This is a genomic window from Novosphingobium sp., from assembly GCF_040398825.1.
In the GTDB taxonomy this organism is placed as follows: Bacteria; Pseudomonadota; Alphaproteobacteria; order Sphingomonadales; family Sphingomonadaceae; genus Novosphingobium.
This window is the reverse complement of record NZ_JBBATI010000006.1, coordinates 57672-113452: the sequence shown is the minus strand read 5'-3', so window position 1 is coordinate 113452 and position 55781 is coordinate 57672. Positions and strand designations below refer to the sequence as shown.

The following is a 55781-nucleotide window of genomic DNA, read 5'->3' as shown; positions in this document are numbered from 1 at the left end:
ATAGCGATCAACCCGGCATCTATAACGGCGCGGGACTTTATATCGTCAACCCGCCCTACGCCTTTACCGAAGCGCTGCCGCCTCTGCTGGAAGCCCTGCGCGCCGCGCTGGCGCCAGAGGGACATCGGGGCGAAATCACAGCCGCTTGGTTGGGTGGTTAAGGTTCTTTGCGATAAATCCCGCAACCAGCCACGCGGCACCCCGCAACGATCAGGCGGCCACTTCGCGCAGCGCGCTCATGGTCAGTCGCAGGCTGCGGCGGCGTTTGGCCGGATCGAATGTCGCACCGGCCACGATCAGCTCATCGGCCTGCGTGCGGGCGCGGAACGCGTCGATGCGTTCGGCCACGGTGCGCGGGGCTCCGATCGCCGACACCTGGCGCATATGGTCGATCATCGCGCGGGCCGGGGCGGGCAGGCTGTCGCGGTATCCGGGCACCGGTGGCGGCAATTGGCCCGGGGTGCCGCTGCGCAGGCGCACGAATGACTGGTCCATCGAACTGGCCAGCAGCACCGCTTCATCATCGCTGTCGGCGGCCACCACGTTGATCGCCGCCATCACATAAGGTTCGGCCAGCGTTTCCGATGGCTGAAATTTGTCGCGGTAGAGCGCCAGCGCGGCATCGAGGTGATCGGGCGCAAAGTGTGAGGCAAAGGCATAGGGCAGCCCCAGCATCGCCGCCAGTTGCGCGCCAAACAGGCTCGATCCCAAAATCCACAGTGCGGGCGCGGCGCCCTTGCCGGGATTGGCCTGCATCGGCAGGCGCGGATCGCCGGCAAATTGCGCCTGCAATTCCACCACGTCGTTGGGGAATTCTTCGGCCGCGCGGTTCACATCCTTGTGCAGCGCGCGCATCACGCGCTGGTCGGCGCCGGGCGCGCGGCCCAGCCCAAGGTCGATGCGCCCCGGAAACAGCGCATCCAGCGTGCCGAACTGTTCGGCGATCACCAGCGGATTGTGGTTGGGCAGCATGATCCCGCCCGATCCGATGCGGATGGTGCGCGTGGCATGGCCAATATGCGCCAGCACCACCGCGGTTGCCCCGCCGACTATGCCCGCCATGCCGTGGTGTTCGGCCACCCAATAACGGTTGTACCCTTCGGCCTCCGCCGCCTGCGCCAGCAGCGCGGCATCGGCCAGCGCACGCGCAACGGTGCCGCCTTCGACCACGGGGACCAGATCCAGCACGGAAAGTTTCATGGTATCCTCCTGGCGTGACGCATCATCGGCCCACTGGCGATGTGGGGGGTGGTGACGGATGATCAAGGGGCATGGTCGCCGGCACACTGGCCTGCACGGTCGCCGGGGCCAGGCCCAGTTGCGCCAGATAGCCGCGCGCGGTCTGCGCCTCTGCACTGTTGGGCGCGACCGCGACCACCGAATTCCACGATTTGCGCGCGGCGGCATCGTGGCCGGACAAGACCGCGATCACCCCTGCCTCCACCCCGATCGCCGGGTCGCGCGGATTCAGCTCCGCTGCGGTCTGAATATAGCCCTGCGCGCTGGCCAGATCCTGTTCGCGCCGCGCCAGCGTTGCCGACAGCAGCCACACTGCGGGGTCGGACGGTGCGGCCCGGCGCGCGTCGGCCAGCGACGCGGCGGCATCGCCATAGTGCCCAAGCGCCACTTGCGCCTGCGCGCGATCGGCCAGGATCGCGCCGCGGGCAGGCGCATCGGCGAAATCGCGCACCGCCAACGCGCGATTGAACCAGTCGAGCGCGGCGGCGCCATCGCCACGCGCCAGCGCGGCATTGCCTGCCATCGCCATCAGCGGCACCGCTTTGGCCGGCGCCGACGGCGGGGTTGCGGCCACGGCATCGGCAAAGGCCGCCTGGGCCCCGGCAAAATCGCCGCGATCGGACAGGATCAACCCCAGGCACTGGTCGGGCTGCGCGCGCTCCTCCGGCGCGCTGGCGCGGGCCAGCCAGTCGCGCGCAAAGACGAGCCCGGCATCGGCGTCGCGCCGCCCCTGCGTCAGACAGGCAGTCATCTGATCCGACAGGACCGGCGCGGCAATCGGCGCGGTCACTGGCGGCGGCGGCGTGGTATCCTTGCGGTGCTGGGTGATCGCCGGCAGCGGCGTCTGCGGATAGACATGCGGGTCCGGCCCGACCTGCATCAGCATCATCAACGGCAACAGCAGGCTCATGCAGGCATTTCCTTTGGCAGCGATGCGGTGACCTCTGCCAGCATGGCCAGCAACAGGGCAATATCGCCATCGCGCGACAGGCGATGATCGCCCTGCTTGATCAGATGGACCTGCACATCGTCTGAACGCAAGGCCGCCGCCAGCCGCAAGGCGATATCCCACGGCACATCGGCATCGCGCTGCCCGTGCAGCAGGCGCACCGGCCCGGTATAATCGATGGGCGCGTGCAACCGCCGCTGCGCCTGCCCATCGGCCCAGAATGCCGGGTACATCGGCGTCGGTTCGGGGCCATAGGGGTTGTCATCGTAAACCACCTGGCCCGCCGCCAACGCGGCCTGTGCCGCCGGATCGCGACCCCAGTCGGTAAAATCGGGCGCCGCGGCGATCCCCACCAGCGCGGCCACGCGCGCACCCAGCTGTTCCGCCACCAGCAGCATCAGCCACCCACCCATGCTCGACCCCACCAGCACCACGCGGGTCAGCCGGCAATGATCGATCAGCGCGATGACCTCATCGCGCCAGCGCGACAATGTACCGTGGGCAAAATCACCATCGCTGAGCCCGCATCCCGAATAATCAAGCAACAGGCAGGCGCGCCCATTGGCCTGCGCCCAGGCCGCCACGCTTCGCGCTTTTGACCCAGCCATGTCCGATTTGTACCCCGGCAGAAACATCAGCGCGGGACCGGTTCCGGGGGTCAGGCGATAGGCCAGCCGCCGGCCATCGGTCAGCGTGTGATACGACAATGCCGCGGGATCGGTGCAGGTGCTCATTGCCGCGGTGGTAATCGCTGCCCCGCGCGGATGCCATCGGTTTTGCGCGGGCGCGGCATGAACGGACGTAGGTATTGGTTGATCGCAGTGGCCCACACGTTGGCCGTCCATTCGGTCAGGGGGCCGGCCCTCCGGTCAGGAATGCGGTTCACCAATCAATGGGCACAACGCCAGATCGGGCAGCGGGGCGGCATGCACCGTGGTGCCGAAATGCAGGACCGGCGTGGCGGTTGCCTCACCCGCCGCCACCCAGCGCGGCCAGGCCGGCAGCCCCGGCGCGTTAGGATTGCCAGTCCGGGCAAAATTGACCCAATAGCGCATGATCGTGTCCGACAGCGCGCGATCGGCGGCGTCGGCGGGCAACCACGCATCGCTGGTGCCGAACACATAGGGGATTTCCGCGCCGTGGTACGCGCCAAAACCATGGTGCCCCGGGCGCACGCGGTCAAACCGATAGACCCAGGCGTCCAACCCTGCTGTGCGCGCGTCGCCCGCCAGCGCCACCGCCGGGCAGTGGAATTCGGGCGCGCTGGCCAGCAGATCGGCACGCGTGGCGGCATCGTTGGACAGGCGCTGCAACAGGTGCGCGGCATCGCCGGCATGGGCAAGGCCAGCCAGCGTGTGCGCCTCTGCCGCGCCGCGCGTGGCCGGGTCGGCGGGCAGATACATGCGGTATTCGTCGGCATTGCTGCCGATCAGCAGCGGCACGCGAAACGCCTGCGCCGCGGGCACCAGCGGTGACACGAACTGCCCCGGGTGGCGCGCGGCTTGCAAATGTACCAGATCATCCGGCGTCTGTTTGGCCAGATCGGCGGGCGGCACATCGCGCGCAAACAGATCGGTGGCAGCGCGCGTGGCGGCCGCGGGCGTGGCAAACGCCTCTGCCGACAGATAGCCGCTTTCGACAATCGCGCGCGCAAACAGCCCCTTTGCCACCGGCATATGCATCAGGCCGACAATATCGGTGCCGCCGGCGGATTCGCCAAACAGCGTGACCCGCGCAGCATCGCCGCCAAACGCCGCCACATGGTCGCGCACCCAGCGCAGCGCGGTAATCTGGTCGGACAGGCCCTGCCGCCCGGCGCTGACATCGGGCACCGCCGGATGCGCAAAAAACCCCAGCGCGCCCAGCCGATAATTGATGGTGACCACCACCACGCCGCGCGCCGCCAGCCGCGCACCGCGATAATTGGCCTCATGCCCATAACCGCCGGTGTTCGATCCGCCATGGACCCAGACCATCACCGGCAGGGGTTTTGCCGGGGTCCCTTTCGCGCGGGCCGGCGTCCAGATGTTCAGAAACAGGCAGTCTTCATCGCCGGGCGGGGTGGCGGGCACGACATCGCCATCGCTGCCCATGGCAACCGCCAATTTGCGATACCACGCCGCGGTGCCCTGGCTTTGCGGGCAAGTCGCGCCGAAATGCGTGGCATTGACTGCGCCATGCAGCGGCGCCTGCGTCGAAACATGCCAGCGGCGTTCACCAACCGGCGCCACGCCATAGCGGATGCCCAGATAGGCATCGACCCCGCCGGGCAACGCCACACCCGTCACCCGCGCATCGCCGACCGTGATCAGCGGCGGCGCGGCGTGTTCGGAAATGGCCGGTTTTGGCGCCTTTGCACAAAGCGGCGCCGACACTCCCGCCAGAGTCGCCAGTGCCATGATCAGGCCGCCCACCGGCGCCCATCCGTATCGCCCGTTCATCGCCTGTACTGTCCCGTTGCCCCGACTGCAGAATGCCCGAAATTCGTGGTTTTGGCCAGAGCCCTGCGCCACCCTAACTGTTGGCTTCGCGCTTCAGATCATACAGCACGTCCAGCGCGGCACGCGGGCTGAGCGAGTCGATATCCAGCGTGTTGAGCTTTTCGCGCAGGGCATCGACCTTCACCTCCGCCGCCTCGATCGCGGCGGCGAACAGCGGCAGGTCATCCAGCCCGGCGGCCAGCCCGCCGGTAGCGTTGCGGCCCTTTTCCAGCCGGTCGAGCACCGATCGCGCGCGGCGCAGCACCGCCTGTGGCACGCCGGCCAGCCGCGCTACCGCCAGGCCATAGCTTTTGTCGGCCGGCCCCGGCGCCAGTTCGTGCAACAACACCAGATCACCATTCCATTCGCGCGCGCGCACATGGTGCAGCGACAGCGCGTCACAGCTTTCGGCCAGCCGCGTCAGTTCATGGTAATGCGTGGCGAACAGGCAGCGGCAGCGGTTGACGCCATGGACCGCCTCCACCACCGCCCAGGCCAGCGCCAGCCCGTCATAGGTCGATGTGCCGCGCCCGACTTCGTCCAGGATGACAAAGCTGCGGTCGGTGGCCTGCGCCAGGATCGCAGCGGTTTCGACCATTTCGACCATGAATGTCGATCGCCCGCGTGCAAGATTGTCGCTGGCGCCCACCCGGCTGAACAACCGGTCCACCACGCCGATCTGCGCCGCATCGGCCGGCACAAAGCTGCCTGCCTGTGCCAGCAGCACGATCAGCGCGTTGGCGCGCAAAAACGTCGATTTGCCGCCCATGTTCGGCCCGCCCACCAGCCACAGCCGGTCTTCGGGCACCAGCCGGCAGTCGTTGGCAACAAACCGGCGCCCGCGCGCCGCCAGCGCCGCCTCTACCACCGGATGGCGCCCGCCGGTGATGTTCAGCACCGGTTCGCTGACCACGTGTGGCAATGCCCAGCCGCCTTCAGCCGCGCGTTCGGCCAGCCCGGCGGCGACATCGAAGCGCGCCAAAGCTGCGGCGGTGCGCGCGATAGTTTCCCTTACCGCGATGACACGCGCCGACAGATCTTCAAAATGCGCCTCTTCGGCGGCGAGCGCGTGGCCGCCGGATTCGGCAATGCGACTGGCCTCTTCATGCAATGCCAGCGCGTTGAAGCGCACCGCGCCGGCCATGGTCTGGCGATGGGTAAACCCCGAATCTGCCGCCATCAGCCGGTCGGCGTGGCGCGCCGGCACTTCGATGAAATAGCCGAGCACGCCGTTGTGGCGGATTTTCAGCGCGGCAACGCCGGTGTCATCGCGATACTTCGCCTCCAGCGCGGCGATCGCGCGGCGCGAATGGCTGGCCATGCTGCGCAGTTCATCCAGCGCGGCATCATACCCTTCGGCAATGAAGCCGCCCTGGCCGCGCTCGGTCGGCGGGGCGGGCACCAGCGCGCGCGACAGCAGATCGACCAGCGCGCCATGCCCGCGCAAATGCGGCAGCAAGGTCTGCGCCAGCGCGGGCAGATCGGGCCGTGCGCCCACCAGTTCGGCCAGCCGCGCGGCTTCGCCCAGGCCATCGCGCAATTGGCCCAGATCGCGCGGGGACCCGCGACCCGCTACCACCCGGCCGATCGCCCGGCCAATATCGGGCACCGCGCGCAGGGCGGCGCGCATGTCGCCGCGCAACAACGGATCATCATGCAGCCAGCTGACCAGTTCCAGCCGCTGGCGAATCGCAGGCAAATCGGTCAACGGCGCCGACAGATCTTCTGCCAGCAGGCGCGCGCCGGCCCCCGTCACACAGCGATCGACCGCATCGATCAGGCTGCCACGCCGGCCGCCGCCGCTGGCCACGGTCACCTCAAGACTGGCGCGCGTCGCTTCATCCATCGCCATGGTCTGGTCTTCGCCGCGCGGCACCGGTGGCAACAGAAACGGCAGCCGCCCGCGCCCGACATGATCGAGATATTCGATCAGGCCCCCGGCGGCGGCCAGCATCGCGCGGCTGAACTGGCCAAACCCGTCGAGCGTGGATACGCCGTGGATATCGCACAACAGCGTCTGGCCCCGGCCTGCATCAAACCCGCGCGCCGGCCGTTCAACCACCTCGCCCGACAGGGCCACGCCATGCCCCGCAGCGCTGTCAGCCACGATCGTTTCGGTCGCACCGATCCGCGCCAGCGCGGCGCCGATCGCATCGGGCGCGCACTGTTCCAGTTCCATCCGCCCGGTCGAAATATCGCAAGTGGCCAGACCGACAATGCCCGAAACCCAGCACAGCGCGGCCAGCACATTGGCGCTGCGCGGTTCCAGCAACGCCTCTTCGGTCAGGGTGCCGGCGGTGACAAAGCGCACGATATCGCGCGCCACCAGCGCCTTTGACCCGCCGCGCTGCTTCGCCTGTTCGGGGGTTTCGATCTGTTCGGCAATCGCCACGCGGCACCCGGCGCGGATCAGCCGCGCGAGATAACCGGTGGCGGCATGGACCGGCACCCCGCACATCGGAATGGCCTGCCCGCCGTGTTCGCCACGGCTGGTCAGCGCGATATCCAGGATTTGGCTGGCAGCCCTCGCATCATCAAAAAACAGTTCGAAAAAATCGCCCATCCGGTAAAACAGCAGGCAGCCTTCGGCCTGTGCCTTCAGCGCCAGATATTGCGCCATCATCGGAGTTGGGGCATGAGAAGTGACCACGTTCCGGGCTAGACCACACTCACGCGTTTTTTCAAACCACGGCCATCAGGATATCGACAATTAGCGCACCCCCGCCCGGCGACCATCCGCAGCCGGGGCCCAAAAGCCATTGGCGTGAGCCACAACCGGCGCAAGCGCTGATGCAACGCCGTCTGATTGATCACGTGCGCGCGCTGTGGCCGTTTGGGCAGGATCGCGCCATGCTGCCCTGGCTGTCGGGCGCCGGCATCGCGATCATCGTGCTGCTGATGTGCCTGCCGTTTGTGCTGGTCGAAGTGCCGCCGCTGATCGACATTCCCGGACACATGGGCGCCGCCGCGATCGAGGCGGCCGGGCCGACCAGCCCGCTGGAAAAATACTTTTCATGGAAATGGTCGTTCACGCTCAACATCGGCGATGGCGTGCTGATGAAGCTGATTGGCGAACCGTTTGGCGTGCTGGCCGCCGGGTGGTGGTCAACCGTGCTGGCATGCGCGCTCTATGCCGGCGGGTGCCTGGCCACGATCCGCATGCTGAACGCGCGCGGCGGCTATGGCGCGGGCTGGGCGCTGGTCTATGTGTTCAGTTTTCCACTGCTGACCGGGTTTTTGAATTTCATCCTGGCCACCGGGATTTCGCTGACCGGGTTTGCCGTGGCGGTGTGGCTGGAAGCGCGGCCCGAACGGCGTGCGGCGGTGCTGATCGTGTTGCAGCCGATCGCGCTGCTGTGCCACGCCATCGGCGGGCTGTTGCTGGGGCTGCTGATCGCCGCCAATGCGGTGGGCCGCGAACTGGATGCCCTGCCCGCCGGATGGTGGCGGCGGTCGCAGATTCGCGCTGTGCTGGCCAGCCACGACTGGCGCGCGACCTTACGCCGGCTGGCGGTGCTGTTGTGGCCGCTGCTGGCGACGGTGCTGACCATCGTGCTGTGGAAACTGCTGTCGCCGCCCCCGGCGCGCAGTTTCAACCGCTGGCGCTGGGATGAAAAGGAATGGTACCTGATCCTGACGCTGCGGGATCAATCGATGATCCTGGATGTGGCGACCACCGCCGCCAGTTACCTCCTGATCGTGTTCGGCTGGGCGATTGGCGGTCGGTGGAAATGGTCGCAATTCCTGCCCGGCTTTGTGGTGCTGGCCGAATTTGTTGCCATCCCCAGCGATATCAATGGCAGCAATTTCGTCGATGTGCGGCTGTTGCCGGTGGCCTGCATGCTGTTGCTGGGGCTGATGGACTGGAGCCGGGCGCGACCACGCATAGCAGCGGCCGTGGCCTATGCCGGGATGGTATTGCTGGCGCTGCGGCTGGTGGTGACCGCCGCCAGCTTTGCCGATTATGCCGATGATTTCCGCCGGCAGCTGGTGGCACTGCAACATATTGAGCGGGGCAGCCGCGTGCTGGCCTTTGTCGAACATTCGTGCCTGCAGGAATCGTGGCGCAACACCCGGCGCGATCACCTGGCCAGCCTGGCCAGCATCTATCGCCAGGCCTGGGTCAACGACAACTGGGCGGTGCCCGGGTTGCACATGGTGGTGCCGCGGTTCAAACCCGGGCGCAATTTCACCGCCGACCCGTCGGAATTCGTGTGGTCGCCACGCTGCGCCGGGGGGCGTTTGCGCGGGGTGGACAGCGCGCTGAAATACGCGCCGATCGAACGCGTCGATTATGTCTGGCTGATCGACACCGGCATGCCCCAGCGCCCCGATCCGCGGCTGCGGCTGGTATGGCGCGATGGGCGCAGCCTGTTGTTTGCGGTACGCCCACTGGCGATTCCCAACTGGCAGCCGCGCGGGCTTTAGCTAATCGATTAGGCAGAATCCCAGCGCTTGACGGCGGCGAAAAGAGCGGACAGGGCCAATGGCGCACCACCGGCGCGGGTGCGATCGATGTGAGGATATGCGATGTCAGACGAAAGCAACGTCCGTTTCACCGAACGCGAAGCGCTGTTCTATCACAAGACCATCCGCCCCGGCAAAATCGAGATCATCGCGTCAAAACCGGTGGCCACGCAACGCGACCTCAGCCTGGCCTATTCGCCCGGCGTGGCGGTGCCGGTGCAGGCGATCGCCGATGACCCGGCCTGCGCCTATGAATACACTGCCAAGGGCAATCTGGTTGCGGTGATTTCCAACGGCACCGCGATCCTGGGCATGGGCAATCTGGGCGCGCTGGCGGCCAAGCCGGTGATGGAGGGCAAGGCGGTCCTGTTCAAACGCTTTGCCGATGTCGATTCGATCGATATCGAGGTGGATACCGAAGACCCCGACAAATTCATCGAGGCGGTCGCGCTGCTGGAACCCAGCTTTGGCGGCATCAATCTTGAAGATATCAAGGCGCCCGAATGCTTTATCATCGAACAGGCGCTACGCGACCGGATGAAAATCCCGGTGATGCACGATGACCAGCATGGCACCGCGATCATTTCCGCCGCCGGTCTGCTCAACGCCTGTTTCCTGACCGGGCGCGAACTGAACGAGGTGAAAGTGGTGGTCAACGGCGCCGGCGCCGCCGCGATCGCCTGTACCGCGCTGATGAAGGCGATGGGCGTGCGCCATGACAATGTGATCATGTGCGACCGTTCGGGCGTGATTTACCAGGGCCGTGAAAAGGGCATGGACCAGTGGAAATCGGCGCATGCGGTCAACACGCCCGCGCGTACACTGGAAGAAGCGCTGAAAGGCGCGGACATTTTCCTGGGCCTGTCGGCAGCCGGCGCGCTGAAACCCGAATGGGTGATGGACATGGCGCCGCAGCCGATCATCTTTGCGATGGCCAACCCCGACCCGGAAATCACCCCGCCAGAGGCAAAGGCCGCGCGCCCCGATTGCATTATCGCCACTGGCCGGTCGGATTATCCCAACCAGGTCAACAATGTGCTGGGGTTTCCCTTCATCTTTCGCGGCGCGCTGGATGTGCGCGCAACCACCATCAACGAAGAAATGAAGATTGCGGCGGCCCAGGCCATTGCCCGGCTGGCGCGCGAAACCGTGCCCGAAGAGGTTGCCGCCGCCTATGGCAAGAACCACCAGTTCGGGCTGGATTACATCATCCCCGCACCGTTTGACCCGCGCCTGATGGAGGTGGTGTCATCCGCCGTGGCCAAGGCGGCGATGGATTCGGGCGTGGCACGCCTGCCGATCGACGATTTCGATGCCTATCGCACCAGCCTGAAGGCGCGGTTGAACCCCACCACATCGGTGCTGACGCAAGTCTATGCGCAGGTGAAGCAAAACCCCAAGCGGGTGGTGTTTGCCGAGGCCGAAAACGAAGTCGTGCTGCGCGCCGCGATCCAGTACCGTGATTTCGGCTATGGCACCCCGGTGCTGGTTGGCCGCACGCAGGCCGTGCGCGACAAGATGGCCGAACTGGGCGTGTCGGACCCCGACAGCTATGAAATTCACAATTCGGCCAATTCGCCGCTGGTGCCCGAAATGGTCGCCTATCTCTATCCGCGCCTGCAACGCCGCGGATTTCTGGAACGCGACATCAAGCGCATGGTGAACCAGGAGCGCAACGTGTTTGCATCGCTGCTGGTCGCGCTGGGGCATGGCGAGGCGATGATTTCGGGGATGACGCGCACCTTTGCGCAGACCCTGACCGAAGTGCGCCGCGTGCTGGACCCGAAACCGGGCGCGCTGCCGTTCGGCATCCACCTGATGGTGGGCAAGAACGACACCGTGTTCATGGCCGACACCACCGTCAACGAGCGCCCCTCTGCCGAAGACCTGGCGCAGATCGCGATCGAAACTGCCGCCGTCGCGCGTCGCATGGGGCATGAGCCCCGGGTCGCGTTCATGTCGTTTTCGACATTCGGCAATCCCTATGGCAAATGGATCGACAACATTCGCGGGGCGGTGGCCATCCTGGATGCGTCTGCGCCGGGGTTTGAATACGAAGGCGAAATGTCGCCCGACGCCGCGCTCAATCCCAAGGTCATGGCCAACTATCCGTTCAGCCGATTGTCGGGGCGCGCCAATGTGCTGATCATGCCGGGCCTGCAATCGGCCAACATTTCGGCCAAACTGTTGCGCGAACTGGGCGGCAATGCCGTCATCGGGCCGATGCTGATCGGCATGGAAAAGCCGGTCCAGATCGCCCCGATGACCGCGCTGGCGCCCGACCTGCTGACGCTGGCGGTGCTGGCAGCAGCAGGCGTGGCGGGGTAGGTCAGGCGCGGAGCGGCGCCGTTCGCCCGTTCAGCCAGCGATTGACCAGCGTCACCACGGTCAGATCGCCGGTGACATTGGCCGCGGTTGTCACCGGATCGATCAGCGCCACGACCGCGATATACAGCGGCAGGATTGCCATCGGCGCGCCCAGCAGGTGCATCGCCGGCGCCGAACTGGCATAAAGCACCGCCGCGCCGGGCAGGCCGGCAGCGCCCGCACAGGCCAGCAGGATGGCGATGGCCGTCAGCACCAGCAGCACCGGGCCGGGCTGAATACCCGCCGCATGCGCCGCCACCAGCACGCCGGCCGAACACAGCGACACCGAACCGATGCGGAACACCGACACCGCCAGCGGGATGGTCAATCCCACCACGTCTTCCGGGATCATCAGCCGTTCCACCGCGACCTCGATCATCACCGGCGTGGTCGCCATTGACGAACAACTGCCCGCCGCCATCGCCTGCGCCGGGACAATCGCGCCGGCAAACCACCGCACCGGCGCTGCGCCAAACGCCAGAATCGCGCCATAGCACAGCGCGATCATCATCACCCCGGTGGCCAGCCCCAGCGCGAGATAAGTGGCCAGCAATTGCGCCACGCCGATCCCCGACGACAGCCCCAGCCCCAGCGCCAGCACGAAAATGCCCAGCGGCGCCAGCACCAGCACCCAATCGACAATTTGCAGCATCGCCGCCTTCAGGTCGGCCAGCATGCGCATCAGCGCACCATCATCCAGCGCGCCCCCATCTTGCCCAATGGCACGCGGCAGCCGTGCCAGCGCGATGCCCAGCACCAGGCCGAACACCACCAGCGGAAAGATCTGCCCCTGGGCGGCAGCCGCCACCGGATTGTCCGGGATGATCGCGGTCAGCTGTGCCGCCAGCCCGGGCACCACCTGCGGCGCGGTTTCGCCGGTCAGACCATCCAGCGCGTGCGCCGGCAGCGGCCAGATGCGCAACGCCACCTCGGTCAGCGCCATGGCGCTGGTGACCGCCACCAGCAGGCTGGCACCAAACAGGCCAAAGGTTGATCCGATCAGCCGACCGCCCCGTCCACCGGCGACCGCGCTGGCCACACCATGCGTGACCAGCGCAAAAATCAGCGGAATCAGCGTCATTTGCAGGGCGCGCACCCACAGCGTGCCAATCGGCAGAACCGCCGTGGCGGCGGCGATCAGGCCCGCATGGCCCGACCAGCGGGTGGCTACACCCACCAATGTTCCGAACACCAGCACGGCCAGCAACAGGACGGTTCGGTTCATGCAGACGCCTTTGTATCACCGGTTCGGCGCACCGTAGCGCCAGACCGGACCGGGTCAACCGGGCCGAATTGCGCATCACACCACGGTGCGGATACGGCTGATCAGCAATGCCGCCAGCACGCAGCACGCCGCGGCCCCGGCAAAGCCCGGTGCCCACAGCGATTCGGCGGTGGCGCCGGCCACCGCCAGCACCAGCCCCGGCACCACGATCGACGGCAAGGTGTTGGCCAGGTTCATGTACCCCAGCATTTCGCCCGGGCGCGGATGATTGTGCAAGGCCTGCGCCACCAGCGCGGCATCGAGCGCCAGATAGGCAATCAGCCCGACCTGAAACAGGCCATAGCCCGCCAGCATCAGCCAGCCGCTGCCCGCTTGCAGCGCGCACAGCGCCAGCCCGGCGACCAGCGCACTGGCCATCATCGGCGCGCGGCGGCGGCGATGATGGTCTGACCACCGCCCGGCCAGCACGGTCACCACCAGCACCGCCAGCGTCGTCACCAGCACCAGCCGGCCAAACAGCACATCAACCGAATGGCCGGGCAGCACGCCTGCGCGATCGGGATGGCGCACGATGAACAGATAGAAATAGGTGACCACAAACGATGCGCCGCATTGCATCAGCAGCCGCGCCAGCCCGATCCGTGCCAGATCCGCCACGATCGATGGGCCGGATATCTGCGGCCGCGACGGCGCGGACAATGCCGGCTGCGACGGCGACGCCGGCATCGCTGCCGCCGCAAACGGCCACACCACGATCAGCGGCAGCACGCTCAATCCCACCAGCCCCGCCACCGCGACAAACGGCACCGCACTGTCGCGCGGAAAGGCCAGCGCGGCGACCCCGGTGCCCAGCCCCGCCAGCGGGATCGCCAGATTGGCCAGCGCCGCCACCCGGCCTTTGGCGTGGTCGGCAAAATGATCGACCAGCAGCGCACCCAGCGGGGCAAACATCAGATTGAGCGCGATCTGAAACGCCACCAGCCCCACCACCAGCGCGGGCACCTGCTGTGCCAGCCCCAGCCCGGTCAGCGCGGCCATGGTCAGGCCCAGCCCGACCGCGATCGGCACGCGGCGGTTACCATGGCGGCGGCGCCACCCATCGCTGAAGCGTCCCGCCATGATATGCGCAAGGCTGGCAGTGATCGCGCCCACCAGCACCACCACCGACGTGATCGCCGCCGCACGATCGGGCGCGACCGCGATGATCCGCCGCGGCAGCAACAGCGCCAGCAGGGGGGCATAGGACACATGCGCGCCAAACGTCGCCCACGCATACAACACGGCGCTGCGCGCAAGCGGAACCGTGCCCGCGGCGGGTGGCGACCCGTCACAGCCTGTTACCGCCCCATCCCCGCCTGTCACGTCGCTATGCCGCTTCATCGCCAACGGCATACCCAGCGGCATCCCGGTTGACGAGGGGCGCGTGGTGTCGGGTGCTGTTTTTGCGGGACGGCTGACATTTTTGTGACTTCGCGCAACAGCCGCGACCCGGCTTGAAAGCGGCGCCCGGCGCGGGCATAGGCTGATCCACCATGCATGATATCCGTCTGATCCGCGAAAACCCCGCCGCGTTCGATGCCGGCCTTGCCCGGCGCGGGGGTTCCCCCGTGGCTGCCGCCATTCTGGACCTCGACACCCGGCGGCGCGATGTGCTGACCCGCAGCCAGGCCGCGCAGGCCCGCCGCAACGAAGCGTCAAAGGCGATCGGCGCGGCGATGGCCAAAGGCGATCGTGCCGGGGCCGAGGCGATCAAGGCCGAGGTCGCCGCGCTGAAGGACCAGATCCCGGCGCAGGAAGAGGCCGAACGCGCGCTGACCGCAGAGCTGAACGCCATGCTGGCCGCGCTGCCGCAGATCCCCGCCGACGATGTGCCATTGGGCGCGGACGAGGCCGACAATGTCGAAGTGCTGCGCTGGGGAAGCCCGCGCACGTTCGATTTTACCCCGCGCGAACATGCCGACATCGGCCCGGCGCTGGGCCTGGATTTTGAAACCGGCGCCCTGCTGGCGGGTGCGCGGTTCACCTTTCTGCGCGGGGGCATGGCGCGACTGCACCGCGCGCTGGGCCAATTCATGCTGGATCTGCAGACCGGCACGCATGGCTATACCGAATGCATTACCCCGCTGCTGGTGCGCGATGAAGCGGCGTTTGGCACCGGCCAATTGCCCAAATTTGCCGAAGACCTGTTCCGCACCACCGATGGCCGCTGGCTGATCCCCACGGCCGAGGTCAGCCTGACCAATTCGGTGCGCGAACAGATCCTGCCCGATACTGCGCTGCCCGTGCGGATGACCGCGCTGACCCCGTGTTTCCGGTCAGAGGCGGGATCGGCGGGGCGCGACACGCGCGGCTTTATCCGCCAGCACCAGTTTGAAAAGGTCGAATTGGTATCGATCACCCGGCCAGAGGATTCCGACGCCGAACACGAACGCATGACCGCGTGCGCCGAAGCGGTATTGCAGGCGCTGAACCTGCCCTATCGCAAAGTGCTGCTGTGCAGCGGCGACATGGGCTTTACCGCGCGCAAAACCTATGACCTGGAAGTGTGGTTGCCGGGCCAGGGCGCGTACCGCGAAATATCGTCGTGCTCCAATTGCGGAGATTTTCAGGCGCGGCGGATGAACGCGCGCTATCGCCCCGATGGGACCAAGACCAATGCGTTTGTTCACACGTTGAACGGTTCGGGGCTGGCGGTTGGCCGCACATTGGTGGCGGTGCTGGAAAATTACCAGCAGGCCGATGGTTCGGTCGCTGTGCCGGACGTGCTGGTGCCACTGATGGGCGGCGTCGCGCGATTGACGCCACCGGGCGGGTGAGGACCCACGCGGCACTGGTGCTGGCGCTGCTGGCCGGCGTACCGGGTGCGGGGCAGGCCCGGCCGGCGCCGATCATCGCGTGGAGCTATACCGTGCAGCAGGGGGACACGCTGGCCGCGATCGCCGCGCGCATGGGCATCGCACCGTCCGATCTGGCCAGGGCGAACCATCTTGATCCGGATGCCATGATCACCCCTGGCATGGTGCTGAAACGCCCAGACGCCACTGGCAGCCCGCACCAGAGCCGTCACACCGCGCGCACGGCGCCGCGCGTGGTACCCGATCCTGTCCGCCACCCGGCACCCCGCCCCGCCCCCGCAGCGCGGGCGCCAGCCTGGCCAGACGCACCCGTGGTGCGCAACCTGCCGGGCACACCCCGGCTGGTCTGGCCGACATCGGGCGCGCTGGTCACCGCGTTTGGCGCCACCACCCGCAAAGGCCAGGCCAATGGCATCGATCTGGTCGCCTTTGCCGGAATGCCGGTGCGCGCTGCTGCCGCCGGCCGGGTGATCTTTGCCGGGACGGAGCCCGAACGGTTCGGACAGTTGATCGTGATCGACCATGGCGGCGGCTGGGCCACCGCCTATGCCTATCTGGGCAAAGTCGCGGTGCATGAAGGAACAACCGTGCGCGCCGGCGCCGTGATCGCGCGCATCGGCGCCAGTGGCGAGGTCAAAAAGCCCACGCTGCATTTCGAACTGCGCCACGACAACGTGCCACGCGATCCGATCCCTGCGCTGCCGATCCGGTTGTAAGTCCCTACAGCCGCGCCATCAGGTAAAAGGTCAGCCCGATCGTCAGGTAGGAAACCAGCCAGAACCCGGCATCGATCAGCGTCAGCCGCAGGCTGATGCGCAGGTTCATGTAATTGATCACCAACGCCGGAATGATAAACGCCCCGGCCAGCCCGCCGGTCATCATGAAATAGAGCCAGGGCTTTACCGCCAGCGTCACCAGCCCGACCCGCGCAAACATATGCCCGATCATCGCCGACGATATCAGCAGAGCCACGAAGGTCAGCGCCAGCGTGCGCCACGGCGCCGCGCGATGGCCCAGACCGCCCGGGCCAAGCTCCTCCAGCCGGGCGCGGCCATAAAGCGGGCCATACCATACCGACGACACCGCCAGCGCCGCCAATGCCGCAACCAAGACCGCCAACCAGTTCACCGGACCCATCGACGCTCTCCAGCCACCAATTTCTGCGAAATCGGCGGAATTGCCCCATACAGAGCGCAGCCCGCATTGGCAATTCGCGCGACGCGTGACCGCGCAACAAAAACGCGCTATGGGCCGCGGCCTTATGGCATCCACACAATCCCCCGCTCACCCGTCCGCCGTTTCATTGCCCGCCCCGCGTCGGGTCGGCATGGTCAGCCTTGGCTGTCCCAAGGCGCTGGTCGATTCCGAACGCATCCTCACCCGGCTGCGCGCCGATGGCTATGCGATGAGCGCCGATTACCAGGGCGCCGATGTCGTGCTGGTGAACACCTGCGGCTTTCTCGATTCGGCCAAGGAGGAAAGCCTGGCCGCGATTGGTGAGGCGATGGCCGAAAACGGCCGCGTGATCGTGACCGGATGCATGGGCAATGAGGCGGACGCGATCCGCGCGCGCTTTCCCGGCGTGCTGGCGGTGACCGGCGCGGCCCAGTATGAAGACGTGGTCGATGCGGTGCATGCCGCCGCCCCGCCGGGCATGGGGCCCTATATCGACCTGATCCCGCAATCTGCGCCCGGCGATGTCAAACTGACCCCGCGCCATTACAGCTATGTGAAGATTTCCGAAGGCTGCAACCACGCCTGCGCATTCTGCATCATCCCGCAATTGCGCGGCGGGCTGGTCAGCCGGCGCATCGATGCCGTGCTGCGTGAGGCGGAAAAGCTGGTGGCGGCGGGCACGCGCGAACTGCTGGTCATCAGCCAGGATACATCGGCCTATGGCGTCGATGTGCGGTACGAAGAACGCCAGTGGAAGGGTGCGCCGGTGCGCACGCACATGACCGATCTGGCGCGCGAACTGGGCGGATTGCGCACCCCCGATGGTGATGTGCCATGGGTGCGGCTGCACTATGTCTATCCCTATCCGCATGTCGATGCGGTGATCCCGCTGATGGCGCAGGGGTTGATCACGCCCTATCTCGACATCCCGTTTCAGCATGCCAGCCCGGCCGTGCTGCGTGCGATGAAGCGCCCGGCGAACGAGGCCAAAGTGCTGGAACGCCTGCGCGCCTGGCGCGACATCTGCCCCGACCTGACCGTGCGGTCGAGCTTTGTGGTCGGCTTTCCGGGTGAGACCGAGGACGATTTCCGCTATCTGCTCGACTGGCTGGATGAGGCGCAACTGGATCGCGTCGGCGCGTTCCGGTTTGAACCGGTGGCGGGCGCGGCAGCCAATGCGCTGCCCGATCCCGTGCCAGACGCGGTGAAGGAAGAACGCTATGCCCGGATCATGGAACGCACAGAGGCGATCAGCGCCGCCAAGCTGGCCGCCAAAGTGGGGCGCACCCTGCGCGTGATCATCGACGAGGTGGGCGATGCGGATGAAGACGGCGATATCGGCGCCACCGGCCGGTCGCAGGCCGATGCCCCCGAAATCGATGGTGCGGTCTATCTGCGCGATGTGCCGGCGACGCTCAGCCCCGGACAATTTGTCGATGTGCTGGTCGAGGATGCCGATGCGCACGATCTGTACGGGGTAATCGTGCCATCTGGCCAAGCGTGATGATTTCGCATAGGGTTTAAGGAATCGGTTAAAAACACCACGGAGAGAATGATGGCGGCCAGCGCGGCACAGCACGAAACGACGGATGCACCGCTTGATATGGTGATCGTCGGCGCCGGGATTTCCGGCATCGGCATGGCCGCGCATATGCAGCAGATGTGCCCTGGCCGTCGCTATGCCGTGCTGGAACGCCGCGACCGCATTGGTGGCACCTGGGATCTGTTCCGCTATCCCGGGGTGCGGTCGGACAGTGACATGCACACGCTGGGGTTTGTGTTCGAACCGTGGCGGCACGAAAAATCGATCGCCGATGGCCCGTCGATCCTGGAATACCTTGATCGCATTGCCGATGAACGCGGCATCCGCCCGCATATCCGCTTTGGCACGCAAGTGCTGTCGGCCAATTGGGACAGCGGCGCCGGGCTGTGGCGGCTGGAGGTCGACGGCCCGGACGGGCGCGGGCAGATCGCCACCCGCTTTATCCTGCTGGGTTCGGGCTATTACGATTATGACGCGCCCTATGACGCGCCGATCCCGGGCAAGGACCAGTTTGCCGGCACGATCGTGCACCCGCAATTCTGGCCCAATGATCTGGATTACGCCGGCAAACGCGTGGTGGTGATCGGATCGGGGGCGACCGCGGTCACCGTGGTGCCGGCGATGGCGAAAACCGCCGCGCATGTCACCATGCTGCAACGCACGCCAACCTGGATGGCATCGCGCCCGGCCAAGGACGGCATCGCCAATTTCCTGCGCCGGGTGCTGCCCGAAATGCTGGCCTATCGCCTGACCCGGTTCAAGAACATCCAGATGCAATCGATGGTGTTTCACCGCGCGCGCAAAAACCCCGACAAGATCAAGGCCTATCTGACCAAACAGACGCAGGACCAGCTGGGCAGCCAGTACCAGGCGCGCGATTTCACCCCGCCCTATGATCCGTGGACGCAGCGGTTGTGCCTGGTGCCCGATGGCGATCTGTTCGCGGCGATGCGCGATGGCAAGGCCAGCGTGGTGACCGACCAGATCGCGACGATCGATGCCACCGGGGTGCAATTGCAATCGGGCACGCATCTTGATGCCGATGTCATCGTCACCGCCACCGGGCTGACCATGACCATGGCGGGCAAGATCGCGTTTGCCATGGATGGCGTGCCGATCGACTGGTCAGAGCATTACTATTACAAGGCCTGCATGTTTTCGAACGTGCCCAATCTGGCGGCGGTGTTCGGTTATCTCAACGCGTCATGGACGCTGCGCGCGGACATCATTTCCGATTATGTCTGCCGCCTGCTCAACCTGATGGAGGCGCGCGGGGCGTCGGTCGCCACGCCGGTGCTGCCCGCCAACCACGATCTGGTCGACCTCGACGCCTTTGACCTGTCGTCCGGATACATTTCGCGCGCGCGGCATCTGCTGCCCAAAAGCGCGACCGACATGCGCTGGCGGCTCAATCAGGACTATGTGCGCGACCGCGCGTGGATGAAAAGCGATCCCATCGATGATGGCGCGCTGCGGCTTGATCCCGCGCCGGCCGCCGCGCATCCCGCCCTGCCCGAAGAGGTGCTCGAAGCGGCCGAATAGCCCTCTTGCACGGGGCGGGCATTGCTATATCCACCGTGGCCATGACCCAAACCAACCGTATCTGGACCGCCGCGCTGATCGTGGTCGGTGACGAAATCCTGTCTGGCCGCACGCAGGACAAGAACATTGCCCAGGTCGCCACCTGGCTCGGCGTGCAGGGCATCCGCCTGCGCGAAGTGCGGGTGGTGCCCGACGTGATGGATGCGATTGTCGAGGCGGTAAACACGCTGCGCGCGCGCAACGATTACCTGTTTACCACCGGCGGGATCGGCCCCACGCATGACGACATCACCGTCGATGCGGTGGCCGAGGCGCTGGGCGTGCCAGTGGTCATCCATCCGCGCGCACGCGCCGTGCTGGAAAGCTATTACGCCACGCGCGGCGGGCTGAACGATGCGCGGCTGCGCATGGCGCGCGTGCCCGAAGGCGCCGGCCTCATTGAAAACCGGCTGTCGGGTGCGCCCGGCATTCGCGCCGGCAACGTGTTCCTGATGGCGGGCGTACCATCGATCACCGCACAAATGCTCGATGGGCTGACCGGCACGCTGGAAGGCGGATTGCCGCTGGTGTCGCACACCGTGGGCTGCTGGGTCGCCGAAAGCGAAATCGCCGACCTGCTGCGCGAAACCGAGGCGCATTTTGCCGGGGTCCAGATCGGCAGCTATCCGTTTTTCCGCGAAGGCCGCGTTGGCGCCAATTTCGTGATCCGTTCCACCGATGCCGAATTGCTGGCCGCCTGCGCCGGATCGCTGGCCACGGCGCTGGCCGACCTGGGGCGGGAACCGTTCGACGGCGGGATATGAGCGTTCGCGGCGGCCTGGCGGCTGCCGCGCTGGTTGCGGTTGCGTTGGGTGGCTGCACCCAGACCGCCGCTATGGCCGAATTTCGCGCCACACTGGCCCGCCACGACAGCGCGACCGTGGCGCTGGAAGAATGGTGCGGCCAACGCGCAATCCTGGTGCCCGGCCACGTGTTGGCCACGGTCCAGGATGATGCCGATCGCGTTCCAGTCACCGCGGGCATCCGCGCCGCGCTGGGCGTCGCTTCGGCCGAACCGGTGCGCGCGCGGCATGTGCTGTTGTCCTGTGGCGGGGTGGTGCTGTCGGATGCGCGCAACTGGTATGTGCCGGCGCGGCTGACCCCCGCCATGAACACGCTGCTGGACACCACGCAAGCGCCGTTTGGCAAAGTGGTCGCGCCGCTGGGCCCGCACCGCCAGCCGCTGCCCCCCGGCATGGCATCACCCGCGCCCTGCCCCGCCGCCACCATTCACCATGTCACCGCCGTGCTGCGGCGCAACGACGGACAGCCGATCAGCCTGGTCAGCGAATGTTACACGCGGGCCAACACCGCCGCACGGTAACCCCCCCTCGGTATTCCGAAGCTTAATTTTGGTGCGCCAATCTGACAGGGATCAAGGAAGAACCCCAAAAATGGTGGTTTGATCACCCGATCGAAGGGTGACGTCGTCACCACCTGATGGGGATCCCACATGCTGCTCGCACCTGCAAAAAAGCCGACCGCTCTGAAACATTTGCGCCTGGCCTTGCGGCTTGGCCTGCCGACCGCCGCGTGTCTGGGCGCACTGGTGATGACCCGTCCGGCAGCCGCCGTCCCCAGCTTTGCCGACCAGACCGGGCAACCGTGCCAGGCCTGCCACGTTGGCGGTTTCGGCCCGCAGCTGACCCAGTTCGGCCGCGAGTTCAAGCTGAACGGCTATACCATGCGCGGGGCCAAGAAATTCAATGTGCCGCTGTCGGCCATGGCGATCGCGTCTTACACCCATACCAAGACCGACCAGGTGCCCGCGCCCGACAACCTGTCACCCAACGACAATGTGACGTTTGACCAGGGCAGCGTGTTTCTGGGCGGCGGCGTGGGCAAACATTTCGGCGGGCTGGCGCAATTGACCTATGACGGCATCGGCAAGGCATGGACGTGGGACAACGTCGATCTGCGCGCGGTGACCCAGGGCAAAGTGTTTGGCAAAGATGCGACATTCGGCATCGATTTCAACAACAACCCGACCGTGCAGGACCCGTGGAACACCACTGCCGGCTGGGGGTTCCCCTATACCGGCGGCGCGGTGGCGCAGACCCCCGGCGCATCGCCGCTGATCGACGGCGGGCTGGCAGAGGAAGTGGTCGGCATGACCGCCTATGCCTGGATCGACCACCATATCTATCTGGAGGCCGGCGGCTATTCCTCTCCCAAGGCGCGCACGCTGCAATGGCTGGGGTCCGATCCGGTCGGGCTGGGCGATATCCATGGCCTTGCGCCCTATGGCCGGGTCGCGTGGACGCACGAAATCGGCAGCGGGCAACTGGAACTGGGTGCATTCGCGTTAAAAGCCGCGATCAATCCCGGCCGCGACCGTTCGAGCGGGCTGACCGACCATTACAGCGACGTGGGCATCGATGCATCGTACATGCTGCCCACGGCCAAGGGTGATACGTTCACGGTGCAGGCGCGCTATGTGCACGAATCCGAAAACCTGATGGCCAGCTGCGCGCTGAATGAAATGCCGGTGGGTTGTGCCGATACCCATTTGCGCGAATTGCGCGGTGACATTGCCTATTCGTACCGCGGCAAACTGGGGCTGACACTGGCCGCGTTTTCGGTCACCGGGCCGCCCAACACGTTCATCTATACCGGCCCGCTGGCCCGCCCCGACAGCAACGGGGTGACCGCGCAGATCGATTACACCCCGTGGGGTGCCGGCAATGGCCCGTTGGGCCCGCTGGTCGCGCTGCGGGTCGGCGCGCAGTTCACCGCCTATGGCCAGTTCAACGGCAACCGCCGCGATTTCGACGGCAACGGTGCCGCCGCATCGGACAACAACGCCCTGCGCCTGTTCACCTGGATCGCGTTCTGACGCGGGGCAGGTGTAAACGCAGAACAAAAATGGGCCACAGATAGCCCCTCCCCTCAGGGGAGGGGTTGGGGAGGGGTGTCCAACGCCCGAAATAGTGTGGATCGCCCATGCCTCGCAATCCCCCACCCAACCCTCCCCCACCGGGGAGGGCTTAGGCGAAGCGGGCAAATTTCCAGCTTGAACAAATGGCCGGAATTTGCAGAACGCTGACGGCTAAGTGGTTTTACAGCGGCCCAAGGTAGGCGCCCGTCAGCCTGTCAAAGCAATATACAAGATCACCACCCTCCCAGATTACCCCTGACTTCTTGTAGAAGAAGTAACATCTCCGTGCTTTGGTCTGAAGTGTCATCGACCCAGTCTTGTCACGAAAAACATGAATAAAATCCGGATTCTCAATCCCCAAATGTTGCCGGGCGATCTGGTATTGCTGATCGTCGACCGCCGACCTCTTTATAATTTCAATATGTGCGAAAGACCAGTAATCGTAGTACTCGTAGACAAGCAGAGAAGCCGCTCCGCCTGCGTAAGCCAACGTTACCAGCAAAACCATCGTGGCTTTCCGCATAAATACCCTTCTGCATGGTCTTTGGGCCGGGGAAAGAATACGGTTTGCGCGAAATGGCACAAATCTTCAATGGTGCTGGCAACTGGCACACACACCCAACAAAAAACCGGCCGGGATCGCTCCCGGCCGGTTTTTTGTTTGCTTGTGCTGCGAAAAATCAGCCGCCGTAGACTTGCGCCACGTCGATCTTGATCCCCGGGCCCATCGAGCTCGACAGACCGACCTTGCGGACATATTTGCCCTTGGCGCCGGTCGGCTTGGCCTTGACGATGGCATCGACAAACGCGTCGAAATTGGCGCGCAGCGCTTCGTCCGAAAACGACAGCTTGCCAATCCCGCCATGGATGATCCCGGCCTTTTCAACGCGAAATTCGATCTGGCCGGCCTTCGCCGCCTTGACCGCATCAGCGACGTTGGGGGTAACCGTGCCCAGTTTCGGGTTCGGCATCAGGCCCTTTGGCCCCAGGATCTTGCCCAGGCGACCAACCAGGCCCATCATGTCGGGCGTGGCGATGACGCGGCCATAATCGACCGAGCCGCCCTGCATTTCTTCGAGCAGGTCTTCGGCACCGACGCGGTCGGCACCGGCGGCCAGCGCCGCTTCAGCCTTGTCACCGCGTGCGAACACGGCAACCTTGACGTCCTTGCCGGTGCCCGACGGCAGCGTGACCATGCCACGCACCATCTGGTCGGCATGACGCGGATCGACGCCGAGGTTCAGCGCGACTTCGAGCGATTCGTCGAACTTCGCGCTTTTCAGGTCCTTAAGCAGCGCGATCGCTGCATCGACGCTGTACAGCTTCTGGTTGTCGCCCAGCCGGGTTTCCAGCGCCTTGGTCTTTTTGGTCTGCTTTGCCATCGGATCAGCCCTCCACAACCTGAATGCCCATCGAACGGGCGGAGCCTTCGATGATCTTTGCCGCCTGCACGAGGTCGTTGGCGTTGAGATCCTTCATCTTCAGCTCGGCGATTTCGGTCAGCTGCGCACGGGTGATCGTGCCGGCAGAAGCCTTGCCCGGCGTCTTTGAACCCGCTTTCAGGTTCAGTGCCTTTTTGATGAAGAAGGTCGCCGGCGGCGTCTTGGTGATAAAGGTGAACGACCGGTCCGAATAGACGGTGATCACGGTGGGCAGCGGCGTGCCCTTTTCCACTTCCTGGGTGGCGGCGTTGAATTCCTTGACGAAACCCATGATGTTAACGCCGCGCTGGCCCAAGGCGGGCCCGATCGGCGGCGAAGGCTTGGCTTCGCCGGCTTTGATCTGCAGCTTGATATAGCAGTCGATCTTCTTGGCCATGATGGCCTCCTGTTCTTCCTGTTGGGGTTACCCCCGCAGAGTGAGCGGTCAAACAGCCTGGCCCAAGGGCCCAGCCTCCCGCAGCGGAATCATCCCGGACACACCGGAACGAAGAGCGGGCGCATAACAGCGCACGCACAATTTGCAAGCAATACCCGCGCCCCGGTCCAAACCTGGACCAAACGCCGGGCGCCGGTTACTTGACCAGTTCGACTTCTTCGAACGCCAGTTCCACCGGGGTGGCACGGCCAAAGATCGATACCGACACCTTGACGCGCTGCTTGTCGAAATCCAGCTCTTCGACCACGCCGTTGAACGAGGCAAACGGCCCCGCGTTGACCTTGACCGAATCGCCGATTTCGTAATCGACCATGACCTGCGTGCTGGGTTCGGCCGCGGCCGCTTCACGCGCGCCGAAATAGCGCTGCGCTTCTTTTTCGGAAATCGGCTGCGGTTTGTTGTTGGTGCCCAGGAACCCGGTCACCTTCGCGGTGTTTTTCACGAGGTGATAGATATCGTCGTTCAGGATCAGTTTGGCCAGCACATAGCCGGGCATGAACTTGCGCTCGACCTGGACCTTTTTGCCGCGCTTGACCTCGGTGATCGTTTCGGTCGGCACTTCGACCGCTTCGACCAGCTGGGCCAGGCCCTTGCGTTCGGCCTCGGCCAGGATCGCTTCGCGCACCTTGTTTTCAAAGCCGGAATAGGCGTGGATGATGTACCAACGAGCCATAGATAATTCCTGAAACTGTCTTTCCCCACGCGCACCGGCGAAAGGGTCCCCTACCAGCCGCGCGAACCCCCCGCGCGGCAGCGATAACCAAACGATAATTAGGCGAGTTTGAGCAGGCTTTGCACAATAAACCCGAACAGGGTGTCGATCCCCAGAAAGAAGATCGAAAGGATCAGCATCATGACCGCGACAAAGATCGCGGTGGTCACGGTTTCCTGCCGGGTCGGCCACACGACCTTGCGGGCCTCGGCCTTGACCTGGTTGAAAAACTCGTTCGGGCTGGTCTTTGCCATGACTGTGTTGCTGCCTTCAGCGATAGGAAATTGCGTGACTTCCGCCTAGGGGCCATCGCCGCCCCGGACAGGTCCGGGAGGGGCAGTGGAGGCTCCATGATGCGGGAGAGATTCGTATTTAGGCGGCAAGGCGCAAAAACGCAAGAGTGGCGCGGTTGATGGGGATTACGCCACCGCGCGCACCGCGTTGCGACCGGACCGCTTGGCGTCGTACAGCGCCAGATCTGCGGCATCGAACAATGCCTCGCGGCTCATGCCCGCGCGCAATTGCGCCAGGCCGCACGAAATCGACGACAGCACCACGACATTGCCGACCACGTGCAGCGGTTCGGTGGCGATCACCCGCATGATGCGTTCGCAAATCGTCTGCGCGGCATCCAGGTTGCACTGGAACAGGATGGCAAATTCATCGCCGCTCAACCGTGCCACCACATCCTCTTCACGCGTGCCGGCCAACAGTCGCCGCGCGATTTCGGCCAGCGCGGCATCGCCCACCGGATGGCCATAGGTATCGTTGATCACCTTGAAATGATCGACATCGATCAGCGCCAAAGTCAGCGCGCGGGGCGGCGCATCATCCTGCGCCGCGATCGCGCGGTTCAACCGCTGGCGAAACCCGGCGCGGTTGAACACGCCGGTCAGATCGTCGGTTTCGATACGCCGCGAAATGGCCATTTCCCGTGCCTTGCGCACGGTGATGTTGCGCAAGGTGATCACCGATCCGACCGCCTGGCCCGGGCCATGCGGCGCCATGCGCAGCGACGCTTCAAGCGTGAGGTCAGAGCAGTTGAGCGGATGAACCTCGACCGTGCGCGACAGGGCGTCAGCGCGGTAGGCATCGCGGTGCAGGTGCCCCAACGCCAGCCCGACACGGGTGGCGATCGTGGCCAGCGGTACACCAACCAGCGCGTCGGGTTCGAGCCCGAGATAATCGCGCACCGGCCCGTCGGCCCAGCGGCACACCCCTTCGCCATCCAGCCCCAGGATGGCATCGGGCGAATGCGTCATGATCAGGCGCAGCAGTTCTTCGCGCTCGGCCAGCAAGGTACGCGCCTCTGCGCGCGAAGCAACGATGGTCGCCACCGGCATCGCCGTGCACAGCAGCACCGCCAGGTAGACCTGAAAAAACAGCGCCTCTGACGGCAGATCGATATGGATCAGCACCATCGGGCCAGCGTGGTGCAGGGTGGCAACGGTGCCGATCACCGCGACCAGCATCACGCCGACCTGGGTCGCCAGCCGCCCCAGCCCGAACGACAGCAGCAGCAGCGTGGATATGGGCAGGAACAGCAGCGGAAACCGGCTTTGATCAAACACCAGCAAGGTAACCATGGCGTGCAAGGCAAACAGCGCCGCCCCGCGGATCAGCGCCGGGCGTGACAGCGATTCCACCGATCGGGCAAAGCTGCCATCGAACACGCCTTTGAAAAACGGCGTAAAAATCACAAAGCCAAGCGCGTTGCTGGCATACCAGCGCACAAACGACGGCACCGCCGCAGCGCCGAACGCGCCCGCCGATGCCAGCATTCCCGCCAGCCCCCCCAGCGCCGGAACGACCAGCCCGGCCACCAGCAAAAACCGCACGATGGTGCGTCCGTCGGTCAGGATGTCTGGGTGGTCGGGCACGGTGGCCGGCGACCGGCGTGGCCCCAGCACTGTCGGCATATCCCACGCAGACAGCAGGATCTGTGCCGCCAGCAACGTCTGGCCCATGTTGATCGCGCCATACAGCACGATCCCCGGCGCCCAGCCGCGCGCCACGCCATTGGCCAGCAGATTGGCGAGCCATCCGGACAGCAGCAGGGCCGGCCAGTCGCTGCGCGGCCGGGACAGCAGCAGCGCCAGGATCACCGCATCCGATGGCCATACTGCGGCAATGTCGCGGCCATCGGTGGTCAGCATGATGGCGGCGATGGTCATGCACGCATAGGCAGACGCACCAACCAGTGCCCACAGGGCACGCGCGCGCGATTCTCTACCCCGCAAGGTGCAGCTTTCGTCCACTTCCATCAAGCGTTGATCGGCCAGCTTCATCGCGGTCACCATTGCTTAAGGCAAATGAACGAGTCCTTGCCGGACAGGGTTTTTCCCCCGGTAACCGGAAGCAATTGCGCTTGCGGCGGCCAGCCTTGCGACCCTATTGCCAATGCTGGAGTTTTCGATCGCCATGGCCGCGTTACCCGAATTTTGCTTGTCCGCTCCGGAACGGCTGATCGCCTGGACGATTGCCGCGACATATGGGTTGTGGCTTATCGGCGGAATTTATTTTGCCGGCCCGGTGCTGGGCTGGGTGCTGGGCTGGCAGGCGTTGCGTGCCTATTATCTGGCGCCGGTGTTGCTGGCAGAGGAACGCCCACCCGGGCCACCGCCGCCCGCGATCGTGGCGTGGCTGGGCGGCATGACGGTGATGCTGGTGGCGCTACTGATCGGCCATGCCAATTTCGGTCTGGATGCCGGGCAAACGCTCAAATCTGCGGTCGGCTGGGCCAAAGGCTGGGCGCTGATCGCGCTGTTTCCGCTGGCGGGCTATGCCCTGCCGATCCGCATCGAAGTGCTGGCCCGCGCGGTCTGCCGCCTGGCCCGCCAGACCCTGGTGCTGCTGCCGCTATTCCTGCTGGCGCCGATCCTGCATTTGCCGTCCAGGCTGTGGGTATCGCCGCTGACGGTGCTAGGCGGGGCGGGCGACGTGTTCTTTACGGTCACGCTGTACACCATCGATCCGGAAACGGGCACCGCCCGCTGGCAGTTCTTTGCGCCATGGGCGCCGGCGGCGGGGATTGTTGCCGTTATTCATTTCCTGCTGGCGCGGTATGAGCCGGTCGCGTCGTGGCGATGGACCGCCTATGTCGCCTCTGTGCTGCTGGCGCTGCTGACCTCGTCCCGCATGGCGCTGATTGCGCTGGCGGTGATCATCCCGCTGGCCATGCTGATCGGCCGTTTCCATCGCCCCAAGACCTTTTTTGCGCTGGCGCCGGTGGTGATGATCGGTGGCTGGTTCGCGCCGCAAGTGCTCGACCTGATCGCCAGCGCGCAAAACGCCTTTAACGGTGCGCGCGCGTCATCATCGCGGGTACGCGCGGCGCTGGGGCGGATTGCGGTCCAGCGCTGGCAGCACGAAGCATACTGGTTCGGCCATGGCATCGTCGAACGCGGGCCGCACCTGGTGGAATATATGCCGATCGGCAGCCATCACACCTGGTACGGCCTGCTCTATGTCAAAGGCCTGGTGGGCGTAATCGCGCTGGCGGTGCCAATGGCCTGGACCTTTGTGGCCACCGCGATCGCCGCGATGCGCGGCAAAATCGGTGAACTCGGCCTGGCGATGACGCTGACCTATCTGTTCTACAGCTTTGGCGAAAACCTTGAGGTGCTGACCTATCTCGCCTGGCCCGCGCTGATCGCCATCGGCATCGCGCTGAAACCGCCGGCACCGTCCACCGACGAACCCGCCGCCGGGATCAACGAGCCGGCACCCGACGATCACGCCATCGCCGTGTGAGGGCGAAAGGTCATATCGATTCTGGCGGATGAATGGCAGGAGGGTGGGCAAACCCCCGACCGCAATTCATTCAATGGCTTGGCTACCCACATTGCAATTTTTTGTATAGGCAAAAAACCTTTGCGCCCCGCATAAATTGTCTATACAAACAAGCGATGGATATCGAGTTCGACCCAGCGAAGGACTCCGACAACATCGCGAAACATGGTGTTTCGCTGGCGGATTTTGCGGGGTTTGACGCGATGCCGGTAACGATTGCCGATGACCGCCAGGACTATGGCGAAGCCCGCTTTCGCGCCTTTGGCCGGATCGACGGCGTGCCGCATATGATCGCCTATACGGTCCGGTCCGGCAAAGTCCGGTTGATCAGCTTTCGCCGCGCCCATGCAAAGGAAATGCGCCGCCATGAATGACCAGCGCCCCGTTGTTTTCGATGACGACAACCCGGAATGGACCAGGGATGATTTTGCCCGGGCCCGCCCGGCGGATGCAGTTCATGGCGCGGCCATCGCCCAAGCCCTGTTGCGCAAACCGGGCCGCCCGATCGGCTCCACCAAGACGAACGCCAAGAAATCGATCAGCCTGCGGCTCGACCCCGATGTGATCGAACGGTGGCGCGCCACCGGGCCGGGATGGCAGGCGCGCATGAATGATGCCCTTCGCCTCGCCCTGCGCTGAGGCCCTCATCTTAAGCTGCGAGCGGACATTCAAGGTGCCTGGAAATTGTCCACGGCGTGAATTGCGATGATGCGGTAGGGACCCGGTTCAGAGTTGCGGAACGAACCATTTTCAATGGCCGCGCGCGCCTCATCAAAGCTGTCAAAGAGGCAATTCTGATTCACCTTAAGAGACTCTGCCAGACGGTTGCATGAGAGAGGTGAGCATTCGGGCGATGTCCCTACAGAAAAGGTCACAACGTCAAATCCACTAAGGACTGCCGAATAAGGAGCCACGACGGCCGTTGCGAAGTCATTTGGTGCGAATGGCATCCAGGTTTCAGACTCTTCATCAAATTGCTGGTGAAATGCCTCGTAATAGAAGAGCGTTAGCGAATCGACGGATGTCCCCATCGTAAGCGCGACATTGTCAGCGGCGTCTGGTGTATCAAACAGCCACCAGCCGTTGTGACACCACATAGGGATGTAATCGCCCAAATCAGGCGATATGCAATTGCTGAGAGAATGTACCGCAACAACACCAGGGGCATTCAGCCAATCCGGCGCAGGAGAGGTGACGCTTTTCAGCATGTAGCCAAGGGGAACCATCGTCATTTTGTTCATCGTCGGAGCGTCGCACCGGAATGATCGCCGAAACCATCGGACGCAAGGTGACTTAGTGATACCAAAAGAAAATGGCAGGAGTGGAGGGATTCGAACCCCCGGCCCTCGGTTTTGGAGACCGATGCTCTACCAGCTGAGCTACACTCCTGCATCCGGCACCGTGGCGCCAGAAGAAGGTGGCCCATAGTGGGTTGACGACAGTGATGCAACCGGGGAGATCGTGATATCATACCGTCATGGCGCGCGAAGACCCACCCCTGATCCCGCCTGAGCTGTTGCTGCGGGCCTATCGTGCCGGGATCTTTCCCATGGCCGACAGTCGTGACGATCCTGAGGTTTATTGGGTGGAACCGAAAATGCGGGCGATTCTGCCGCTCGACGGGTTTCATCTGTCGCATTCGCTGGCACGCACCCTGCGCCGTGGCCATTTTCGCATCACCTGCAACGCCGCGTTCGATGCGGTGATCGATGCCTGTGCCGCGCCGCGCAGCGATGCGCCCGAAAGCTGGATCAGCTGGCGCATCCGCGACAGTTATCGCGCGCTGCACCGGCTGGGCGCGGCGCATTCGATCGAAGCGTGGCTGACCGATGCCACCGGCACCGAACATCTGGCCGGCGGGCTGTATGGTGTGGAATTTGACCGGGTGTTCTGCGGCGAAAGCATGTTTTCGCGCGCCAATGATGCATCAAAGGTCGCACTGGCATGGCTGGTGGCGGCCATGCGCCACGGCAGGGCGGAATTGCTGGATTGCCAGTTCACCACGCCGCATCTGGCATCGCTGGGCGCGGTGGAGATCACCCAGGCCGATTATCTGCGGCGGCTGGAGGCGGCGATGCGGCCGCTGCGGCCCGGCGCGGCGCGCGGTTATGGCGGCGGCGCATCATCCGCCGCGGCGCCATCGGCCGGGGCATTGTCGGGCGCGTCGGCGGCGGGCGCGGGTTTGGCCTTTGGCTTTGCTGCCCTGGCGGCGGCAGCAGCAGCGGCCGGATCATCCTCTTCGCCCGGGAAATTCATCGCGCAGTCCTTGACCCAGACATCATAGACCGGGTGTTCGACCACGTTGAGCGACGGGGTGTTTTTGAACAGCCAGCCCGAAAACGCCTTGTGCCACCCCAGCCGGTCCTGAACATTGGCGCGTTCTTCGACATAGACCTGCACAAACGCGCCGGTTTCCTGCGGGTCTTCCCACGGGGCGGTGCGTTCACACGTGGCCAGTTTGATGATCACGTTGCCGATGCGGCGCGATTCGCCAGGTTTCAGCACCACGTCCTGGGTGATGTTGTTGCGTTTGTTGATCAGGCCGATGGTCGCCACGCGGTCCTTTACCGGGGTGCCGACGCCGTTATCCACCATCCCGCTGGCCAGCGCCGATGGGCCGGCGGCGGCGGTCGCCTCGGCCGGGGGTGGTGCCTCGGTCTGGCGGCTGCATCCGGCGGTGGCCAGGACCAGCAGCGCCCCGCCGGCCATCACCAGCATGGGGCGCAAATCGGGCCGGAATGGGTCTGGCCGGAATGCCATAAGCCGGTGTGCCCTTTGCACGGGATATCGCAAAACCGCCGCGATCAGGGCTGATCGGGCGACCATGCCTCATAATCGCCGGTGGCGGCAGCGCGCCGACCCCCGCGTTCCAGCGCGCCCTGTGGCCGATAGGCGTCAACCGTGCCGGTGGCGTTGGGGGTGAATTCCACTTCCCAGATGCGCGCCGGCGGCAGATTGCTTTCGGGTGTGCCGTCAAAATTGCCGTGCAGCCAGCCGTGCCATTCGGCCGGCACGCGGCTGGCATCGTTGGCGCCGTTGTAGATTACCCAGCGGCGTTCACGCCCGGCGAACGGATGCCCTTTGGGATAGGGCGTTTTCGCGCGGAAATAGACATTGCCCTGTACATCGTTGCCGACGCGGATGCCGTTGCGTGCGCTGTCAATCCTGGTGCCCAGGGTCGCGCCGTTCCACCAGGTGAAGATCGTGCCGAGAATGCTCATGGCCCACGCGCTTAGCCGGTTCGGGGGGTGCGATGCAAGCCACTAGGCAAGCCGCTACCAGGTGACTTTATCGCCCGGCTGCAATCCGATTTGCGCGGCGCGCCCGGCAATCAGTTCCAGCACGCCAGACACAGCCCCCGCCGACGGCAGCGGCGTTTCATCATAGGGCACCGCATTGGCCACAATGTTGAGCACGCGGTGGTCGGCGCCGACATAGATGATATCCAGCCCGATCACCGTGTTGCGCATCCAGAACGCGGTGCGCCGGGGCGGGTCGTTGGGAAAGATCATGCCTTCATCGGCGCCCATCGCGGTGCGCCACATCAGCCCGCGTTCCTGTGCCAGCGGAGTGGCCGCGACCTCCACCTGAAACAGATGTTCGCCCTTGGTCGTGACCACTCTCAACGGGATGACCGCCAGCCCTGATATCGGGTGCAGTTTGGGTGCGGTGGTTGCGGTGGCGGTTGGCGCGCCGCTCGCGGCATCGGTGGCGGCGACTGGTGAACAGGCGCCCGCCCCCACCAGCATGGCAATGGCGGCGGCCAGCCCGGCCCAATTCGCCTGCACGGCCAGCTTACGAATCATCTGCGTCATCAACCCATTCCTGTGCTGCGGCCTCATCCACCGCTTCGACCAGCGCGCGGGCAAAGGCAAGCGGATGCCCGGCGCGCATCAGCGCCGAAACCTGCTTTGCGCGCGCGGCCGGATCAAGCCTGTTGCCGCCTGAACCGGGCCCGAACGGACCCAGCCGGCGGCGGCGCGCAAACGCCAGGGCGGCGGTGCGCCGGGCATGGTCATTGCCGCTGGCCTGCGCCACCAGCGGTGCATCGATGCCATCGCGCCCCAGCGTTTCCGCAATGCGCCGCGCGCCATAGCCGCGCCGCATCAGCCCTGCCCCGCGCGCCTGGGCAAACCCGGCATCATCGATATAGCCCAGCGCGACCAGCCGTTCGACCACCCCCGCCACATCCGGCGGGGCGCTGGCGTTTGCGCCATCGGTGTCGCTGTCACCGGCCCAGCCGCGTTCGCGCAGCTTGCGTTTCAGATAATCGCCCAGCCGCCCGCCGCTGGTGGCGAACCGCGCAACATAGCCCAGCGCCAGATCGTTCAGCGTTTGCGCGTCCAGCGGCTTTGGCACCTTGCGTCCGCCGCGATGCACCCGCCGTTCATCGCGCCTGTGGTCATTGTCCGTCGTCATGTCCTTCATCACGCCTTATTCGTGCCACAGTCGCGGATATAGGGAAAGGTTAGCGGTTTGCGCCCGTATGCGCCAACCACCAAACGTTAAGTCCAAACCATCCGGGGTAGCAGATGACCGTTTCCGATGCCGTCCGCACCAGCGCGACGCTCCTGCCGACACCGAACGACGATGCGCAGCCGCGCCGCTTTGCCGATTTTCCAACGTTTTGCGATGCGCTGGATTATGCCGCGCAGGGCGAACTGGGGTTCAATTTCCATGATGCGCGCGGAACGCTCACACGGGCCTATTCCTATCGCGAATTGCGCGGCGATGCGCTGGCGGCGGCGCGCCGGCTAATCGCGCTGGGCATTGCGCCGGGCGACCGGGTGGCGCTGATCGCCGAAACCGGGGCCGATTTTGCCGCGCTGTTCTGCGGCGCGATCTATGCCGGGGCGTGGCCGGTGCCGCTGCCGCTGCCCACCAGTTTTGGTGGCAAGGATAACTATATCGACCAGATCGCGGTGCAACTGGCCAGTTCAGACCCGCGCATGCTGCTCTATCCCGATGAAATCGGCGCGATGTGCGCCGCCGCCGCCGCGCGTCAGAACTGCCCGGGTTACAGCTGGGGCGATGTCGCCGCGACCACGCCGGCGGCGGGCGATCTGCCAGTGGCCGACCCCGACGCGATCAGCTATCTGCAATATTCCAGTGGGTCCACGCGGTTTCCCCATGGCGTGGCGGTCACCCATCGCGCGCTGCTGGCCAATCTGGCCGGGCATTCGCATGGCATGCAATTGCAGCCTGGCGATCGCTGTATCAGCTGGTTGCCATGGTATCATGATATGGGGCTGGTCGGCTGTTTCCTGTCGCCGATCGCCAACCAGGTCTCGGCCGATTTCCTGCGTACCGACGATTTTGCGCGGCGGCCGCTGGCCTGGCTCGACATGATCAGCCGCAATCCCGGTACCACCATCTCGTATTCGCCAACCTTTGGCTACGACATCTGCGCGCGCCGCATTTCCAGCCAGAGCCACGTATCCGAACGGTTTGACCTGTCGCGCTGGCGGCTGGCCGGCAATGGCGCCGACATGATCCGGCCCGATGTGATGCAGGGTTTTGTCGATGCGTTCGCCCCCGCCGGGTTCAAGGCCAGCGCGTTCCTGCCCAGTTATGGCCTGGCCGAAGCGACGCTGGCGGTGACCATCATGCCGCCGGGTGAAGGCATCCGCGTCGAACTGGTCGAAGAAGAACGCCTGTCAGGCTCCCCCCGCGATCTGTCGCGCCCCGCCCGCTATCGCGCGATTGTCAATTGCGGGTTGCCGGTGCGCGGGATGGAGGTGGTGATTCGCGGCGAGCACGGCGGATCGCTGCCCCACCACCACATCGGCAAAGTGTGGTGCCGCGGGTCATCGGTGATGCATTCCTATTTCCGCGATCCGGACTCCACGGCCGAGGCGATGGTCGATGGCTGGCTCGATACTGGCGACATGGGCTATCTCAACAGCGCGGGATATCTGTTCATTGTCGGCCGGGCCAAGGACATGATCATCATCAACGGCAAGAACCACTGGCCGCAGGATATCGAATGGGCGGTGGAACAGCTGCCCGGTTTCCACCAGGGCGACATCGCCGCGTTTTCAATCGAAACCGCATCGGGCGAAGAGGCTCCTGCCGTGCTGGTCCACTGCCGCGTGACCGACCCTGCCGAACGCGTGCGGCTGCGCGACCAGATCCGCGACAAAGTCCGCGCGATCACCGGCATGAACTGCGTGGTCGAACTGGTCCCCCCGCGCACCCTGCCGCGCACCAGTTCGGGCAAACTGAGCCGCGCCAAGGCCAAGACATTGTACCTGAACGGCGGGATCGAACCGTATAGCGTGGCGGCCTGACCGCTCATCCGGGGTGACGGTCGAACAGTAACCTGTCAAAACGGAATCGGCGCGCCATCCCACGCGAAAAAGCCGCCAGTGTCTGCCGGGGTCAGGCCATCGATCACGCCCAGCAGCGCCGCGGCGCTCATATCGGGCGTGAACAGCTTGTCCTGCGCCACCCCGCGCTGAAACGCCGCCGATAGCGGCGTGGCGACCGTGCCGGGGTGCAGCGCGACCACCACCGACAAGGGCAGCTTGCGCGCGGCCTCAATCGCGATCGTGCGGATCAGCATGTTCAGCGCGGCCTTTGACGCGCGATAGGCGTGCCAGCCGCCCAGCCGGTTGTCGCCGATCGACCCGACCCGCGCCGACAGCGCGGCGAACACCGCGGGGCGATCCCTGGCCAACAGCGGCAGCACCGCGCGCGCGATCATTGCCGGGACAATCGCGTTGTCAGCAAACTGTTCGGCCAGCGCCGCTGCCGTGACCTGGCGCAGCGCCTTTTCCGGACCGCTGCCATCGGCGCGGGTCAGCCGCCCGGTGGCGACGATTACCACATCCAGCGGCGCGCCGATTGCGGCCACCACCGCCGCCAGTTCATCATCGTCCGTTGCGTCAAAGCGGAACGGGTGGATCTTTGGCCCGTCAGGCAGCGTTCCCGATCGTCCCCCGGCATAGACCACCGCGACATCGTCGCGCGCCGCCAGTTGCCGAACCAGCGCGGCACCGATCCCCCCCGAAGCGCCAAACACCGCACAGCGTTTCATCGGTGTTGCATTCTCCATGCCGCCGGGTCGGTCACAATCCGCGCGACCGCGGCCAGCACCGCCGCATCGCTGGCCCGCACCGCATCGGGCATGCCGGGCGGATCATAGCAGGCCGCGACGGCCAGCGGACTGCGAAAGTGGCGGTCGCCCGCAGGGGCAAGCAACAGCGCCACGTCGTTGACATGGGCGATGGTGCCGGTGTCGGTATAAGTGCCGGTCTTGTCACCGGCCTGCCACGCCCCGTTTTCGACAGCGGGCAGCCCGGCGCGCAACCGGTCCAACCCGGTCGCACAGGCCTTCATCCAGCCCCACAGCTGCGCGCGTGCCGCGCCCGACAGCGCCGGCCCGGTCAGCAATCGACCGACCGTTGCCGCCATCGCCGCCGGGGTGGTGGTGTCGTGCACAGCGCCCGGCGCAACATGGTTCAATGCCGGCTCGGTATTGTCCAGCCGGCTGACCGCATCGCCCAGCGTGCGCCAGAACGCGGTCAGCCCCGCCGGGCCGCCAAACCGTGCCAGCAACAGATTGGCGGCCAGGTTGTCGCTGCGTTCCACCGCCGCCGCCGCCAGCGTCAGGATCGGCAGGCCCGGGCCGCCGGCCGCAGCCTCTGTCACCGGCGAATTGGGCAGCACATCCAGCACCGAGTAGGCCAGCACTTCATCACCATGCGCGCGGCCCGCATCGATTTCCGCCAGCACCAGCGCGGCCAGCGACAGTTTGAAGGTGGAACACTGCGCAAAGCGTTCGTCCTGGCGCCGGCCAAAACCGTGCCCGGTGACCGTGTCGCGCACCATGACCCCCAGCCGCCCGCCTGCCTGCCGTTCCAGCCGGGCAAGCATGCCAACGCCCGCCGGCACGGGTCCGGCCAGCGCGCGAACGGGGATGACACAGGCGCCCAGCGCGCCAACGAACATGCGACGATCCATGCCGCCATGGCTAACCCGATTTCCGACCAACCGCCATGCCTGATCGACAGTGCGCCCTTGCAGCACAGCGCGCATGCGCCCATCTTGGCGCGGCAAGCGCCTCCAGCCGAGTAAACCCATGGCATCGACCAGCAGTGACCCCGCCCTGTCCGCCCCCACGCTGACCCTGACCCCGCCCGACCCGGTGCCGGTGGTTGCGCCACAACAGGCCGCCGGGCTGGTGCCGATCAGCACCGAAACCAAAACCGCGCTGGACAGCCGCGTCGATGCCTATGTCGCCGATCTGATTGCGCAGGACGCGGCCAGCCCCGCGTTCGGGCAAAAGGTCGACCAGCTGACCGCGATGGGGTCAAAGGAAATTGCCGCGGCGGCCGGCATGTCGAACCGCTTTCTGGATCGCCCGGTGCGCGCGATGGACAAGGACAGCGGCGTCGGGTCTGACCTGGCCGCACTGCGCCGCACGGTGGAGGAACTCGACCCCGGCAAGGCCGGGGTGACCACCGGCGGGCGCAAGCTGCTGGGGTTCATCCCGTTCGGCAACAGTGTGAAGCGCTATTTCGACAGCTATGTTTCGGCACAGAGCCATATCAAGGCGATTCTGGACCGGCTGGCATCGGGCAAGGACGAATTGCTGAAAGACAACGCCGCGATCGATGTCGAACGCACCAAGCTGTGGGACGCGATGGGCAAGCTGGAACAGATGATCCACATCGCCCGCGCGCTGGATGCCAAGCTGGAGGATACCGCCAACGATCTGGATCACAGCGACCCGGCCAAGGCCAAGGCGATCCGCGAATCCGCGCTGTTTTATATCCGCCAGCGCACGCAGGACCTGCTGACGCAGATGGCGGTGACGGTGCAGGGCTATCTGGCGCTCGACCTCGTGAAAAAGAACAATGTCGAACTGGTAAAGGGCGTCGATCGCGCCAGCACCACCACTGTCGCCGCGCTGCGCACCGCGGTGACCGTGGCGCAGGCGATGACCAACCAGCGGCTGGTGCTGCAACAGATCACCGCGCTCAACACCACCACCGCCAATATCATCGATGCGACCGGCGCGATGCTCAAGGACAACACCGCCAAGATTCACGAGATGGCGGCATCGAGCACGATCCCGCTCGAAACGCTGCAAAAGGCGTTTCAGAACATCTATGACACGATGGATTCGATCGACACGTTCAAGCTGAAAGCGCTGGATTCGATGAAGACCACCATCGGCACGCTGTCGAACGAAGTGGAAAAATCGCAGGCCTATATTGCCCGCGCGCAGGGCAGTGCGGGTGGCCAGATCGGCGGGCCGGCGCAACACCCCGCGCTCAGCCTTGACAGCGTGGGCTGATCGCAGATGGCCGGGGAAGCCACCGATCATGCGCAGATCATGCGCGCGGCCAATGCGTCGCTGACGTTTCAGCAGCAGGGCGGGCGGCGCAGCGGCTCATCGATCGGGCAACGGTCGGCCGAACTGAAACGCCAGCACGTGTTGCGCAAACTGGTGCGCGCCAGCCTGGCGGTGGCGGTGATCCTGTTTGCGGCGACCGTGACCGGCATCACGATCGGCGGCATCGGGCTGGGCGGGTTTGTGCTGACGCTACTGGCGGTCATGGTCGCGGCCGGTTTTCTGGCGACCTATCCCCGGCTGAAAGTGCCCGACCTGGCCGCGCTGAACCAGGGCGATGTGCGCGCGACCGTCGGCCGGACGCAGTTGTGGCTGGAGGCGCAGCGGCCGACCCTGCCCGTGCCGGCATCGCGCCAGTTGGATGCGATCGGCGTGCGGCTGGATGCGCTGGGCGTGCAACTGGCAGTCATCGATCCGGCCGAGCCGGCGGTGGGCGATGTGCGCCGCCTGATCGGCGAACACCTGCCCGGCATGGTCGCCAGTTATACCCGCATCCCCGCGCACCTGCGCAATGAACAGCGCGGCGGCAAGACCGCCGACCAGCAATTGACCGAAGGCCTGTCGCGGATCACCGACGAAATCGATGCCCTGTCACGCAAACTGGCCGAAGGTGACATCGATGCGCTGGCGACAGAGGCACGCTATCTTGACTATCGCTATGGCAATGCGCTTGAAGACCAAGGCAAATTGACCGGACCGGTATAAACATGCGTCTTGAAATCCCCCACTCGCTCGGCAAGGCCGAGCTGCGCCGGCGCATCGCCGCGCGCATCGACACGGCAGAGGCCAAGGCCGGCGCGCTGATCGGCGGCCCAATGGCGCTGGCGCTGCACTGGATCAGCGAAGACCGCCTGGGCGTAGAGGCCAGTGCAATGGGCTACACCGTCCCCGCCACGCTCGACCTGACCGAAACGACCATGGTGTTCGACGTCACCATCCCCAACGGCCTGGGCTTCGCCCGCCGCATGATCGAAGGCATGATCCGCGAACGCGGCGAAAAGCTGCTGGCGTGATCCTCCCCGGCACGGGGAGGATCAGGTTTACAACTCACCCCGGTGCAGTTCCAGCAATTGGCGTGGCAGGCGCAGCGTGCGGGCGACCAGGCGGGTTTCCAGCAGCAGATAGACCAGCGCCGCCATCAACAGGGTGATCGCGGCCAGAAAGCTGACTTCGGTGGCGATGCGAAATTCGCGGCCGAGCATTTCACCCAGGAACAGCGTGCCCACGGTCACGCCGATGCCGATCCCGGCCGATACCAGGATCAGCAGCGCGTGGCTGATTAGCTGGATGCGCCGGTCGACAAAGCGCATTTCGGTCACCACTGCATCGTGTGCGGCACCGCTGGTTTCGCCATAGAGTTTTTGCAACACGCGCGACCGGTCGACGATGCGCCCCAGCCGGGTGGTCAGGATGTTCATGATATTGCCGATCGCCACCAGCACGAACACCGGCGCGAGCGAAAGCTGAATGGTTTGTGCGATCATGCCGATACAATGCCCGACCGCCGGGCAACGCGCCAGACCTGCATCCATCAGTTCAGGAAAAATCGCTGCTGCCAGCCATATTGCGCCTCCACCGCGTTGCCATCGGCATCGCGCGCAGGTTCAAAGCGGAACCGTTCAACGGCCAGTTTGCAAGTGATCGTATCGGCATCGGGATCGCCGCTCGGCTGATGCACCCGGCACTGGCTGACGCGCCCGTCGGTACCCACGGTCAGCACCACGGTGACCGCGGTACCCAGCCGTTTGGCGCGCCCGGCGGGCGGAAAATCGCGTTCGACCAGATCGCCGGCCAGCTTGACCGGACGGGTGCCGCCGCCGCTGCCATTGCCGGTAACACCATTGCCGGTGCCGGTGCCGGTATTGCCGCCGCCAGTGCCTTCACCGGATGCGGCGGCGCCCGATTGCGCTTCGCTGCCGGTGCCGGCCACCAGGGGCGCAATGGGCGCGGGCAGACGGATCGGGGTGGGTGCGGCGACAAGCTGGTCAGCCTGTGCGCGCTTGCCCGCAGCACCGCTGGCGCCCTGCGCGGCATGGCCGGCCGCGACGGCACTGGGGTGGGACTGTGGTTCGATCACCGTCGCTACGGTCAGCGGTGCCAACCCCAGCCTTTCGGTCAGGACTTGCACGCCGCCAAACGCGCGGATCAGCAGGATGGCAAGCGCGACATGGCCCAGCACGACGGCCACGCCAAGCAGCGCACGCGCGCGGGGTGTCAGCGCGGGGGCATCAGTGAAACGGGCCGGAGGCGGGTTGGCCATGGCAAAGGGCCTATCACGATTCCAGAAAGCTGTCCTGCCGGGCCAGGCTGTACAGCGTCAATCCATGCGCGCGGGCCTGATCGACCGCCATCGTCGATGCCGCGGAAATTGTCGCCAGCATGGGCACATTGGCAATCACCGCCTTTTGCACCAGTTCAAAACTGCACCGGGCGGTCAGCAGCACGAACCCGCTGGCCGGATCGATCCCGGCCAGGGCCAGCGCGCCGATCAATTTGTCAAACGCGTTGTGACGGCCAACATCCTCTCGCACCAAACGGATCGTACCGTCGGCATCGCAAAATGCGGCGGCATGCGCGGCGCGCGTGGCGCGCCCCAACACCTGATGATCGCCCAGAGCAGCCACAGCCCGGAACACCGCCGCCGGTTCGACCGCCAGCCGCGCCGTCACCGGGCGCAACGGGCGCAGCACCTGTTCCAGGCTTTCAATCCCGCACAGCCCGCAACTGCCCTCGGCCAGCCGCAACCGCGCGCGATCGATCAGCGGGCTTGCAGCGGGCGCATCCAGCGTGATTCGCAGCATCCAGCCCCCCGCCGGTACCGCAAAGGCGTCTGCAGCAACAAATTCATGCTGCGCGGTAATAATCTGTTCGGAAAGGCAAAAGCCGATGGCATAGTCGGTCAGATCGGCGGGTGTCGCCATCATCACGGCATAACCGATGCCGTTGATTTCCAGCGCGATCGGCGCTTCGTCAACCAGCGCGCGCGTTACCCCGCGCGGCGGTCTGCCATCGGCAAAATGTTCGACGACGGCAGTGCCGCGCGCGCCATCAACCGGCGTCACACCCGGTATCCTCGGCGTCGGTTGCGCCACGGCGTGGTTCCAGATGCGCGCCCGATGCCAGCCGTTGTACCGCCGCCAACGCGATCGGGTCCAGCCCGTCAGACCCGCGCGCAAACAACTGCTGCTTCATCCGTGCCGACCAGAACGCATGCACATGGTCGGCCACCGCGTTCACCGGGTCTTTGTCGTGGACCAGGTGCTGCGCGATCTGGTTGACCATGCGCACCAGTTTGGCCCCGGTATCGACGGTGTGGACATCCAGCCCATGGGCATCCACGCTCATTCCGCCGGCTCTTCGGCCATGATCCGCCGCGACAGCCCGGCGTGCGCGTCATAGTGTTCCTGCCACGCGCTTGGCCCGTTCGACGGGGTGACCTGCACCGCGGTCACCTTGTATTCGGGGCAATTGGTGGCCCAGTCCGAATTGTCGGTGGTGATCACGTTGGCCTGCGTGGTGGGGTGGTGGAACGTGGTATAGACAACGCCCGGCGCAACCCGGTCGGTCAGATGTGCGCGCAGCGTGGTTTCGCCCGCGCGGCTGGCCAGCCGCACCCAGTCCCCATCGCGAAGCCCGCGATTTTCGGCATCGGAGGGGTGGATTTCCAGCACGTCTTCCTGATGCCAGATCACATTGTCGGTGCGCCGCGTCTGTGCGCCGACGTTGTATTGCGACAGGATGCGGCCGGTCGTCAGCAGCAGCGGATAACGCGGCCCGGTGCGTTCATCGGTGGGGACATATTCGGTGACCACGAATTTGCCCTTGCCGCGCACAAAGCCATCGACATGCATGATCGGCGCGCCATCGGGATAGGCCTCGTTCACCGGCCATTGCAGCGATCCTTCGGCATCGAGCCGGGCAAAGCTGACCCCCGCAAAAGTCGGCGTCAGCCGCGCGACTTCGTCCATGATTTCGCTGGCATGGGTGTAATTCCAGTCCAGCCCCAGCGCACGCGCCATTTCCTGCGTCACCTGCCAGTCTTCATAACCGTTCAGCGGTTCCATCACCTTGCGCACCGGCTGAATGCGGCGTTCGGCATTGGTGAACGTGCCGCTCTTTTCCAGGAAGGTCGATCCGGGCAGAAACACATGCGCGTAATTGGCGGTTTCGTTCAGGAAAATGTCCTGCACGATCACGCATTCCATGGCCGACAGCCCGGCCACCACGTGGCGCGTGTCGGGGTCGGACTGAACAATGTCTTCGCCCTGGATATACAGCGCCTTGAACAGACCGTCGGTCGCGGCATCCAGCATGTTGGGAATGCGCAGGCCGGGTTCGGGATCGATCGGCACGCCCCATTCCGCTTCAAACAGCGCGCGCGCCGCCGGGTCTGACACGTGGCGATAGCCGGACAATTCGTGCGGGAAAGACCCCATGTCGCAGGCGCCCTGCACATTGTTCTGCCCGCGCAAGGGGTTCACCCCCACGCCGCGCCGGCCGACATTGCCGGTCGCCATCGCCAGATTGGCAATCGCCATCACCGTCGATGACCCTTGCGCGTGTTCAGTCACGCCCAGCCCGTAATAGATCGCGCCATTGCCGCCGGTGGCGAACAGCCGCGCCGCACCGCGCAGGGTTTCGGCATCAACCCCGGTAACCGGCGCCAGAAATTCGGGGCTGTGGCGCACATCGGACACGAAATCGGCCCAATCACGATATTCATCGATGTCGCAACGTGCGCGCACGAACGCCTCATCCGCCAGGCCCTCGGTCACGATCACATGCGCGATCGCGGTCAGCACCGCGACGTTGGTACCCGGGGTCAGCGGCAGGTGATAATCGGCCTCCACATGCGGCGACCGCACGATATCGGTGCGGCGCGGGTCGATCACGATGAGTTTTGCGCCCTGGCGCAGGCGCTTTTTCATGCGGCTGGCAAACACCGGGTGGCCATCGGTGGGGTTGGCGCCGATCACCATGATCACGTCGCTGGCTTCGACACTGTCGAAATCCTGCGTGCCGGCCGATGTGCCAAAGGTGTTTTTCAGGCCATAACCGGTGGGCGAATGGCACACCCGCGCGCACGTATCGACATTGTTGGTGCCGAACCCGGCGCGCACCAGTTTCTGCACCAGAAAGCCTTCTTCATTGGTGCAGCGGCTGGATACGATGCCGCCCAGCGCATTGTTGCCGTGGGTGGCGGTGATCCGCTTGATCTCGCTGGCGGTGTACGCCAGCGCCTCTTCCCAACTGACTTCGCGCCACGGGTCCTGGATATGCGCGCGGATCATCGGTTTGGTCACGCGGTCCTGGTGGCGGGCATAACCCCAGGCGAACCGGCCCTTCACACAACTGTGCCCGCGGTTGGCCTTGCCATCCTTCCACGGCACCATGCGCACCACCTGTTCCCCACGCATTTCGGCGCGGAAGGTGCAGCCGACGCCGCAATAAGCGCAGGTCGTGATCACCGATCGTTCGGGTTTTCCAATCGCAACAACCGCCTTTTCGTTCAGCGTGGCGGTCGGGCAGGCCGATACACAGGCGCCGCACGACACGCATTCGGACGACAGGAAATCGTCGCTGGCGAGGCCGGCGCTGACCTTGGATTCAAACCCGCGCCCCGAAATGGTCAGTGCGAAGGTGCCCTGCACCTCTTCGCACGCGCGCACGCAGCGCGAACAGACGATGCATTTCGACGGATCGAAATCGAAATAGGGGTTCGATGTATCAGGCGCCGCACCCAGGTGGTTTTCTCCCTCATAGCCATAGCGCACATCACGCAGGCCGACATTGGCGGCCATGTCCTGCAATTCGCAATCGTTGTTGGCGCTGCAGGTCAGGCAATCGAGCGGGTGGTCGGAAATGTACAGTTCCATCACCCCGCGCCGCAATTTCTGCAGCCGCGCGGTTTCGGTGTGCACCACCATGCCATCATTCACCAGCGTGGTGCACGATGCCGGCGTGCCGCGCATGCCATCGATTTCCACCAGGCACAGCCGGCACGATCCGAACTGTTGGACCATGTCGGTCGCGCACAGCTTTGGAATTGCCCCACCCGACAGCGCGGCGGCGCGCATCACTGTGGTGCCGGCGGGCACGCTGACCATGCGCCCGTCGATCGACACGGTTACGGTGGTATCGCTGGTAACGGCAGGCGTGCCGAAATCGGCCTGGGGTTCATAGCCCATGGTGCGGTTCCTGTGCGGCGGCCCGATCGGCCGGCGTGTTGATATTGAAGGGCTGGCGCGACAACGGCACGGCGCGCGCGCCGATTGCGCAGGCAAACGCGCGCATCGATCGCGCGCGGGGTTCGGCCGTGGCCATCAGCGCATCCAGTGCAGGCCCCGCGCCCACCGGCCACAGCCCGATCACCGGCGCGCTGTCGCAATGGGCCGGGCCGGGTGACAATTCGCCGATCAGATCATCGGGCAGATCCATGCCATCGACCGGGATCGACAGCACCGCATCAAACCCGTTTGCGGCCGCATGGTGCAGCGCCGCGTTAAGCCCGCCCAACGGCCCCATCCCGGCCTGCGGCCGATCCGCGACAACCGCGACCGGTGCGTCATCGCGCCCTGCCACCACCACGGCATCGCACTGCCGTTCCAGCGTGGCCACCGCGCGATCGAGCAATGTGCGGCCGCCGATCAGGGCCAGCGCCTTGTCACTGCCAAAGCGGCGCGATTGTCCGCCTGCCAGCACCACACCAAGAATGCGGGCGCCGTTCATTCCGCCGCCTCTGGCACGGCCGCCGGCAGCCCGAAATGGTCGGGAAAATGGCGCAGGGCCGACAGCACCGGATAGGGCGTAAAGCCGCCCATCGCGCACAGCGATCCGAACTTCATCGTTTCGCACAAGTCTTCCAGCAGCGCGATATCATCGGTCAGGCTGCGCGGCGCCTTGCGCGCGTTGTGCATCTGCGGCAGCAGTTCCACCGCGTCTGCCCCGCGCCCCGATCGTGCGCGGATGCGGTCGATCACCTCCACCCCGCGGGTCGATCCGATCCGGCACGGGGTGCATTTGCCACAGCTTTCGATCGCGCAGAACTGCATCGCAAAGCGCGCCTGCGCGCTCATGTCGGCGGTATCGTCAAACACGCTGATGCCGGCGTGCCCGATCAGGCCATCGGCCGCGGCAAAGCTTTCATAATCAAACGGCAGGCCGAAATCGGCGGGTGTGTGATAGGCGCCCAGCGGGCCACCCACCTGCACCGCCATGACCGGGCGACCGCTGGCGGTGCCGCCACCGATATCCATGACCAGTTCGCCCAGCGTGATGCCAAAGCCCGCTTCGAACAGCCCGCCGTGGCGCACATTGCCGGCGATCTGGATCGGCATCGTGCCGCGCGACCGGCCAAACCCGACCGCGGCATAGGCCGCGCCGCCCTGCGCCATGATCCACGGCACAGCTGCCAATGTCAGCACATTGTTGACCACGGTCGGTTTGCCAAACAGGCCCTCGATTGCGGGCAGTGGCGGTTTGGCGCGCACTTCGCCGCGCTTGCCCTCAAGACTGTTGAGCAGCGAGGTTTCCTCACCACAGACATACGACCCCGCGCCGACGCGGATTTCGATCCGGAATGGCGCGATGATGCCCGCCGCCAGATCGACTGCTGCACGCATCTTGGCGATCGCATGCGGGTATTCGCTGCGGATATAGACATAGCCGGTATCGGCGCCGACGGCATGCGCGGCAATCGCCATACCCTCGATCAGCAGGAATGGATCGCCCTCCATCACCATGCGGTCGGCAAAGGTCGCGCTGTCGCCTTCATCGGCATTGCATACGATGTATTTTTGCGCGGAAACGGTTTTCGCAACCGTCGTCCATTTGATCCCGGCGGGAAAGCCCGCGCCGCCGCGCCCGCGCAGCCCCGATGCGGTGACTTCGGCAATCGTCGCCTCTGCACCCAGTTCGCGCGCGCGGAACAATCCGGCCCAGCCGGCAGTCGCGGCATAATCGTCCAAACTGAGCGGACGGGTTTTTCCGGCGCGCGCAAAGGTCAGCCGCTCCTGCCGGGCGATGAACGGATGATCGGCAATCGCGCCGATCCCAAGCGCACTGGTGCCATCCAGCACCGGTGCCACATCGCCCACCGACAACGGGCCAAAGCCCTGCCCGTCAATTTCGGCCAGTGGTTCCAACCAGTGCATACCCCAGCTCGACACGCGTTCGACATGGCAACCGGCCGCAGCAAACGCCGCAGCAACGGCATCCGCCCCGCACGCCAGCGCCAACGCGTCATCGCTGATACGAACTGTCCGGGTCATGCCGCGCACTCTACCGCCACCGTGTCAACCAGCGCGGCCAACCGCGCCTGGTCCAGCCGGGCGTGGAGCGTGGTGCCGATCATCGCATTGGGCCCGACGCTGCACAGCCCCAGGCAATAGATCGGTTCGATCCGCACCCGCGTTTCCCCGGCAAAGGCGGCGGCCAGCGCATCAACCCCGCGCGCCTGACAGCTTTCGGCGCGGCACAGCCGGATCACCGGCAGCGTTGCGGGCTCGACATGAAAATCGTGATAGAAACTGATCACCCCGTGTACTTCGGCGCGGCTGAGATTGAGCGCGCGGGCGATATCCGCAATCAGCCGTTCGGGCACATGGCCAAACGATGCCTGAATGTCGTGCAGGATCGGCAACAACGCGCCTTCGCGCGCGGCGTGCGCGGCCAGAATCCGCGCCAATTCGGGATCGATGACTGCCCGGGCTGTCCGGTCAAGAGTTTCGTTGGTCATAGCCCGCTTTTATGGGCCAATCTGCCCATGCAGGTCAAATCGAAAGGGGCGAAGGGTGATAGATGCCATCTATCACAAACGCATGCGCCGCCGCCAGCGCCGCGCGTGCGCGGGGCAGGGCCGGATCGCGATTCTGCGTTACCAGCCCGATCGCCCGCGCCGGTTCGGGCGGATCGAGCGGAAGCAGGCGCGCCCAATCCGCCCCGCCCAGCAGCGGCGCATAACTGTCGGGCACGATCGCGCAAAACGCGCCCGATGCCACCAGCGCGAACAGCGCGATATGGCTGTCCGCCGTGGCGCGCGGGCGGGCGACAATCCCGCGTGCGGCCAGCCGCCGATCCAGAATGCGCCGGAACAGCATGGTTTCATCCAGCAGGCACAGATCCTGCGCCACCGCATCGTCCCAGCCGATCGCGGTGGCGCCATCAAACCGCCCGCCGCGCCGGGTCAGAAACAGGTAATCCTCGCTCGCCAGCGGCACGGTCACCACGCCGGCGGGCGCTTCCTGGTCCAGATAGGTAATCCCGGCATCGATTTCCATCGCCGCCAGCCCCTGGTCGATAGCGCGCGCGGTGGCCGACCGCACCGACAGCACCAGCCCGGGATTGGCCGCCAGCAGCCCGGCACCAAACCGCCCGACCAAGGGCAGCGCGGCGGGGATTACCGCCAGCGTGAACGGTCCTTCCAGCGGGGTGGTGGCCACCGCCGCGGTCATCGCGCCCATTGTGCCCAGCATCTGCTGCGCCCACGGCAACATCGCCTCTCCATGCGGGGTCAGGCCGATAAAGCGCCGGTCGCGGTCGATCAGCCGGCGCCCGAAATGCTGTTCCAGCGCGACCAGCCCCGATGACAGCGTGGGTTGCGACACACCGCATTCCTCTGCCGCGCGGGCAAAGTGGCGTGCGCGCGCCAGCGTGACGAAATAGCGCAAGTGGCGCAGCTGCATGGGCTCCTCCTTCGATGGAACCCTAGCCGCGCCCGGCGCCGGTGTCATCGGCCACGCGCAAGTATCGGGAATGCATCGGGAATGGGGGCAACCCCTTAGCAACGTCCGCGTTTGCCGCTGTAGAGGATGGACGCGAGAAACATGGTTTGCGCACAGGGGCCGTCCGATCACGCCGGAATGCCGCTGCGGCGCAAATGTCGTGCTGTGGCAGGGACACGAAAACAATGGCGACCATCCATGCGATCGACAACAGGGCGCGCGCGCCGGACGGCATTGGCCAGTCGCTGACCGGCGGCGTCCCCATACCCGACCTGCCCATACCCGACCTGCCCATACCGGACCTGCCCATACCCGACCTGATCGCCCAGGCGCGGCGGGTGATCGAAACAGAGGCCGACGCGCTGGTGCAACTTGCGCGCGATCTGGACCACAACTTTGCCGATGCGGTGCGGTTGATCATCACCACCACGCGGCGGGTGGTGGTGACCGGCATGGGCAAATCGGGGCATATCGCGCGCAAGATCGTGGCGACGCTGTCAGCCACCGGCACGCCCGCAATGTTCCTGCACCCGGCAGAGGCGGCGCATGGCGATCTGGGCATGGTCATGCCGGGTGACCTGCTGATGGTGCTGTCCAATTCGGGTTCAACCCCCGAACTGGTGCCGATCATGCGCCATGCCCGCCTGCTGCACTGCCCGATCGTGGCGATTGCCGGGTGTGCGGCATCGCCGGTGGGGCGCGGCGCCGATGTCACGCTGGCGCTGCCCCCGGCGCCAGAGGCCTGCCCGATCCGCATCGCGCCGACCACATCGACCACCATGATGCTGGCGCTGGGCGACGCGCTGGCGGTGACCGCGATGCGCCAGCGCGGGCTGTCGCGCGCACAGATCATGCGCCTGCATCCCGGCGGCGCGATCGGCGCCGGGCTGACCCCGGTTGACGATCTGATGCACCGGGGCGCCGCCATGCCGCTGGTGCCGCTGACCATGCCAATGCGCGAAGTGATGGTGGTGATGACCGAAAAGCGCCTGGGCATTGCCGGGGTGGTCGATGCGGCCGGGCAGCTGTGCGGGGTGATCACCGATGGCGATCTGCGCCGGCATATCGACCGGTTGATGATTGCCGGCGCGGCCAGCGTGATGACCCCGACACCGCGCACGATCCCCGCCGGCAGCCTGGCCGGCGATGCCCGCACGATCATGCGTGACGCCCGGATTACCGCGCTGTTCGTGGTGGCGTGCGATGATCCGTGCCGCCCGCTGGGCGTGGTTCACATCCATGATCTGGCAGCCGTGGGTGATCCGGCGCTGAATGATCCGGCAACTTCCGATCCCGCCACGTGACCACCACCCCTGGCGGCGTGATCATCGTCATCCCCGCGCGTTACCACTCCACGCGTTTTCCGGCCAAGCCGCTGGCCCTGCTGCGCGGCGCGCAGGGCACATTGCGCCCGCTGATTGAGCGGACCTGGCGCGCGGCCAGCGCCGTCCCCGGTATCGACCGCGTGGTGGTGGCGACCGACGATGCCCGCATCGCCGATGTCGCACAGGGCTTTGGCGCGGAGGTGGCGATGACCCCGGCGGACTGCCGCAACGGTTCCGAACGCTGCGCCGCGGTGCTGGCCATGCTGGGCGATGATCCGCGGCTGGTGATCAACTGGCAGGGCGATGCGCCACTGACCCCGGCGGCAATGGTGACCACGCTGATCGAACGGATCGACGCCAGCCCCGACATCGGCGTGATGACCCCGGCGGTGCCGTGCACCCCGGCCGTGCTGGCCGCGCTGATCGCCGATCAGGATGCGGGCCGGGTGGGCGGCACCACGGTGGTGTTCAACCAGGCCCTGCGAGCGTTGTATTTTTCAAAGCGGGTGATCCCTTATGTGCCGCCCGCGCTGCTGTCGGCAGAGGCGCCACAAGTGCATTTGCATATCGGCGTCTATGCCTATCGCCCGCGGGCTTTGCGCATGTATGCCGCCGCGGCCCCTTCGCCGCTGGAAGACCTGGAAGGGCTGGAACAGCTGCGCTTTGCCGACATCGGCGTGGGCGTGGGCGTGGCGCTGTGCCGGCCACCGGGGTGCGACCTGATCGAATGCAACAACCCCGGCGACGTGGCGCAAATCGAACGCGCGCTGGCCACGCTGGGGGTGGATTGATGCCACTGACCGCACTGGGAATTGGCGAAAACCACGCGCAGCCATTCCTGATCGCCGGGCCCTGCGTGATTGAAAGCGAGGCGTTGTGCCTGACCGTGGCCGACCACCTGGCGCGGCTGGCGGCGCGGACGGGGATCACGGTGATCTTCAAGGCCAGTTTCGACAAGGCCAACCGCACCGCGCACACCAGCTTTCGCGGGCTCGGGCTGGACGCCGGGCTGGCCGTGCTGGAAAAAGTGCGCGCGCGCACCGGGCTGCCGGTGTTGACCGACGTCCACAGCGTGGACCAGGTCGCCGCCGCGGCACAGGCCGTCGATTTGTTGCAAACCCCCGCGTTTCTGGCGCGGCAGACCGACCTGATCGCCGCCGCCGCCGCCAGCGGGCGGCCGGTGAACATCAAAAAGGCGCAGTTCATGGCGCCCGACGACATGACCCCGGTGATCGCCAAGGCGCGCGCCGCCGCGCGTGCGGCGGGCCTTGGCGACAACCGCTTTCTGGTCTGCGAACGCGGCACCATGTTCGGCTATAACAACCTGGTGGTCGACATGCGATCGCTGACCACGCTGCGTGCAACCGGTTGCCCGGTGGTGTTCGATGCCACCCATTCGGTGCAATTGCCGGGCAGCCTGGGCGGATCATCGGGCGGCGCGCGCGAGCACGTGGCCCCGCTGGCACGCGCGGCGGTGGCGATCGGCGTCGGCGGCCTGTTCATGGAAACCCACCCCGATCCGGACAATGCGATGTCCGACGGACCCAATGCCGTGCCGCTGGACCAGATCGACACGCTGATCGCGCAACTGTTGCGCCTGGCCGAGGCGGCGCACGGTTCGGATTGACCGCAAGGCCGGGCATCGTGATAGCGGCGCGACCATGCCGACCCCACCCATCCTCTACAGCTTCCGCCGCTGTCCCTATGCGATGCGCGCGCGCATGGCGCTGCTGATCAGCGGTGTGCGGGTTGAATTGCGAGAGGTTGCGCTGTCGGCCAAACCGGCGGCAATGCTGGCCGCTTCGCCCAAAGGCACGGTGCCGGTGCTGGTGCTGCCCCACGGACAGGTGATCGACCAAAGCCTGGACATCATGCGCTGGGCACTGGCACAGCATGATCCCGAACTGTGGCTGGCGCGGGACGATGCGGACCTGATCGCCCACAACGATGGGCCGTTCAAACATGATCTGGACCGCTACAAATACGCCGACCGCCATGCCGGTGACGCGGCTGACCATCGCGGTGTCTGCATGGCCTTCCTGCGCGAACTCGATCAGCGGCTGGCTATTACCACCCACCTGGGCGGCACCGCACGCGGCATGACCGACATGGCGATCATGCCGTTTGTGAGGCAGTTCGCGGGCGTTGATCCAGAGTGGTTCGCATTGCAGCCATTGCCGCACCTGCAAGCATGGCTGACCGGCCATGCGGAATCCCCGCTGTTCGACGCCATCATGCGCCGCACCCGACCATGGTCACCTGACGACGCACAGACCGATTTGCTGTGGCCTGCGGGCCACGATCAGGCCGGCGTTTCAACCAGTTCGACGATATCAAACGCATAGCCGGCCCACCCGCGCTGCTTTGCCGCCTCCTGCGCAGCGGTGCGCTTGCCGCGCGCCTCTGCCAGTGACCGGGTGTGGCCCCAGAACACCTCGGTCTTGCCGTTTTCCAGCGTCGCGACGATGCGCCAGTAATGCGTGAAGGCGTCGGTCACCGGCCCGATGGTTTTGACATAGCCATCGGGCAGGGTCGCGGTCAGATAGCGGCGGCGCTTTTTCATCGCGCACAGTTTTGCGCGATGAGACCGTTCGGCGCAATGGCGGCCTATTTCACCTGGTTCACGATTCCCAGCCCGGCATAGGCAAAATTGGCCAGGGTGGACGAAAATTTCTGCAGGTCCGCACCGGGCGCGTTCGCCACGTACAGCACATCGTGATCGCGCATGCGAAACCCCTGGGCGATGAAGAACGCGGCCGGGTCCGCCATGTTCAGCCGATAGATGACCGGCACGCGGCCATCGGGCGTGGTGTGCGCGCTGGCGGCCAGCGCGGGATCGAGCGCGGCGGGCAGTTCCAGCCGGAACAGGAACACGCCGTGCATGTCGGCGCGATTGTCGTTCAGCCCGCCGGCACGCCCCAGCGCCTGTGCCAGCGTCATGCCGGTCGCCTCAAACGGCACATCGGCGTTGGTGCCGGTCGCGCCCAACACGGTGAACGACCACGGCTGAAACAGCGCGGTCACCACATCGTCGGGCGCCAGCCGCACGTTTTGCGCCGGGTCGCGGATCACCGCATCCAGCGGCATCGTCACCACCGTGCGCCCGCGCGTGATCTGCAGCACCATTTTGGTGACCGGCTGGCGCACCCCGCCGGCATTGGCCAGCGCATCCAGCACGCGTTCGCCATGCGGGGTCACGCTGAACCGCCCGGCGCTGGCGACATCACCCAGAACCGACACGTTTTTCAGCATGTTGCGGGTGATCCGCACGATCGCCTGGGGATGGTTGGCCTTGCCCTGCAGGCGATCGGCAATATCGCGTTCGACATCGTGCGGAGACCGGCCCGCGACCGTGACATCGCCGACAAACGGCACCACGATACGCCCGGTTTCATCCACCATCTGTTCGCCCAGCGTCGCGCTGCGCGCCGGCTGAATGCCCGAACTGCCTGGCCCGATCGGGTTGATCGCGCCAAACAGCGCGGCGGGCGGTGCCTCCCAAATGGCGACATCGACGGTGTCGCCGCGGCCGATCACACTGCCCACCGGCGCCACATCGCCCAGCGTTTCGGCGAACGAGGGGCGTTGTTCGGCCCGATATAGCTGCGCGGCGGCCGCACCGGTCAGATCGACCACCGCAATCGGCGCCGCCGCCACCGGCGTTCCCGCCGATCGCACGACCGCCCCGGTATAGGGCCCGGTACGCCCGAATTCGCCACAGCCGGCAACCGTGCCCGCCAGCGCCAACGCCGCGAGTGGCCGAAAAGCGGCCCTGCCGGCCGCGCCCAGCCCGCGCAGATCCAGCCACAGACCCAGCCGCTGCCGCGGCGCACCACGTCCTTTGCCCCACACCATCATTGCCACCTTTTGCCTGTGCCGCCGCGCGCAGCGATTGCACCGCGCGCCACCCGTGCCGATCGGGTCGACCGGCACGGGCAACACTAGCGCAGTCGCGGGCCGCGTTACGTAGCTATCGGTCCATTCCGGGGGTGTTGCGGATCGCCGGGCGCGTGCCGGCACGGCTATGCCAGGGGCCTGACCGTGAAAGAGGGGGCCATGACCGATACCGCCGAACAACTGCCGCAGGCCAAGCGGGGCTGGTGGCTGCGCCCCAGCTTTGTGGTGTGCGTCGTGCTGCCCACGCTGATCGCGGCGCTGTGGTTCGGGGTGTTCGCGTCGGATGTCTATGTGGCGGAATCGCGGTTCATCGTGCGCGGCCAGGACCGCGCCACGCCCACCGCGCTGGGGTTGCTGCTCAATAATGCGGCGCTGAACCATGGCACGCCCGAAAGCAGCGCGGCGCAAAGCTATCTGCTGTCCCGCGATGCACTGGGCGCGCTCAACCACGATCACGCCTTTGCCCACGCCTTTGCCCGGCCGGGAATCGCCCGGCTCGACCGGTTTGATCCGTTTGGCCTGACCGGTTCGTTCGAAGATCTTTACGCGTATTATCAACAGCATGTGCGGGTGGATACCGATACCGCGGTGGGCATCACCGTGCTGACCGTGCGCGCCTATACCGCTGCCGATGCCCATCGGTTCAATGCGCAACTGCTCCAGCTGGCGGAAACCACGGTCAACCATATCGGCGAACGCGCGCACCGCGATCTGATCACCAGTTCCGAACGCGAAGTGATCGCGGCCAGGGACGCCGCGCGCGATGCCGGCGCTGCGCTGGCGCGGTTCCGCAACACCGCCGGCGTGGTCGATCCTGAAAAGCAGGCGCCGATCCAGTACGCGCTGGTGTCGCGGTTGCAGGATGAACTGATCGAGGCGCGCAGCGACCGCCGCCAGCTGATCGCGATCGCCCCGCAAAGCACGCAGATTGCGGCGATCGACGCGCGGATCAGCGAGATTGAGGCGCGCATTGCCGAACAATCCGGGCTGGCGGCGGGCAACCGGTCAAAATCGCTGGCGGCGGCGGGCGAAGTTTTTCAGCGGCTGTCGCTGGAGACTGAATTCGCCAACAAACGGCTGGCCGCCGCACAGGCTGCGCTGGAATCGGCGCAGGCCGATGCCGCCCGCAAATCGAGCTATGTCGAACGGATTGTCGAACCGGGCCTGCCCGACCGGGCGATGGAACCGCGCCGCGCCCGCGCGATCGGCACCACGCTGATTTTCAGCCTGATTGTGTGGGGCGTGGTGACCATGCTGATCGCCGGCATTCGGGAACATGGATCGTGATGGCGGGTGCCACACTGGCGGGCGACGGGCACAGGCCGACCCTGCGACAATCGCTGGCGGTGCAAAGCCGCGTGATCACCGCGCTGCTGATGCGCGAAGTGCTGACGCGGTATGGCCGGCACAATATCGGGTTTCTGTGGCTGTTTGTCGAACCGATGATCTTTACTATCGGCGTCACCGCGCTGTGGACGCTGACCAAAACGGTGCATGGCAGCACCATCCCGATCACCGCGTTTGCGCTGACCGGCTATTCCAGCGTGCTGCTGTGGCGGAACATGCCAGGGCGGTGCATCAACGCGTTGGCCCCCAATCTGCCGCTGCTGTACCATCGCGATGTCCGCATGCCCGATATCCTGCTGGCGCGGCTGTTGCTGGAGCTGGCGGGCGCGACCATGTCGTTCCTGGCGCTGGCACTGCTGTTCCACCTGATCGGGTGGACCGATCTGCCGGAAAACCTGGCCGAGGTGATCGGCGGATGGGCGCTGCTGGCCTGGTTCGGCATGGCGCTGGCGCTGCTGCTGGGCGCGCTGTCGGTGCGCAGCGAGCTGGTGGAAAAGCTGTGGCACCCGTTGTCCTATCTGACCTTTCCGCTGTCGGGCGCGGCGTTCATGGTCGATGCCCTGCCGCATGAGGCGCAGGGCTATGTGTTGCTGCTGCCGATGGTGCATGCGGTGGAAATGGTGCGCGAGGGGTATTTCGGGGCATCGGCCCATGCCCATTATGATGTGGCCTATGTGATCGCGGTGACGCTGATCCTGACCTTTGTGGCGCTGCTGCAATTGCGCCTGGTGGCGCCGCAGATCGTGATCGAATGATCCGCGTGCGCAACCTGACCAAGACTTATCCGGTGCGTGGCGGGCAGCGCACGATCCTGGACAATATCAGCTTTGATCTGGCGCCGGCACGCAAACTGGGCGTGCTGGGCCGCAATGGCGCGGGCAAATCGACGCTGATCCGGCTGATCAGCGGGGCGGAACGCGCCGATGCCGGCACTGTCGATCGCGGCATGTCGGTTTCATGGCCACTGGCGTTCGGCGGCGCGTTTCA

General features: G+C 65.6%; 55 protein-coding genes, 1 tRNA gene and 1 pseudogene (2 of these 57 cut by a window edge). 25 read left to right on the top strand and 32 right to left on the bottom strand.

Annotated features, from left to right (window positions below):
• A protein-coding gene (locus ABWP89_RS05405) for a 23S rRNA (adenine(2030)-N(6))-methyltransferase RlmJ (RefSeq protein ID WP_353227760.1) crosses the window boundary here: on the top strand, positions 1-161 show its end. The gene continues 670 nt to the left of window position 1, outside the view; the window shows 161 of its 831 coding nt (coding positions 671-831); the start codon falls outside the window, past its left edge; its stop codon occupies positions 159-161.
• Positions 162-210: 49 nt separating this feature from the next.
• Here the strand turns inward: ABWP89_RS05405 and ABWP89_RS05400 are convergent, their stop codons facing one another.
• The 5 genes from ABWP89_RS05400 to mutS all read right to left on the bottom strand — a co-directional run bounded on the left by ABWP89_RS05400 (position 211) and on the right by mutS (position 7291).
• Positions 211-1200 (bottom strand): LLM class flavin-dependent oxidoreductase, encoded by a 990-nt coding sequence (locus ABWP89_RS05400; protein WP_353227759.1) that lies wholly within the window; start codon positions 1198-1200, stop codon positions 211-213.
• Between the two features lie 22 nt (positions 1201-1222).
• Complete coding sequence (locus ABWP89_RS05395; RefSeq protein ID WP_353227758.1) at positions 1223-2149, bottom strand: tetratricopeptide repeat protein; 927 nt, start codon at positions 2147-2149, stop codon at positions 1223-1225.
• Positions 2146-2922 carry an alpha/beta fold hydrolase gene (locus ABWP89_RS05390; RefSeq protein ID WP_353227757.1) on the bottom strand — a complete coding sequence of 259 codons (777 nt, stop codon included), beginning with the start codon at positions 2920-2922 and terminating at the stop codon, positions 2146-2148. The genes ABWP89_RS05395 and ABWP89_RS05390 overlap by 4 nt, the downstream gene beginning before the upstream one ends.
• Positions 2923-3057: 135 nt before the next feature.
• Positions 3058-4629 carry a carboxylesterase/lipase family protein gene (locus ABWP89_RS05385; RefSeq protein WP_353227756.1) on the bottom strand — a complete coding sequence of 524 codons (1572 nt, stop codon included), beginning with the start codon at positions 4627-4629 and terminating at the stop codon, positions 3058-3060.
• Positions 4630-4702: 73 nt separating this feature from the next.
• Positions 4703-7291 (bottom strand): DNA mismatch repair protein MutS, encoded by a 2589-nt coding sequence (gene mutS / locus ABWP89_RS05380; RefSeq protein ID WP_353227755.1) that lies wholly within the window; start codon positions 7289-7291, stop codon positions 4703-4705.
• A gap of 167 nt (positions 7292-7458) precedes the next feature.
• Here mutS and ABWP89_RS05375 point away from each other — a divergent pair, with 167 nt between their 5' ends.
• Both ABWP89_RS05375 and ABWP89_RS05370 read left to right on the top strand, forming a co-directional pair.
• Entirely contained in the window at positions 7459-9096 is a 1638-nt protein-coding gene (locus ABWP89_RS05375; RefSeq protein ID WP_353227753.1) for a hypothetical protein, read from the top strand.
• 102 nt (positions 9097-9198) lie between these two features.
• Positions 9199-11463 carry an NADP-dependent malic enzyme gene (locus ABWP89_RS05370; RefSeq protein WP_353227751.1) on the top strand — a complete coding sequence of 755 codons (2265 nt, stop codon included), beginning with the start codon at positions 9199-9201 and terminating at the stop codon, positions 11461-11463.
• Between the two features lies 1 nt (position 11464).
• Here the strand turns inward: ABWP89_RS05370 and ABWP89_RS05365 are convergent, their stop codons facing one another.
• Both ABWP89_RS05365 and ABWP89_RS05360 read right to left on the bottom strand, forming a co-directional pair.
• Positions 11465-12727 carry a dicarboxylate/amino acid:cation symporter gene (locus ABWP89_RS05365; protein ID WP_353227749.1) on the bottom strand — a complete coding sequence of 421 codons (1263 nt, stop codon included), beginning with the start codon at positions 12725-12727 and terminating at the stop codon, positions 11465-11467.
• A gap of 75 nt (positions 12728-12802) precedes the next feature.
• On the bottom strand, positions 12803-14008 hold the full coding sequence (locus ABWP89_RS05360; RefSeq protein WP_353227747.1) for an MFS transporter: 1206 nt from the start codon (positions 14006-14008) through the stop codon (positions 12803-12805).
• Between the two features lie 251 nt (positions 14009-14259).
• Here ABWP89_RS05360 and serS point away from each other — a divergent pair, with 251 nt between their 5' ends.
• Both serS and ABWP89_RS05350 read left to right on the top strand, forming a co-directional pair.
• A complete protein-coding gene (gene serS, locus ABWP89_RS05355; protein WP_353227746.1) occupies positions 14260-15543 on the top strand; it encodes a serine--tRNA ligase in 1284 nt (427 codons plus the stop codon).
• Positions 15540-16298, top strand: coding sequence for a peptidoglycan DD-metalloendopeptidase family protein (locus ABWP89_RS05350; RefSeq protein WP_353227744.1), 759 nt, complete (start codon positions 15540-15542; stop codon positions 16296-16298). The genes serS and ABWP89_RS05350 overlap by 4 nt, the downstream gene beginning before the upstream one ends.
• 4 nt (positions 16299-16302) lie before the next feature.
• Here ABWP89_RS05350 and ABWP89_RS05345 read toward each other — a convergent pair whose 3' ends face one another.
• Positions 16303-16719, bottom strand: coding sequence for a DUF1761 domain-containing protein (locus ABWP89_RS05345; protein ID WP_353227743.1), 417 nt, complete (start codon positions 16717-16719; stop codon positions 16303-16305).
• Between the two features lie 124 nt (positions 16720-16843).
• Between ABWP89_RS05345 and rimO the strand changes: the two genes are divergently transcribed.
• From rimO to ABWP89_RS05320, 5 genes are all read left to right on the top strand, one after another.
• On the top strand, positions 16844-18262 hold the full coding sequence (gene rimO / locus ABWP89_RS05340) for a 30S ribosomal protein S12 methylthiotransferase RimO (RefSeq protein ID WP_353227742.1): 1419 nt from the start codon (positions 16844-16846) through the stop codon (positions 18260-18262).
• Positions 18263-18313: 51 nt separating this feature from the next.
• A complete protein-coding gene (locus ABWP89_RS05335) occupies positions 18314-19843 on the top strand; it encodes a flavin-containing monooxygenase (protein WP_502915237.1) in 1530 nt (509 codons plus the stop codon).
• A 41-nt stretch (positions 19844-19884) separates the two neighbouring features.
• Positions 19885-20646, top strand: coding sequence for a competence/damage-inducible protein A (locus ABWP89_RS05330; RefSeq protein ID WP_353227782.1), 762 nt, complete (start codon positions 19885-19887; stop codon positions 20644-20646).
• Positions 20643-21206: a chorismate--pyruvate lyase family protein gene (locus tag ABWP89_RS05325; protein ID WP_353227739.1), complete on the top strand. Its 564-nt coding sequence runs from the start codon at positions 20643-20645 to the stop codon at positions 21204-21206. The genes ABWP89_RS05330 and ABWP89_RS05325 overlap by 4 nt, the downstream gene beginning before the upstream one ends.
• Before the next feature lie 129 nt (positions 21207-21335).
• Complete coding sequence (locus ABWP89_RS05320) at positions 21336-22718, top strand: hypothetical protein (protein ID WP_353227738.1); 1383 nt, start codon at positions 21336-21338, stop codon at positions 22716-22718.
• Between the two features lie 722 nt (positions 22719-23440).
• Here the strand turns inward: ABWP89_RS05320 and rplA are convergent.
• The 5 genes from rplA to ABWP89_RS05295 all read right to left on the bottom strand — a co-directional run bounded on the left by rplA (position 23441) and on the right by ABWP89_RS05295 (position 27614).
• Positions 23441-24142 carry a 50S ribosomal protein L1 gene (rplA, locus tag ABWP89_RS05315; RefSeq protein WP_353227736.1) on the bottom strand — a complete coding sequence of 234 codons (702 nt, stop codon included), beginning with the start codon at positions 24140-24142 and terminating at the stop codon, positions 23441-23443.
• 4 nt (positions 24143-24146) lie between these two features.
• The gene (gene rplK, locus ABWP89_RS05310; RefSeq protein ID WP_353227735.1) at positions 24147-24578 is read right to left on the bottom strand and encodes a 50S ribosomal protein L11; all 432 of its coding nucleotides are present in this window, start codon (positions 24576-24578) and stop codon (positions 24147-24149) included.
• Between the two features lie 196 nt (positions 24579-24774).
• Positions 24775-25311 carry a transcription termination/antitermination protein NusG gene (nusG, locus tag ABWP89_RS05305; protein ID WP_353227734.1) on the bottom strand — a complete coding sequence of 179 codons (537 nt, stop codon included), beginning with the start codon at positions 25309-25311 and terminating at the stop codon, positions 24775-24777.
• Positions 25312-25409: 98 nt separating this feature from the next.
• Positions 25410-25604: a preprotein translocase subunit SecE gene (gene secE / locus ABWP89_RS05300; RefSeq protein ID WP_353227732.1), complete on the bottom strand. Its 195-nt coding sequence runs from the start codon at positions 25602-25604 to the stop codon at positions 25410-25412.
• A 165-nt stretch (positions 25605-25769) separates the two neighbouring features.
• A complete protein-coding gene (locus ABWP89_RS05295) occupies positions 25770-27614 on the bottom strand; it encodes a diguanylate cyclase (protein ID WP_353227781.1) in 1845 nt (614 codons plus the stop codon).
• Positions 27615-27795: 181 nt separating this feature from the next.
• Here ABWP89_RS05295 and ABWP89_RS05290 point away from each other — a divergent pair, with 181 nt between their 5' ends.
• The 3 genes from ABWP89_RS05290 to ABWP89_RS05280 all read left to right on the top strand — a co-directional run bounded on the left by ABWP89_RS05290 (position 27796) and on the right by ABWP89_RS05280 (position 29781).
• Positions 27796-29103 (top strand): O-antigen ligase family protein, encoded by a 1308-nt coding sequence (locus ABWP89_RS05290; protein ID WP_353227731.1) that lies wholly within the window; start codon positions 27796-27798, stop codon positions 29101-29103.
• A gap of 155 nt (positions 29104-29258) precedes the next feature.
• Positions 29259-29516, top strand: a complete 258-nt coding sequence (locus tag ABWP89_RS05285; protein ID WP_353227729.1) for a BrnT family toxin — start codon at positions 29259-29261, stop codon at positions 29514-29516.
• Positions 29509-29781: a BrnA antitoxin family protein gene (locus tag ABWP89_RS05280; protein ID WP_353227728.1), complete on the top strand. Its 273-nt coding sequence runs from the start codon at positions 29509-29511 to the stop codon at positions 29779-29781. The genes ABWP89_RS05285 and ABWP89_RS05280 overlap by 8 nt, the downstream gene beginning before the upstream one ends.
• A gap of 29 nt (positions 29782-29810) precedes the next feature.
• Here the strand turns inward: ABWP89_RS05280 and ABWP89_RS05275 are convergent, their stop codons facing one another.
• A complete protein-coding gene (locus ABWP89_RS05275; protein WP_353227726.1) occupies positions 29811-30374 on the bottom strand; it encodes a hypothetical protein in 564 nt (187 codons plus the stop codon).
• Between the two features lie 81 nt (positions 30375-30455).
• Positions 30456-30531: transfer RNA gene (locus ABWP89_RS05270), tRNA-Trp, on the bottom strand.
• An 88-nt stretch (positions 30532-30619) separates the two neighbouring features.
• On the opposite strand from ABWP89_RS05270, the gene aat reads away from it, so the two are divergent.
• Complete coding sequence (gene aat / locus ABWP89_RS05265; protein WP_353227724.1) at positions 30620-31426, top strand: leucyl/phenylalanyl-tRNA--protein transferase; 807 nt, start codon at positions 30620-30622, stop codon at positions 31424-31426.
• A gap of 35 nt (positions 31427-31461) precedes the next feature.
• On the opposite strand, the pseudogene ABWP89_RS05260 reads toward aat, so the two are convergent.
• From ABWP89_RS05260 to ABWP89_RS05245, 4 genes and pseudogenes are all read right to left on the bottom strand, one after another.
• A pseudogene (locus ABWP89_RS05260) lies at positions 31462-31737 on the bottom strand (DUF2155 domain-containing protein); the annotation flags it as partial.
• A 209-nt stretch (positions 31738-31946) separates the two neighbouring features.
• A complete protein-coding gene (locus ABWP89_RS05255) occupies positions 31947-32363 on the bottom strand; it encodes an NADH:ubiquinone oxidoreductase subunit NDUFA12 (protein WP_353227723.1) in 417 nt (138 codons plus the stop codon).
• Positions 32364-32417: 54 nt separating this feature from the next.
• Entirely contained in the window at positions 32418-32957 is a 540-nt protein-coding gene (locus tag ABWP89_RS05250) for a DUF192 domain-containing protein (RefSeq protein ID WP_353227722.1), read from the bottom strand.
• Positions 32938-33561 carry a regulatory protein RecX gene (locus ABWP89_RS05245; RefSeq protein ID WP_353227721.1) on the bottom strand — a complete coding sequence of 208 codons (624 nt, stop codon included), beginning with the start codon at positions 33559-33561 and terminating at the stop codon, positions 32938-32940. The genes ABWP89_RS05250 and ABWP89_RS05245 overlap by 20 nt, the downstream gene beginning before the upstream one ends.
• A gap of 113 nt (positions 33562-33674) precedes the next feature.
• Here ABWP89_RS05245 and ABWP89_RS05240 point away from each other — a divergent pair, with 113 nt between their 5' ends.
• The gene (locus tag ABWP89_RS05240) at positions 33675-35432 is read left to right on the top strand and encodes a fatty acyl-AMP ligase (protein WP_353227720.1); all 1758 of its coding nucleotides are present in this window, start codon (positions 33675-33677) and stop codon (positions 35430-35432) included.
• Between the two features lie 35 nt (positions 35433-35467).
• Here the strand turns inward: ABWP89_RS05240 and ABWP89_RS05235 are convergent, their stop codons facing one another.
• Together ABWP89_RS05235 and bla are read right to left on the bottom strand one after the other, a co-directional pair.
• Positions 35468-36181 (bottom strand): SDR family NAD(P)-dependent oxidoreductase, encoded by a 714-nt coding sequence (locus ABWP89_RS05235; protein WP_353227719.1) that lies wholly within the window; start codon positions 36179-36181, stop codon positions 35468-35470.
• Positions 36178-37095 (bottom strand): class A beta-lactamase, encoded by a 918-nt coding sequence (gene bla, locus ABWP89_RS05230; RefSeq protein WP_353227718.1) that lies wholly within the window; start codon positions 37093-37095, stop codon positions 36178-36180. The genes ABWP89_RS05235 and bla overlap by 4 nt, the downstream gene beginning before the upstream one ends.
• Positions 37096-37225: 130 nt before the next feature.
• Between bla and ABWP89_RS05225 the strand changes: the two genes are divergently transcribed.
• From ABWP89_RS05225 to ABWP89_RS05215, 3 genes are read left to right on the top strand one after another with little or no spacing between them, the layout of a single operon-like run.
• Entirely contained in the window at positions 37226-38446 is a 1221-nt protein-coding gene (locus ABWP89_RS05225; protein ID WP_353227717.1) for a toxic anion resistance protein, read from the top strand.
• Between the two features lie 6 nt (positions 38447-38452).
• Complete coding sequence (locus tag ABWP89_RS05220) at positions 38453-39208, top strand: hypothetical protein (RefSeq protein WP_353227716.1); 756 nt, start codon at positions 38453-38455, stop codon at positions 39206-39208.
• Positions 39209-39210: 2 nt separating this feature from the next.
• The gene (locus ABWP89_RS05215; protein WP_353227715.1) at positions 39211-39516 is read left to right on the top strand and encodes a polyhydroxyalkanoic acid system family protein; all 306 of its coding nucleotides are present in this window, start codon (positions 39211-39213) and stop codon (positions 39514-39516) included.
• A gap of 27 nt (positions 39517-39543) precedes the next feature.
• Here the strand turns inward: ABWP89_RS05215 and ABWP89_RS05210 are convergent, their stop codons facing one another.
• Genes ABWP89_RS05210 through ABWP89_RS05170 form a run of 9 tightly spaced genes read right to left on the bottom strand, consistent with a single transcriptional unit; the run spans position 39544 to position 48186 of the window.
• Positions 39544-39987, bottom strand: a complete 444-nt coding sequence (locus ABWP89_RS05210; RefSeq protein WP_353227714.1) for a DUF2721 domain-containing protein — start codon at positions 39985-39987, stop codon at positions 39544-39546.
• A 47-nt stretch (positions 39988-40034) separates the two neighbouring features.
• Entirely contained in the window at positions 40035-40763 is a 729-nt protein-coding gene (locus tag ABWP89_RS05205) for a TonB family protein (RefSeq protein WP_353227713.1), read from the bottom strand.
• Between the two features lie 13 nt (positions 40764-40776).
• Positions 40777-41565 carry a formate dehydrogenase accessory sulfurtransferase FdhD gene (gene fdhD, locus ABWP89_RS05200; RefSeq protein ID WP_353227711.1) on the bottom strand — a complete coding sequence of 263 codons (789 nt, stop codon included), beginning with the start codon at positions 41563-41565 and terminating at the stop codon, positions 40777-40779.
• A complete protein-coding gene (locus ABWP89_RS05195) occupies positions 41552-41848 on the bottom strand; it encodes a formate dehydrogenase subunit delta (protein ID WP_353227709.1) in 297 nt (98 codons plus the stop codon). Before ABWP89_RS05195 ends, fdhD begins: the two co-directional genes overlap by 14 nt.
• On the bottom strand, positions 41845-44691 hold the full coding sequence (gene fdhF, locus ABWP89_RS05190) for a formate dehydrogenase subunit alpha (RefSeq protein ID WP_353227708.1): 2847 nt from the start codon (positions 44689-44691) through the stop codon (positions 41845-41847). The genes ABWP89_RS05195 and fdhF overlap by 4 nt, the downstream gene beginning before the upstream one ends.
• Complete coding sequence (gene mobA / locus ABWP89_RS05185; protein WP_353227706.1) at positions 44681-45232, bottom strand: molybdenum cofactor guanylyltransferase; 552 nt, start codon at positions 45230-45232, stop codon at positions 44681-44683. Before mobA ends, fdhF begins: the two co-directional genes overlap by 11 nt.
• Entirely contained in the window at positions 45229-46773 is a 1545-nt protein-coding gene (locus ABWP89_RS05180) for an NADH-ubiquinone oxidoreductase-F iron-sulfur binding region domain-containing protein (protein WP_353227705.1), read from the bottom strand. Before ABWP89_RS05180 ends, mobA begins: the two co-directional genes overlap by 4 nt.
• Positions 46770-47240, bottom strand: coding sequence for an NAD(P)H-dependent oxidoreductase subunit E (locus ABWP89_RS05175; protein ID WP_353227704.1), 471 nt, complete (start codon positions 47238-47240; stop codon positions 46770-46772). The genes ABWP89_RS05180 and ABWP89_RS05175 overlap by 4 nt, the downstream gene beginning before the upstream one ends.
• Positions 47241-47274: 34 nt before the next feature.
• Entirely contained in the window at positions 47275-48186 is a 912-nt protein-coding gene (locus tag ABWP89_RS05170) for a LysR family transcriptional regulator (RefSeq protein ID WP_353227703.1), read from the bottom strand.
• A gap of 224 nt (positions 48187-48410) precedes the next feature.
• Between ABWP89_RS05170 and ABWP89_RS05165 the strand changes: the two genes are divergently transcribed.
• From ABWP89_RS05165 to ABWP89_RS05150, 4 genes are read left to right on the top strand one after another with little or no spacing between them, the layout of a single operon-like run.
• Positions 48411-49529: a KpsF/GutQ family sugar-phosphate isomerase gene (locus ABWP89_RS05165; RefSeq protein ID WP_353227702.1), complete on the top strand. Its 1119-nt coding sequence runs from the start codon at positions 48411-48413 to the stop codon at positions 49527-49529.
• Positions 49526-50341, top strand: coding sequence for a 3-deoxy-manno-octulosonate cytidylyltransferase (locus tag ABWP89_RS05160; protein WP_353227700.1), 816 nt, complete (start codon positions 49526-49528; stop codon positions 50339-50341). The genes ABWP89_RS05165 and ABWP89_RS05160 overlap by 4 nt, the downstream gene beginning before the upstream one ends.
• Positions 50341-51177 (top strand): 3-deoxy-8-phosphooctulonate synthase, encoded by an 837-nt coding sequence (gene kdsA, locus ABWP89_RS05155; RefSeq protein ID WP_353227699.1) that lies wholly within the window; start codon positions 50341-50343, stop codon positions 51175-51177. The genes ABWP89_RS05160 and kdsA overlap by 1 nt, the downstream gene beginning before the upstream one ends.
• Positions 51178-51211: 34 nt before the next feature.
• On the top strand, positions 51212-51895 hold the full coding sequence (locus ABWP89_RS05150) for a glutathione S-transferase (protein WP_353227697.1): 684 nt from the start codon (positions 51212-51214) through the stop codon (positions 51893-51895).
• Here ABWP89_RS05150 and ABWP89_RS05145 read toward each other — a convergent pair.
• Together ABWP89_RS05145 and ABWP89_RS05140 are read right to left on the bottom strand one after the other, a co-directional pair.
• Positions 51853-52113, bottom strand: a complete 261-nt coding sequence (locus ABWP89_RS05145; RefSeq protein WP_353227696.1) for a hypothetical protein — start codon at positions 52111-52113, stop codon at positions 51853-51855. The two genes, ABWP89_RS05150 and ABWP89_RS05145, sit on opposite strands and share 43 nt — an antisense overlap.
• A 44-nt stretch (positions 52114-52157) precedes the next feature.
• On the bottom strand, positions 52158-53408 hold the full coding sequence (locus tag ABWP89_RS05140) for a polysaccharide biosynthesis/export family protein (protein ID WP_353227780.1): 1251 nt from the start codon (positions 53406-53408) through the stop codon (positions 52158-52160).
• 198 nt (positions 53409-53606) lie between these two features.
• On the opposite strand from ABWP89_RS05140, the gene ABWP89_RS05135 reads away from it, so the two are divergent.
• The 3 genes in view from ABWP89_RS05135 to ABWP89_RS05125 are tightly spaced (each overlapping or abutting the next) and all read left to right on the top strand, a layout consistent with a single transcriptional unit that may run on beyond the window.
• Positions 53607-54734, top strand: a complete 1128-nt coding sequence (locus ABWP89_RS05135; RefSeq protein ID WP_353227694.1) for a KpsE/RkpR family capsule polysaccharide export protein — start codon at positions 53607-53609, stop codon at positions 54732-54734.
• Positions 54734-55549 (top strand): ABC transporter permease, encoded by an 816-nt coding sequence (locus tag ABWP89_RS05130; RefSeq protein ID WP_353227693.1) that lies wholly within the window; start codon positions 54734-54736, stop codon positions 55547-55549. Before ABWP89_RS05135 ends, ABWP89_RS05130 begins: the two co-directional genes overlap by 1 nt.
• Positions 55546-55781 carry the 5' portion of an ABC transporter ATP-binding protein gene (locus ABWP89_RS05125; protein WP_353227692.1) on the top strand. It continues 430 nt past the right edge of the window, so the window shows 236 of its 666 coding nt (coding positions 1-236); the start codon lies at positions 55546-55548; its stop codon lies off the right edge, out of view. Before ABWP89_RS05130 ends, ABWP89_RS05125 begins: the two co-directional genes overlap by 4 nt.

Bases quoted from the DNA above. Each gene is read 5' to 3' on its own strand.
- ABWP89_RS05400 (WP_353227759.1), bottom strand. From the start codon at position 1,200: ATGAAACTTTCCGTGCTGGATCTGGTCCCCGTGGTCGAAGGCGGCACC.
- ABWP89_RS05395 (WP_353227758.1), bottom strand. From the start codon at position 2,149: ATGAGCCTGCTGTTGCCGTTGATGATGCTGATGCAGGTCGGGCCGGAC.
- ABWP89_RS05390 (WP_353227757.1), bottom strand. From the start codon at position 2,922: ATGAGCACCTGCACCGATCCCGCGGCATTGTCGTATCACACGCTGACC.
- ABWP89_RS05385 (WP_353227756.1), bottom strand. From the start codon at position 4,629: ATGAACGGGCGATACGGATGGGCGCCGGTGGGCGGCCTGATCATGGCA.
- mutS (WP_353227755.1), bottom strand. From the start codon at position 7,291: ATGATGGCGCAATATCTGGCGCTGAAGGCACAGGCCGAAGGCTGCCTG.
- ABWP89_RS05375 (WP_353227753.1), top strand. From the start codon at position 7,459: ATGCAACGCCGTCTGATTGATCACGTGCGCGCGCTGTGGCCGTTTGGG.
- ABWP89_RS05370 (WP_353227751.1), top strand. From the start codon at position 9,199: ATGTCAGACGAAAGCAACGTCCGTTTCACCGAACGCGAAGCGCTGTTC.
- ABWP89_RS05365 (WP_353227749.1), bottom strand. From the start codon at position 12,727: ATGAACCGAACCGTCCTGTTGCTGGCCGTGCTGGTGTTCGGAACATTG.
- serS (WP_353227746.1), top strand. From the start codon at position 14,260: ATGCATGATATCCGTCTGATCCGCGAAAACCCCGCCGCGTTCGATGCC.
- ABWP89_RS05345 (WP_353227743.1), bottom strand. From the start codon at position 16,719: ATGGGTCCGGTGAACTGGTTGGCGGTCTTGGTTGCGGCATTGGCGGCG.
- rimO (WP_353227742.1), top strand. From the start codon at position 16,844: ATGGCATCCACACAATCCCCCGCTCACCCGTCCGCCGTTTCATTGCCC.
- ABWP89_RS05335 (WP_502915237.1), top strand. From the start codon at position 18,314: ATGGCGGCCAGCGCGGCACAGCACGAAACGACGGATGCACCGCTTGAT.
- ABWP89_RS05330 (WP_353227782.1), top strand. From the start codon at position 19,885: ATGACCCAAACCAACCGTATCTGGACCGCCGCGCTGATCGTGGTCGGT.
- ABWP89_RS05325 (WP_353227739.1), top strand. From the start codon at position 20,643: ATGAGCGTTCGCGGCGGCCTGGCGGCTGCCGCGCTGGTTGCGGTTGCG.
- ABWP89_RS05320 (WP_353227738.1), top strand. From the start codon at position 21,336: ATGCTGCTCGCACCTGCAAAAAAGCCGACCGCTCTGAAACATTTGCGC.
- rplA (WP_353227736.1), bottom strand. From the start codon at position 24,142: ATGGCAAAGCAGACCAAAAAGACCAAGGCGCTGGAAACCCGGCTGGGC.
- rplK (WP_353227735.1), bottom strand. From the start codon at position 24,578: ATGGCCAAGAAGATCGACTGCTATATCAAGCTGCAGATCAAAGCCGGC.
- nusG (WP_353227734.1), bottom strand. From the start codon at position 25,311: ATGGCTCGTTGGTACATCATCCACGCCTATTCCGGCTTTGAAAACAAG.
- secE (WP_353227732.1), bottom strand. From the start codon at position 25,604: ATGGCAAAGACCAGCCCGAACGAGTTTTTCAACCAGGTCAAGGCCGAG.
- ABWP89_RS05295 (WP_353227781.1), bottom strand. From the start codon at position 27,614: ATGGAAGTGGACGAAAGCTGCACCTTGCGGGGTAGAGAATCGCGCGCG.
- ABWP89_RS05285 (WP_353227729.1), top strand. From the start codon at position 29,259: ATGGATATCGAGTTCGACCCAGCGAAGGACTCCGACAACATCGCGAAA.
- ABWP89_RS05280 (WP_353227728.1), top strand. From the start codon at position 29,509: ATGAATGACCAGCGCCCCGTTGTTTTCGATGACGACAACCCGGAATGG.
- ABWP89_RS05275 (WP_353227726.1), bottom strand. From the start codon at position 30,374: ATGACGATGGTTCCCCTTGGCTACATGCTGAAAAGCGTCACCTCTCCT.
- aat (WP_353227724.1), top strand. From the start codon at position 30,620: ATGGCGCGCGAAGACCCACCCCTGATCCCGCCTGAGCTGTTGCTGCGG.
- ABWP89_RS05255 (WP_353227723.1), bottom strand. From the start codon at position 32,363: ATGAGCATTCTCGGCACGATCTTCACCTGGTGGAACGGCGCGACCCTG.
- ABWP89_RS05250 (WP_353227722.1), bottom strand. From the start codon at position 32,957: ATGACGCAGATGATTCGTAAGCTGGCCGTGCAGGCGAATTGGGCCGGG.
- ABWP89_RS05245 (WP_353227721.1), bottom strand. From the start codon at position 33,561: ATGACGACGGACAATGACCACAGGCGCGATGAACGGCGGGTGCATCGC.
- ABWP89_RS05240 (WP_353227720.1), top strand. From the start codon at position 33,675: ATGACCGTTTCCGATGCCGTCCGCACCAGCGCGACGCTCCTGCCGACA.
- ABWP89_RS05235 (WP_353227719.1), bottom strand. From the start codon at position 36,181: ATGAAACGCTGTGCGGTGTTTGGCGCTTCGGGGGGGATCGGTGCCGCG.
- bla (WP_353227718.1), bottom strand. From the start codon at position 37,095: ATGTTCGTTGGCGCGCTGGGCGCCTGTGTCATCCCCGTTCGCGCGCTG.
- ABWP89_RS05225 (WP_353227717.1), top strand. From the start codon at position 37,226: ATGGCATCGACCAGCAGTGACCCCGCCCTGTCCGCCCCCACGCTGACC.
- ABWP89_RS05220 (WP_353227716.1), top strand. From the start codon at position 38,453: ATGGCCGGGGAAGCCACCGATCATGCGCAGATCATGCGCGCGGCCAAT.
- ABWP89_RS05215 (WP_353227715.1), top strand. From the start codon at position 39,211: ATGCGTCTTGAAATCCCCCACTCGCTCGGCAAGGCCGAGCTGCGCCGG.
- ABWP89_RS05210 (WP_353227714.1), bottom strand. From the start codon at position 39,987: ATGATCGCACAAACCATTCAGCTTTCGCTCGCGCCGGTGTTCGTGCTG.
- ABWP89_RS05205 (WP_353227713.1), bottom strand. From the start codon at position 40,763: ATGGCCAACCCGCCTCCGGCCCGTTTCACTGATGCCCCCGCGCTGACA.
- ABWP89_RS05195 (WP_353227709.1), bottom strand. From the start codon at position 41,848: ATGAGCGTGGATGCCCATGGGCTGGATGTCCACACCGTCGATACCGGG.
- fdhF (WP_353227708.1), bottom strand. From the start codon at position 44,691: ATGGGCTATGAACCCCAGGCCGATTTCGGCACGCCTGCCGTTACCAGC.
- mobA (WP_353227706.1), bottom strand. From the start codon at position 45,232: ATGAACGGCGCCCGCATTCTTGGTGTGGTGCTGGCAGGCGGACAATCG.
- ABWP89_RS05180 (WP_353227705.1), bottom strand. From the start codon at position 46,773: ATGACCCGGACAGTTCGTATCAGCGATGACGCGTTGGCGCTGGCGTGC.
- ABWP89_RS05175 (WP_353227704.1), bottom strand. From the start codon at position 47,240: ATGACCAACGAAACTCTTGACCGGACAGCCCGGGCAGTCATCGATCCC.
- ABWP89_RS05170 (WP_353227703.1), bottom strand. From the start codon at position 48,186: ATGCAGCTGCGCCACTTGCGCTATTTCGTCACGCTGGCGCGCGCACGC.
- ABWP89_RS05165 (WP_353227702.1), top strand. From the start codon at position 48,411: ATGGCGACCATCCATGCGATCGACAACAGGGCGCGCGCGCCGGACGGC.
- kdsA (WP_353227699.1), top strand. From the start codon at position 50,341: ATGCCACTGACCGCACTGGGAATTGGCGAAAACCACGCGCAGCCATTC.
- ABWP89_RS05150 (WP_353227697.1), top strand. From the start codon at position 51,212: ATGCCGACCCCACCCATCCTCTACAGCTTCCGCCGCTGTCCCTATGCG.
- ABWP89_RS05145 (WP_353227696.1), bottom strand. From the start codon at position 52,113: ATGAAAAAGCGCCGCCGCTATCTGACCGCGACCCTGCCCGATGGCTAT.
- ABWP89_RS05140 (WP_353227780.1), bottom strand. From the start codon at position 53,408: ATGATGGTGTGGGGCAAAGGACGTGGTGCGCCGCGGCAGCGGCTGGGT.
- ABWP89_RS05135 (WP_353227694.1), top strand. From the start codon at position 53,607: ATGACCGATACCGCCGAACAACTGCCGCAGGCCAAGCGGGGCTGGTGG.
- ABWP89_RS05130 (WP_353227693.1), top strand. From the start codon at position 54,734: ATGGCGGGTGCCACACTGGCGGGCGACGGGCACAGGCCGACCCTGCGA.